The organism is Corynebacterium otitidis ATCC 51513 (genome assembly GCF_000296405.1).
GTDB lineage: Bacteria > Actinomycetota > Actinomycetes > Mycobacteriales > Mycobacteriaceae > Corynebacterium > Corynebacterium otitidis.
The window spans coordinates 570,048-626,976 of record NZ_JH815192.1; the positions used below are offsets into that span (position 1 = coordinate 570,048).

45 protein-coding genes, 5 tRNA genes and 1 pseudogene are annotated in these 56,929 nt (G+C 71.4%); 16 read left to right on the forward strand and 35 right to left on the reverse strand.

Features of this window, described 5'->3' with window-relative positions; genetic code table 11:
- Positions 1-1,664, reverse strand: a 1,664-nt coding sequence (locus HMPREF9719_RS02505) for a lamin tail domain-containing protein (RefSeq protein ID WP_082245170.1), incomplete at its 3' end; no start/stop codon positions are given.
- Between the two features lie 277 nt (positions 1,665-1,941).
- On the opposite strand from HMPREF9719_RS02505, the gene HMPREF9719_RS02510 reads away from it, so the two are divergent.
- Positions 1,942-2,133 (forward strand): hypothetical protein, encoded by a 192-nt coding sequence (locus tag HMPREF9719_RS02510; protein ID WP_004600398.1) that lies wholly within the window; start codon positions 1,942-1,944, stop codon positions 2,131-2,133.
- Positions 2,134-2,224: 91 nt separating this feature from the next.
- Here the strand turns inward: HMPREF9719_RS02510 and HMPREF9719_RS09865 are convergent, their stop codons facing one another.
- The 7 genes from HMPREF9719_RS09865 to HMPREF9719_RS02545 form a co-directional block, all read right to left on the reverse strand.
- Complete coding sequence (locus HMPREF9719_RS09865) at positions 2,225-4,450, reverse strand: 3-hydroxyacyl-CoA dehydrogenase/enoyl-CoA hydratase family protein (RefSeq protein ID WP_004600399.1); 2,226 nt, start codon at positions 4,448-4,450, stop codon at positions 2,225-2,227.
- Between the two features lie 56 nt (positions 4,451-4,506).
- The gene (locus tag HMPREF9719_RS02520; protein WP_004600400.1) at positions 4,507-5,688 is read right to left on the reverse strand and encodes an acetyl-CoA C-acyltransferase; all 1,182 of its coding nucleotides are present in this window, start codon (positions 5,686-5,688) and stop codon (positions 4,507-4,509) included.
- A 253-nt stretch (positions 5,689-5,941) separates the two neighbouring features.
- Positions 5,942-6,568 carry an ATP-dependent Clp protease proteolytic subunit gene (locus tag HMPREF9719_RS02525; protein WP_004600401.1) on the reverse strand — a complete coding sequence of 209 codons (627 nt, stop codon included), beginning with the start codon at positions 6,566-6,568 and terminating at the stop codon, positions 5,942-5,944.
- Positions 6,569-6,605: 37 nt separating this feature from the next.
- Positions 6,606-7,211, reverse strand: a complete 606-nt coding sequence (locus HMPREF9719_RS02530) for an ATP-dependent Clp protease proteolytic subunit (protein ID WP_004600402.1) — start codon at positions 7,209-7,211, stop codon at positions 6,606-6,608.
- Positions 7,212-7,497: 286 nt separating this feature from the next.
- Positions 7,498-8,880 (reverse strand): trigger factor, encoded by a 1,383-nt coding sequence (gene tig / locus HMPREF9719_RS02535; RefSeq protein ID WP_004600403.1) that lies wholly within the window; start codon positions 8,878-8,880, stop codon positions 7,498-7,500.
- A 56-nt stretch (positions 8,881-8,936) separates the two neighbouring features.
- A tRNA-Pro gene (locus tag HMPREF9719_RS02540) sits at positions 8,937-9,010 on the reverse strand.
- A 159-nt stretch (positions 9,011-9,169) separates the two neighbouring features.
- Positions 9,170-9,244 (reverse strand) — tRNA-Gly (locus HMPREF9719_RS02545).
- A 210-nt stretch (positions 9,245-9,454) separates the two neighbouring features.
- On the opposite strand from HMPREF9719_RS02545, the gene HMPREF9719_RS09310 reads away from it, so the two are divergent.
- Entirely contained in the window at positions 9,455-10,267 is an 813-nt protein-coding gene (locus HMPREF9719_RS09310) for a hypothetical protein (RefSeq protein WP_004600404.1), read from the forward strand.
- A 134-nt stretch (positions 10,268-10,401) separates the two neighbouring features.
- Here HMPREF9719_RS09310 and HMPREF9719_RS02550 read toward each other — a convergent pair whose 3' ends face one another.
- From HMPREF9719_RS02550 to HMPREF9719_RS02570, 5 genes are all read right to left on the reverse strand, one after another.
- The gene (locus HMPREF9719_RS02550) at positions 10,402-10,851 is read right to left on the reverse strand and encodes a ribose-5-phosphate isomerase (RefSeq protein ID WP_004600405.1); all 450 of its coding nucleotides are present in this window, start codon (positions 10,849-10,851) and stop codon (positions 10,402-10,404) included.
- Positions 10,852-10,976: 125 nt separating this feature from the next.
- A complete protein-coding gene (locus tag HMPREF9719_RS02555) occupies positions 10,977-11,246 on the reverse strand; it encodes a hypothetical protein (RefSeq protein ID WP_004600406.1) in 270 nt (89 codons plus the stop codon).
- Entirely contained in the window at positions 11,247-11,867 is a 621-nt protein-coding gene (locus tag HMPREF9719_RS02560) for a mycothiol-dependent nitroreductase Rv2466c family protein (RefSeq protein ID WP_004600407.1), read from the reverse strand.
- 233 nt (positions 11,868-12,100) lie between these two features.
- Positions 12,101-14,707, reverse strand: coding sequence for an ABC transporter permease (locus HMPREF9719_RS02565; protein ID WP_004600408.1), 2,607 nt, complete (start codon positions 14,705-14,707; stop codon positions 12,101-12,103).
- A 19-nt stretch (positions 14,708-14,726) separates the two neighbouring features.
- A complete protein-coding gene (locus HMPREF9719_RS02570; protein WP_004600409.1) occupies positions 14,727-15,632 on the reverse strand; it encodes an ABC transporter ATP-binding protein in 906 nt (301 codons plus the stop codon).
- 218 nt (positions 15,633-15,850) lie between these two features.
- Between HMPREF9719_RS02570 and pepN the strand changes: the two genes are divergently transcribed.
- A complete protein-coding gene (pepN, locus tag HMPREF9719_RS02575; protein WP_004600410.1) occupies positions 15,851-18,439 on the forward strand; it encodes an aminopeptidase N in 2,589 nt (862 codons plus the stop codon).
- 51 nt (positions 18,440-18,490) lie between these two features.
- On the opposite strand, the gene HMPREF9719_RS02580 is transcribed toward pepN, so the two are convergent.
- From HMPREF9719_RS02580 to HMPREF9719_RS02615, 8 genes are all read right to left on the reverse strand, one after another.
- Positions 18,491-19,237, reverse strand: coding sequence for a GntR family transcriptional regulator (locus HMPREF9719_RS02580; protein WP_004600411.1), 747 nt, complete (start codon positions 19,235-19,237; stop codon positions 18,491-18,493).
- Between the two features lie 75 nt (positions 19,238-19,312).
- Positions 19,313-20,845 (reverse strand): phytoene desaturase family protein, encoded by a 1,533-nt coding sequence (gene crtI, locus HMPREF9719_RS02585; protein WP_004600412.1) that lies wholly within the window; start codon positions 20,843-20,845, stop codon positions 19,313-19,315.
- The gene (locus HMPREF9719_RS02590) at positions 20,842-21,669 is read right to left on the reverse strand and encodes a phytoene/squalene synthase family protein (protein ID WP_004600413.1); all 828 of its coding nucleotides are present in this window, start codon (positions 21,667-21,669) and stop codon (positions 20,842-20,844) included. Before HMPREF9719_RS02590 ends, crtI begins: the two co-directional genes overlap by 4 nt.
- A 14-nt stretch (positions 21,670-21,683) precedes the next feature.
- Positions 21,684-22,934, reverse strand: a complete 1,251-nt coding sequence (locus tag HMPREF9719_RS02595) for an alkylhydroperoxidase domain protein (protein ID WP_004601746.1) — start codon at positions 22,932-22,934, stop codon at positions 21,684-21,686.
- A 79-nt stretch (positions 22,935-23,013) separates the two neighbouring features.
- Positions 23,014-24,639: a dipeptide ABC transporter ATP-binding protein gene (locus HMPREF9719_RS02600; RefSeq protein WP_004600415.1), complete on the reverse strand. Its 1,626-nt coding sequence runs from the start codon at positions 24,637-24,639 to the stop codon at positions 23,014-23,016.
- A complete protein-coding gene (locus HMPREF9719_RS02605) occupies positions 24,636-25,505 on the reverse strand; it encodes an ABC transporter permease (RefSeq protein WP_004600416.1) in 870 nt (289 codons plus the stop codon). The genes HMPREF9719_RS02600 and HMPREF9719_RS02605 overlap by 4 nt, the downstream gene beginning before the upstream one ends.
- Positions 25,502-26,443 (reverse strand): ABC transporter permease, encoded by a 942-nt coding sequence (locus HMPREF9719_RS02610; protein ID WP_004600417.1) that lies wholly within the window; start codon positions 26,441-26,443, stop codon positions 25,502-25,504. Before HMPREF9719_RS02610 ends, HMPREF9719_RS02605 begins: the two co-directional genes overlap by 4 nt.
- Positions 26,440-28,086: a TIGR04028 family ABC transporter substrate-binding protein gene (locus HMPREF9719_RS02615; RefSeq protein ID WP_004600418.1), complete on the reverse strand. Its 1,647-nt coding sequence runs from the start codon at positions 28,084-28,086 to the stop codon at positions 26,440-26,442. Before HMPREF9719_RS02615 ends, HMPREF9719_RS02610 begins: the two co-directional genes overlap by 4 nt.
- 82 nt (positions 28,087-28,168) lie before the next feature.
- Between HMPREF9719_RS02615 and HMPREF9719_RS02620 the strand changes: the two genes are divergently transcribed.
- On the forward strand, positions 28,169-30,157 hold the full coding sequence (locus HMPREF9719_RS02620; protein WP_004600419.1) for an FAD/NAD(P)-binding protein: 1,989 nt from the start codon (positions 28,169-28,171) through the stop codon (positions 30,155-30,157).
- 35 nt (positions 30,158-30,192) lie between these two features.
- Here the strand turns inward: HMPREF9719_RS02620 and HMPREF9719_RS02625 are convergent, their stop codons facing one another.
- Entirely contained in the window at positions 30,193-31,455 is a 1,263-nt protein-coding gene (locus tag HMPREF9719_RS02625; RefSeq protein WP_004600420.1) for a cystathionine gamma-synthase, read from the reverse strand.
- A 271-nt stretch (positions 31,456-31,726) separates the two neighbouring features.
- Between HMPREF9719_RS02625 and HMPREF9719_RS02630 the strand changes: the two genes are divergently transcribed.
- On the forward strand, positions 31,727-33,136 hold the full coding sequence (locus HMPREF9719_RS02630; protein WP_004600421.1) for an amino acid permease: 1,410 nt from the start codon (positions 31,727-31,729) through the stop codon (positions 33,134-33,136).
- A 184-nt stretch (positions 33,137-33,320) separates the two neighbouring features.
- Here HMPREF9719_RS02630 and HMPREF9719_RS02635 read toward each other — a convergent pair whose 3' ends face one another.
- Positions 33,321-34,373, reverse strand: a complete 1,053-nt coding sequence (locus tag HMPREF9719_RS02635; protein WP_004600422.1) for a mechanosensitive ion channel family protein — start codon at positions 34,371-34,373, stop codon at positions 33,321-33,323.
- A gap of 88 nt (positions 34,374-34,461) precedes the next feature.
- On the opposite strand from HMPREF9719_RS02635, the gene HMPREF9719_RS02640 reads away from it, so the two are divergent.
- Positions 34,462-34,893, forward strand: coding sequence for a globin (locus tag HMPREF9719_RS02640; RefSeq protein ID WP_004600423.1), 432 nt, complete (start codon positions 34,462-34,464; stop codon positions 34,891-34,893).
- A 63-nt stretch (positions 34,894-34,956) separates the two neighbouring features.
- Here the strand turns inward: HMPREF9719_RS02640 and HMPREF9719_RS02645 are convergent, their stop codons facing one another.
- The 4 genes from HMPREF9719_RS02645 to HMPREF9719_RS02660 form a co-directional block, all read right to left on the reverse strand.
- Positions 34,957-35,601, reverse strand: a complete 645-nt coding sequence (locus HMPREF9719_RS02645; protein ID WP_038082697.1) for a hypothetical protein — start codon at positions 35,599-35,601, stop codon at positions 34,957-34,959.
- Positions 35,602-35,676: 75 nt separating this feature from the next.
- Positions 35,677-36,150 (reverse strand): acyl-CoA thioesterase, encoded by a 474-nt coding sequence (locus HMPREF9719_RS02650; RefSeq protein ID WP_004600425.1) that lies wholly within the window; start codon positions 36,148-36,150, stop codon positions 35,677-35,679.
- Positions 36,151-36,258: 108 nt separating this feature from the next.
- A complete protein-coding gene (gene ettA / locus HMPREF9719_RS02655) occupies positions 36,259-37,929 on the reverse strand; it encodes an energy-dependent translational throttle protein EttA (RefSeq protein WP_004600426.1) in 1,671 nt (556 codons plus the stop codon).
- Positions 37,930-38,023: 94 nt separating this feature from the next.
- Positions 38,024-40,183 carry a cytochrome c oxidase assembly protein gene (locus HMPREF9719_RS02660; protein ID WP_004600427.1) on the reverse strand — a complete coding sequence of 720 codons (2,160 nt, stop codon included), beginning with the start codon at positions 40,181-40,183 and terminating at the stop codon, positions 38,024-38,026.
- Positions 40,184-40,341: 158 nt separating this feature from the next.
- Between HMPREF9719_RS02660 and HMPREF9719_RS02665 the strand changes: the two genes are divergently transcribed.
- From HMPREF9719_RS02665 to HMPREF9719_RS02685, 5 genes are all read left to right on the forward strand, one after another.
- Positions 40,342-40,418: transfer RNA gene (locus HMPREF9719_RS02665), tRNA-Arg, on the forward strand.
- 477 nt (positions 40,419-40,895) lie between these two features.
- The gene (locus HMPREF9719_RS02670; protein ID WP_004600428.1) at positions 40,896-42,182 is read left to right on the forward strand and encodes a YibE/F family protein; all 1,287 of its coding nucleotides are present in this window, start codon (positions 40,896-40,898) and stop codon (positions 42,180-42,182) included.
- 84 nt (positions 42,183-42,266) lie between these two features.
- Positions 42,267-43,631, forward strand: coding sequence for a CitMHS family transporter (locus HMPREF9719_RS02675; RefSeq protein ID WP_004600429.1), 1,365 nt, complete (start codon positions 42,267-42,269; stop codon positions 43,629-43,631).
- Positions 43,632-43,777: 146 nt separating this feature from the next.
- Positions 43,778-44,410, forward strand: a complete 633-nt coding sequence (gene orn / locus HMPREF9719_RS02680) for an oligoribonuclease (protein WP_004600430.1) — start codon at positions 43,778-43,780, stop codon at positions 44,408-44,410.
- 82 nt (positions 44,411-44,492) lie between these two features.
- Positions 44,493-44,565 (forward strand) — tRNA-His (locus HMPREF9719_RS02685).
- A 133-nt stretch (positions 44,566-44,698) separates the two neighbouring features.
- On the opposite strand, the gene HMPREF9719_RS02690 is transcribed toward HMPREF9719_RS02685, so the two are convergent.
- Positions 44,699-45,712 (reverse strand): MsnO8 family LLM class oxidoreductase, encoded by a 1,014-nt coding sequence (locus tag HMPREF9719_RS02690; protein WP_004600431.1) that lies wholly within the window; start codon positions 45,710-45,712, stop codon positions 44,699-44,701.
- A gap of 24 nt (positions 45,713-45,736) precedes the next feature.
- Complete coding sequence (locus HMPREF9719_RS02695) at positions 45,737-46,951, reverse strand: L,D-transpeptidase (protein WP_004600432.1); 1,215 nt, start codon at positions 46,949-46,951, stop codon at positions 45,737-45,739.
- Between the two features lie 296 nt (positions 46,952-47,247).
- On the opposite strand from HMPREF9719_RS02695, the gene HMPREF9719_RS02700 reads away from it, so the two are divergent.
- Positions 47,248-47,320 (forward strand) — tRNA-Lys (locus HMPREF9719_RS02700).
- A 102-nt stretch (positions 47,321-47,422) separates the two neighbouring features.
- Here the strand turns inward: HMPREF9719_RS02700 and HMPREF9719_RS02705 are convergent.
- From HMPREF9719_RS02705 to HMPREF9719_RS02725, 5 genes are all read right to left on the reverse strand, one after another.
- Entirely contained in the window at positions 47,423-47,995 is a 573-nt protein-coding gene (locus tag HMPREF9719_RS02705; RefSeq protein WP_004600433.1) for a response regulator transcription factor, read from the reverse strand.
- Positions 47,983-49,113, reverse strand: coding sequence for a sensor histidine kinase (locus HMPREF9719_RS02710; RefSeq protein WP_004600434.1), 1,131 nt, complete (start codon positions 49,111-49,113; stop codon positions 47,983-47,985). The genes HMPREF9719_RS02705 and HMPREF9719_RS02710 overlap by 13 nt, the downstream gene beginning before the upstream one ends.
- 20 nt (positions 49,114-49,133) lie before the next feature.
- The gene (locus HMPREF9719_RS02715) at positions 49,134-49,907 is read right to left on the reverse strand and encodes a hypothetical protein (RefSeq protein ID WP_004600435.1); all 774 of its coding nucleotides are present in this window, start codon (positions 49,905-49,907) and stop codon (positions 49,134-49,136) included.
- Positions 49,904-50,845 (reverse strand): ABC transporter ATP-binding protein, encoded by a 942-nt coding sequence (locus tag HMPREF9719_RS02720; RefSeq protein WP_004600436.1) that lies wholly within the window; start codon positions 50,843-50,845, stop codon positions 49,904-49,906. The genes HMPREF9719_RS02715 and HMPREF9719_RS02720 overlap by 4 nt, the downstream gene beginning before the upstream one ends.
- 134 nt (positions 50,846-50,979) lie before the next feature.
- Positions 50,980-52,257 carry a glutaminase gene (locus tag HMPREF9719_RS02725; RefSeq protein WP_004600437.1) on the reverse strand — a complete coding sequence of 426 codons (1,278 nt, stop codon included), beginning with the start codon at positions 52,255-52,257 and terminating at the stop codon, positions 50,980-50,982.
- Between the two features lie 201 nt (positions 52,258-52,458).
- Between HMPREF9719_RS02725 and HMPREF9719_RS02730 the strand changes: the two genes are divergently transcribed.
- Positions 52,459-53,040 (forward strand): isochorismatase family protein, encoded by a 582-nt coding sequence (locus HMPREF9719_RS02730; RefSeq protein WP_004600438.1) that lies wholly within the window; start codon positions 52,459-52,461, stop codon positions 53,038-53,040.
- A gap of 112 nt (positions 53,041-53,152) precedes the next feature.
- On the opposite strand, the gene HMPREF9719_RS02735 is transcribed toward HMPREF9719_RS02730, so the two are convergent.
- Entirely contained in the window at positions 53,153-53,431 is a 279-nt protein-coding gene (locus HMPREF9719_RS02735) for a DUF3618 domain-containing protein (RefSeq protein WP_004600439.1), read from the reverse strand.
- Positions 53,432-53,633: 202 nt separating this feature from the next.
- Here HMPREF9719_RS02735 and bcp point away from each other — a divergent pair, with 202 nt between their 5' ends.
- The 3 genes and pseudogenes from bcp to HMPREF9719_RS09705 all read left to right on the forward strand — a co-directional run.
- Positions 53,634-54,116 (forward strand): thioredoxin-dependent thiol peroxidase, encoded by a 483-nt coding sequence (bcp, locus tag HMPREF9719_RS02740; protein ID WP_004600440.1) that lies wholly within the window; start codon positions 53,634-53,636, stop codon positions 54,114-54,116.
- A gap of 39 nt (positions 54,117-54,155) precedes the next feature.
- Complete coding sequence (locus HMPREF9719_RS02745) at positions 54,156-54,890, forward strand: TetR/AcrR family transcriptional regulator (protein ID WP_004600441.1); 735 nt, start codon at positions 54,156-54,158, stop codon at positions 54,888-54,890.
- Positions 54,891-55,091: 201 nt separating this feature from the next.
- A pseudogene (locus HMPREF9719_RS09705) lies at positions 55,092-56,929 on the forward strand (hypothetical protein); the annotation flags it as partial.

Here is a 56,929-nt window from a genome sequence, read left to right on the forward strand (position 1 = left end):
GTCGCGGCGAGCGAGCCGGAGCCCTTCTGCTGCGCGCCGGCGCCCGGCTGCTGGCCCGCCGGCGCGGTGGGCGCGGGGGTCGCAGGCGCGGTGGGCGCGGGATCGCCCGCCTGCTGGCCGGTGTCCTCGGCGGAGCCCTCGGGGTCGGTGGGCTCGCCCGGGCCGGGTTCCTCGCCCGGGCCGGGCTCCTCGCTCGGCCCGGTGGTGTCCTCGCCCGGGGCGGGCGGCGTGCTCGGGGCCGGCAGCTCGCTGGGGCCCGCTCCCTCGTCCGGGTTGCCGGGCGCGGGACGGCACTCGCCGAGCACCTCGGAGCCGCGGAGGCTCACCCCGTCGGTGACCGCGTCGTCGGCCCACAGCGCCCGCGCAACCGAGCGCACCAGGCCCTCCTCGGCGCAGGGCTCAACGCCGAGGAAGCGGCCGAAGCCCTCGTTGGCGACGTTGGGCAGGTTCTCCGGGCGCTGGTACTCGGCATCGGCGGGATCGAGGACGAACGTGCCCTTGTCGAGCACGAGGCGCTGGGAGGCGTTCTGGCAGGCCTCGTCGCACGTCGCCCACAGCACGCCCTCGACCGGCTGGTAGTCGAGCGCCATGACGCCGTCGAGCGAGGTCTCGATGCGCTGGCGCAGCTCCGCGCCGTCCTCGGCGAGCGTCACGACGAGGACCTCGCCGGTGGCCTCGACGCCGACAGCGAAGGTGTCGCCCGGCAGGTCGGGGATGTGGGCGATGGCCTCGAGGCCGGCGTTCGCGCCGATCTCTCCCGTGAACTCCTTGAGGTTCCACTCACGGGTCGCGGCCAGCGTGCCGCGCTGCCCCTCGGGGTCTGCGGGGAGCTCGAAGCGGAGGATCGAGGGCCTGGAGACGTCGTTGTTGGCGTTGTCGCGCTCGGTGGCGACGAAGACCGCGCCGTCGGGGCCGACCGTCACGCCCTCGGCGTCGGGCTCGCCGGTGCCGTCCGGGTAGGTGAGGTCGAAGACGAACGCCACCGTGTACGCGGCCTCGCCGGGAACCGGGTCGAGCCCGTAGAGCACGCCGCGGTCGTTGTTGACGACGTAGGCGCGGCCGTGGTCGTCGAAGTCGACGCCGGACATGTCCTCCTCGGAGAACGCCGGGTCGTCGACGGTGATGTCGACGATCTCCGCGTCGTGCCACGGGGTGGGCAGGTCGCCGCGCCCGAGCTCCTCGCCCTCGGCGACGTTGGGGCCGCCCTTGGTGGGCGCGCCGGTGCGCTGAAACTCGCCGGTCTTGTCGGGCAGCCGACCCAGGCTCGTGGGCTCGTGGCTGGTCCACGAGACGAAATCGACGACCTCGCCGTCGGCGTTCGAGAGGGTGACCTCGTCGTCGCTGCCGAGCCCGAAGCCGTCGTCGTGGGTGTCGGTGTAGACCGCGAGGTAGCCGCCGGACTCGATCTCCGTGCCGGGCGGGAAGGTGATCGGGGTGTGGTCGTGGTTATCGTCGATGATCGTCCACCCGGAGACGTCCACCGAGTTGTTGTCGTCGGTGTTGGCGATCTCCACCCAGTCGCCGACCGGGTCGCCGGTGGTCTTCACCTCGTTGATGACGACCGGCGAGTCGGCGCCGGCCGGAGCGGCCACCGCGGCCGCCGGCGCGACGGCCAGGACGCCCGCCGCCAGAACGCCGCCCAGGGCGCCCCACTTCACTGCCATGTCACTCCTCTATCTATTTCCCCGCCCGGCCCGCGCGGCCGGCTCGTCGGGCTTCGTTCTCCGCGGCGAGGCTACCGAGCCGGGGTGCACCGAAGGTGACGCGGAAGAAACCTGCGGCAACTAGTGGGTTACACGACACTCCTTACGTATATAAGGCCGCGCCCAAGGGAGCAGCGGAATGCGTTAGTCCCTCACCTCGTGCCGCGCGGCGATAGCTTCGCTGTGAAGTCCCCGGCCGCCGCCGGGATCAACGCCACCACATCCAAAGGAGATCCCCATGTCGCCGCGCACAGCCATCGTCGTCGCCCTCGCAGGGTGGGCCCTCGCGATTGCTACCGCCTTAGTCGTCATGGACTTCGACGTCGCGGCCGCGATGACGAGCCCGATCGTCGCCATCGTCGGGTTTATTGCTCTCGCCGCGATCGTCGGCAACGCCGCCCGGGCGCACCGCGGCCAGGCCGCCGAGTAACGGCCCGCACCACAGGGGCGCACCCCCATTCGCGGCTCGCGAATGGGGGTGCGTTGTCGCTGTACCCGGCGGACTCGCCGGCCGAGATTCCCTAGTTCTTCAGCGGGCGGCGGTGGGCGGCCATGTGCTCGGCGCGCGCGGCGTTCGCCGGCTGGGTGATGATCCGGGCGGTCTCCTCGGTCTCCCGGCGGGCGAGCTCCCCGAAGCTTGTGGTCTCCTCCCCGTCGCGGGCGGTGTAGACCCTCGCTAGAGCCTCCCCGATGAGGCGGTCGGTCTCCGAGCCGTCGGTGTAGCTCAGCGGCTCGGCGTCAGCCGGGTAGGCCGGCAGCGCCGGCTCCGGGGCGGGCTCGTAGCCGTCGGCGAGCTCCCGGGCGAGGTCGAGCGCCGCGGCCAGCACGTGGTCCAGCGAGATCTCCACCCTCGTTACCTCCCGGTCGAGCACTCCCGCCTCGAGGGCCTCGTGGGCGCCGCGGAACCGCTTCGAGGTCATGATCGCGCGGAAGGCGCGCTGGTGCGGCTCGTCGACGCCGGCGGCGACGAGGTTCTTCAGCAGCCGCACGGTGCCGTTCCAGCCGGGCAACAGGCCCAGGGTGGGCTCCGGGAAGGACAGCCGGGTCTCGGTGTGGACTACCGCCGCGTCCGAGGCGAGCAGCAGCTCGAGCCCGCCGCCGAGCGCGTTGCCCCGCGCCGCGGCGACGACCGGGAAGGGCGCGGCGCGCAGCGCGTTGAGCGTGTCGATGCCCTGGCGCATGAAGCCCGCGACCTCGTCCGGATCGCCGGCCTTCGCGAGCGTCGCGAGCGTCTTTAAGTCCGCGCCCGCGGAGAACGCCCGCTCCTCGTCGTTGCCGATGACCAGCGCGGTGAGATCGTCGCGCTCCGCGGCCTGCGCGAACGCGTCGAGCACCGCCGGGCTGCACGAGTTCATCGGGGTCGTCAGCGTCGCGAGCCCCACCCCGTCAGGCAGCCGGTAGACCTCGGCGCCGTCGGTGGCGATGATGCGCTCGGCGTCCTCGATCAGCGCCGCGGCGGTGACCACGCCCTCGCGGCGGGCGCGCGGCTGCGCCTCCCCGCCGGTGCCGAGGACCGTGTCCGCGTCCGGGTAGAACCCGCCGCGGTCCGCGGCTGCGCTCAGCAGCGGGTGCGGCTCGTCGAAGAGCGCCACGACCTTATCGAGCCCGATCGAGTCGGCGAGCTCGAAGGGCCCGCGCTTCCAGCCGTAGCCTAGCCGCATGGCCGCGTCGATCGGCTCGACGGTGTCGGCGATCTCGGCGGCGACGTCGAGGCAGTAGCCGAGCGTCGCGCGGAACACGTCGCGCGCGTAGCGGCCGGCTGGGGTGTCGGTGTCGAGGACCTCCGCGGCGGTCCTCTTGGCGAGCGCCTCGTCCTCGGCGGGCTTCGCCTCGACGTAGTCGTGGGCGGAGAAGTCGTAGACCTCCCCGCGGCCTCGGTAGAAGCCGGACTCGCCGGTGCGGCCCGTGTAGCCCTTCTCTAAGAGCTCGGCGAGCTCGTCGGTGTCGGCGAGCTTGTAGCGGTGGTAGGCGTCCCCTTGACGCATCGCGGCGATGAGGCTGCCCCACAGGGAGGGCACGAGCTGCAGGCCCACGAAGTCGAGCAGCCCGAAGATGCCGGTGCGCGGCACGCCGAAGGGCTTGCCGAACACGCGGTCCGCCGTCGCCGGGTCGATGCCCTGCTCGAAGGCGAGGACCGCGCCCGCCGCGAGCCAGAGGTTCCCGATCCGGTTGGCGATGAAGCCCGGGGTGTCCCGGCAGCGGATCGCGACCTTGCCGAGCTGGCGCTCCGCGACGTCGACGAGCCGGTCGACGATCTCCGAGTCGGTCTCTTCGCCGGCGACGATCTCGATGAGGCGCATCGTGCGCGGCGGGTTGAAGAAGTGGGTGATGAGGAAGTCCCGGCGGAACTGCTCGGAGGCGCCCTCGGTGAGGGTGGCCAGCGGGATCGACGACGTGTTCGAGCTCACCGGCGTGCCGGGGGCGCGGTGCTCCTCGATGCGGGCGTAGATGTCCCGCTTGATCTCGGGGTTCTCGACGACGGCCTCGACGACCCAGTCGGCCTCGGCGACGCGGTGGAGGTCGTCGTCCACGGTGCCGGGCGTGACGCGCTCGGCGAACTCGGGCAGGTAGAAGCCGCGCTGCTTCACCTGCCGCTCGATGCCAGATCGGGCGCGGCGCGCCCGGTCCTCCCCCTCGTCGGGGAGGTCGAGGAGCCAGACCTTGCCCCCCGAGTTCGCGAGGTGCGCGGCGATGCCCGATCCCATCGAGCCTGCCCCGACGACGACGGCGGTGTCGATTCGTGCCACGGGTGGTGCCTTCCTTAAATCCGGTGCGGTGGTGGGGTCCTGGAGCGGGTGGTGCCTTAGAGCGCCTCGACGACCGCGGCGATGCCCTGCCCGCCGCCGATGCACAGCGTCACCAGGCCGAGGGACTTGCCGGTGCGGCGCAGCTGGCTCAAGAGCTTGACGGTGAGAATCGCGCCCGTGGCGCCGATCGGGTGGCCGAGGGCCACCGCGCCGCCGTCGATGTTGGTCTTCTCCGGGTCGAAGCCGAGCTGGTCCTGCACGGCGAGCGCCTGCGCGGAGAACGCCTCGTTCGACTCGATGAGGTCGATATCGGAGAGCTTCAGGCCCGCCTTCTCCAGCGCCTTGGGCACCGCGGCGACGGGGCCGAGGCCCATGTAGGCGGGGTCCACGCCGCCGATGCCCCAGCTCACGATGCGCGCGAGCGGCGTTGCGCCCGCCTCCCTGGCCGCGGCCTCGGAGGCGAGGACGAGCAGCGCGGCGGCGTCGTTGATGCCCGCGCCGTTGCCCGCGGTGACGGTGCCGCCCTCCTGGAATGCGGGCTTGAGCCCGGAAAGCGTCTCGACGGTGGTCTCGCGCAGGCCCTCGTCGGTGTCGAAGTCGACGTTCTCGCGCTTGCGCCGAACCGAGACGGGGTGGATCTGCTCGTCGAAGCGGCCCTCGTCGCGCGCGGCGATCGCGCGGGCGTAGGACTCGGCGGCGAACTCGTCCTGGCGCTGCCGCGAGATGCCATAGCGCTCGGCGATGTTCTCCGCGGTAATACCCATGTGGCCCGAGCCCATCGGACAGGTCAGCGAGCCGGTGAGCCAGTCGTAGACGACGCCCTCGCCCATGCGCAGCCCCTTGCGGGCGTCCTTGACGCTGTAGGGCGCCTGGCTCATGACCTCCACGCCGCCGGCGAGCGCGACCTTCGAGTCGCCGGATTTGATCTGCTGCGCGGCGCTGACCAGAGCCTGCAGCCCGGAGCCGCACAGCCGGTTGACCTGCAGGGCGGTCGCCTGCTCCGGGATTCCTGCGTCGAGCGCGAGCGCGCGGGAGAGGTAGAGGTCGCGCGGGCGGGTGGGCAGCACGTTGGCGACGACCGTGGCGTCGACGGTCGCGGGCGAAATACCCGCCCGCTCGATCGCCGAGCGGGCGATCTCCGCGCCTAGGTCGATGGGCGCGGTCTGGGACAGCGAGCCCTGGAACTTGCCGATCGCGCTGCGCGCGCCGGATAGGATCACCACGTCGTTGTCGGCCATCGTCTCCTCCTCGGTGAAACGTGTGGGTCTATAGCGCCGCCTCAGCCGGCGGCGCGGACTACCCGACAGTGTAATCCCGCTCACCTAACCCCGCCGCGGTTTCCTGCGTCGCCCCACCCCCGCCCCGGACGGGACTCCCCTCCCCGGCGGTCGGATCCCGCGGACGACGACGGCGGGGCGCCGGCGCGCCCCCTCGTCGAACTCGAGGGGAAGCGCCCGCGCCCCGCCGGGGCCGGTAGCAGCGGCTTACTGCCTAGTCGTGGAGCTTGCGGTACTCGAAGACCTGGTCAATGATCCCGTAGTCCACCGCGTCGGGCGCGGTGAGGATCTTGTCGCGGTCGGTGTCCTCGCGCACCTGCTCCGGGGTGCGGCCGGTGTGGCGGGCGAGCGTCTCGTCCATCTGGGTGCGCATGCGCTCGATCTCCGCGGCCTGGATCTCGAGGTCGGAGACCTGGCCCTGCGCGCCCTGCGTGGCAGGCTGGTGGATGAGCACGCGCGCGTTGGGCAGCGCGGCGCGCTTGCCCTTCGTGCCCGCGGCGAGCAGAACCGCCGCCGCGGAGGCCGCCTGCCCGAGGCACACGGTCTGCACGTCGGGGCGGACGTACTGCATTGTGTCGTAGATCGCGGTCATCGCGGTGAACGACCCGCCCGGCGAGTTGATGTACATCGTGATGTCGCGGTCCGCGTCGAGGCCCTCGAGGACGAGGAGCTGCGCCATGATGTCGTTCGCCGAGACGTCGTCGACCTGGCTCCCGAGGAAGACGATGCGCTCCTCGAAGAGCTTGGCGTACGGGTTGGTCTCCTTCGTGCCGTAGGCGGACTGCTCGATGAAGGAGGGCAGCACGTAGCGGGAACTCGGCATCTGGAACTGGCTGTTCATCATTGTCCTATCTACCCCTTCTTGCGTTCTTAGAGCCTTAGTTGGTCGTGATCGTGCCGCCGGGGGCGGAGTCGATGACGTGGTCGACGATGCCGTAGTCCTTGGCCTCCTGCGCGGTGAACCAGCGGTCGCGGTCGGAGTCCTTGGTGATCTGCTCGAAGGTCTGCCCGGTGTGCTCGGCGATGAGCTCGGCCATCTCCCGCTTCGTGGAGGAAAACTGCTCGGCCTGGATCGCGATGTCCGCGGCGGTGCCGCCCACGCCCGCGGAGGGCTGGTGCATGAGGATGCGCGCGTGAGGCAGCGCGAAGCGCTTGCCGGGGGTGCCGCCGCTTAAGAGGAACTGGCCCATGGAAGCGGCCAGGCCCATCGCGTAGGTCGACACGTCGCAGGGCGAGTACTTCATCGTGTCGTAGATCGCCATGCCCGCGGTCACCGAACCGCCGGGCGAGTTGATGTAGAGGGCGATGTCGCGCTCGGGGTCCTCGGCGCTAAGAAGCAGGATCTGGGCGCACAGCTTGTTGGCGATCTCGTCGTCGACCTGGCTGCCGAGGAAGATGATGCGCTCCCGAAGCAGCCGCTCGTAGACGGAGTCGCTCAAGTTCAGGCCGGAGGGCCCCTCGGCGGAGGTGATCGTCTCGCTCATGGATGCAGCAGCTCCTTTAACTAACAGTCGGTCGTCTCGTGGCACTAAGGCGGGCGCCGACCAAGCCCCGCGCCCGCCGGTTTTCGGGCGGGGGGTGCGGGGCGGCCCGCCCGGTCCGGGGACCAGCCTACCCACCGCCCCGGCCCAGCCCGGACCGTGTTCGCTCACAGCGTTAGACCCCGGACGCCGCCGGGGATAGCGAAGCGGGCCGGCCCCGGTGAATCCGGGGTCGGCCCGCGTTCCCGCCGCCTTTTAAGCCCGGGCGGCGGCTGTCAGGAGGCTAGGACTAGTCCTCGTTCTTCTCCTCGGCGGCCGCGGCCTCCTCGGCGGCGGTGTCGCCCTGCTCGTCCTCCTCGCCGAAGAACTCCTTCGGGTCGACGTCCTTGCCGTTCTCGTCCTTCGCGGAGGTCCGGCAGATCGCCGCGGCGAGCGCCTTGCCGCGGCGCACGTCGGCGTACAGGTTAGCCATCTGGCCGGACTGGTTGAGCTGCTGGACGAACGTGTAGGGGTCCATCCCGTAGGACTGCGCGGTGAAGAGGATGTGGTCGTTGAGGTCCTGCTGGGAGACCTCGGGCTCCTCCCGCTCGGCGAGCGCGTCGAGGAAGAGCTGGGTGCGCACGGCCTGCTCGGCGTTCTCGCGCTGCTCCTTGTCGAACTCCTCGCGCTCGATGCCGGCCTGCTCCAGGGTGGAGTTAAGGGAGGCCTCGTCGTTGGCGAGCTGGCCGAGCAGCTGCTGGTGCTGGTTGGCGACCTGCTCGTCGATGACGCCCTCGGGCAGCGGGAACTCGGTGGCCTCGAGGGCCTTCTTGAGGACCTCGTCGCGCAGGGTGGAGGCCTGCTGGGTCTTGCGGCGCTCCTCGAGGCGGCGGCGGGTCTGCTCGCGCAGCTCGTCGACGGTGTCGAGCTCGGAGGCCTCCTGGACGAACTCGTCGTCCAGCTTCGGCAGGGCGCGCTCCTTCGTCTCGTGGACGGTGACCTTGACGTTCGCGGTCTTGCCCTCGTAGGAGTCGAAGTCGAGCTTGGACTCGAACTCGTTGTCCTCGCCGGCCTTGAGGCCGCGCAGCGCGGTATCGAGGCCCGGGAAGAGGCCGCCCTCGCCGACGCGGTAGTGCAGCTTGTCCTCCGCGAGGTCCTCGACGTCCTCGCCGTCGATGCTCGCCTCGAGCGAGATGACCGCGATGTCGTCGGTCTTGAGCTTGCGCTTGGTGGTCTTCTCCTCGGCGAAGCGGTCGCGCAGCTGGTCGATGTCGGCGTCGACGTCCTCGTCGCTCACCTCGACCGCGGGCACCTCGACGCTGATCTCGGAGAAGTCCGGCACCTCGAACTCGGGGCGCACGTCGAACTCCGCGACGAACTCGACGAAGTCCTTGTCCTCGATCTTCGTGTCGGTGATGCTCGGCTGGCCGAGCGGGTTGAGGTTCTCCTCGTTGACCGCCTGCTGGAAGCGGACCGGCACGATGTCGTTGACGACCTGCTCGAGGATGGGGCCCCGGCCGAAGCGCGCGTCGATCAGCTGGCGAGGGGCCTTACCCGGGCGGAAGCCGGGGATCTGGACCTGCTGGGCGATCGTCCGATACGCCTGGTCGAGCTCGCCGCTCAGCTCATCGAAGTCGACGGTGACGGTCAGCTTGACGCGGGTGTCGCTCAGCTTCTCGACGGCACTCTTCACGAGTCACTCTCCTGGGATCACATTGCCGATGCTCTCGCATGATGATTACGGGTACGTCGGGACGACAGGATTTGAACCTGCGACCCCCTGCTCCCAAAGCAGGTGCGCTACCAAGCTGCGCCACGTCCCGTACGAGCAGAAAGCATACCCGGACGCCGGGGCGGCGACGCACGACGGGGCCCCGGAAAACCGCGCCCGCCCGCCTGGTCCAGAAACGCGAACACGGCCGCCGGCTACGCGGTCGATCGCTCCAGCGATCCGGACCGGGCCGGCGGCCGTGACGCTCACGTGGAGGGAACGACGGGAATCGAACCCGCGTCTTCAGCTTGGAAGGCTGAGGTATTAGCCACTATACGACGTTCCCACGGCGCACGGCGCAGTCTAGCCGAGGCCGAAGCCCACCGGCCAATCCCCTGGCGGCGCGGGAACCCGCGCCGCCGCCCGGCCGTTATCCTTAGTGACCCCGGCGCGGGCTCAAGCGGGCGGGGCCGCGATCCCCGCGGCCGCGCCCGGCCCGCCCGAGACCCCTCCTTGCCCACTATCGAGACGCGATCGGGGAGCTGACAGCACAGCCGTGACTCTTCTTCTCATCCTCGCGGTCATCGGCGTCGTGGTCGCCATGGCCGTGGTCATCAGCAAGAACAACCAGAAGCAGCGCGAGGCCGCCGAACTCGTCGACGCGCAGGCCGACGCCCGCCGCTGGATCGAGCGGCTCGGCAGCCAGGTCTTAAGCCTGAACGGCACGGACGAGCCCTCCACCCGCGCGCTGTCGGACGCCTCGGAGCGCTACACCGCCGCGTCCGCCCAGATGAGCGAGGCCCGCTCCGCGAAGCAGGCGCGCCTCGCCCGCGAGTCCGCGCTCGAGGGGCTGCACTACGTCAACGCGGCCCGCGAGCGCATGGGGCTGCCCGCCGGTCCGACGCTCCCCGCCCTCGAGGGCCAGCGGGAGGCCGGCGCGGTCTCCGAGGACCGCTCCGTCGAGGTCGACGGCCAGACGATCACCGCCTCGCCGAGCGCCTCCGACGAGACCCCCCACTACTACCCCGGCGGGCGGGTCGCCGGCCGCCCCGTGCCGGCCGGCTGGTACTCGGCGCCGTGGTGGGCGCCGGCGGCGGCCTCCGGGGTGTGGACCGCGGGCTCGCTCCTTCTTTTTAGCTCCCTGTTCACCGGCATGGCGGGCGTCGGCCCGGCCGTCGCCGCGGCGGGCGCCGCGGACGCGGGCGGCGACCCGGGCGCGGACGGCGGCGACGCCGGCGATGCCGGGGACGGCGGCGACGCGGGCGACGCAGGGGGCGACTTCGGCGACGGCGGCGGCGATTTCGGCGGCGGCGACTTTGGTGGCGGCGATTTCGGCGGCGGCTTCGACTTCGGGGGCTTCGACTTCTAGCCCCGGGGCCTGACGCCCGCGGGCTTAGGGAACGCCGACGGCCCCGCGCTGGGAGGATCATCCCTCCCGGCGCGGGGCCGTTTCTTCTGTCTTTTCCCCGGGCCGCGCCTCGCGCGCCCCGCGGGCGAGAACGGCTAGCGGCGCTTCTCGTAGTCCGCGAGCTGCCCGATGCGTCGGCTGTGGCGCTCCTCGCCGCTGAACTCCTGGCCGACGAACGCGTCGACGATGGCGAGCGCCTCGTCCCGCTCGTGCATCCGCCCGCCGAGGCCGATGAGCTGCGCGTCGTTGTGCTCCCGGGCCAGGGTTGCGGTCTCGACCGACCAGGCGAGCGCGCAGCGCGCGCCCGGCACCTTGTTCGCCGCGATCTGCTCGCCGTTGCCCGAGCCGCCCAGGACGATGCCCAGCGAGCCGGGGTCGGCGACGGTGCGCTCCGCGGCGTCGATGCAGAAGGCCGGGTAGTCGTCGGCGGGGTCGAACTCGTGGGCGCCGCAGTCGACGACCTCGAAGCCCTTGCCGGCGAGGTGCTCCTTGACGGCCTCCTTGAGCTCAAAGCCGGCGTGGTCGGCGCCGAGGTAGATGCGCATCGCTGTGGTTCTCCGTCCGCTGTGGATTACGACAATCGGGTGGCTGTCGCCGGTGTTAAGAATAATGAAGGCCCCGCCCGCCGGGGGCGGGTGGGGCCTTTGAGGTTTCGCGCGCCTCGGCCGCGCTAGGCGCCGGGGCTGGGCCGCGCCTCGTCGCCGTCGCCGCTGGAGAACATCTTCCACAGCACGAACGCGGCGATGACGATGAGGATGAGCGGGAGGAGCTTCACCACGAGGCTCACCGTCGCGCCGATCGCGGCGACGACCGCGACGATGCCGCTGATGAGGAACACGATCGCGCAGACGATGGAGACGCCGCGGTTGTCGCGCCACGTGGAGTAGGTGGCGATGCCCGCCATCGCGGCGAGCACGGTCGAGACTAAGAGCGTGCCCATCTAGCTCACCTGGGGGCTCTCGGTGCGGGTGCGCTTGAGCTCGAAGAAGTAGGGGTAGTTCGCGAGCCTAACGGCCGCGTCGAAGATCTCCCCGGCCTCCTCGCCGGTGGGAACGCGGGTGATGACGGGCCCGAAGAAGCCCACCCCGTTCAGCGCGATCGTCGGGGTGCCGACGTCGTCGCCGACCAGGTCGATGGCGCCGTTGTGGTACTCGCGCAGCTTGTCGTCCCACTCGGTGGTCTCGGCGACGTCGGCGTAGGCCTCGTCGAGCCCGACGGCCTTGAGCGAGCGGCGCAGCAGGTCGGTGAACCGCTCGGACTGGTCGGTGTTGTTCTCGTCGTTCTTGTGCAGCGCGGTGCCGACCTCGGTGTAGAGCTCGTCGACCTTCTCGGGCTTCTCGGTCTTCACCGCGGCGAACACGCGCGCCGGCCCCCAGGCGCGGGCGACGCTCTTCTTGTAGTCCTCGGGGGCGTCGTCGTTGTTCTCGTTGAGGATCGCCAGCGACATCGGCACCCAGTCGACCTCAACGTCGCGGACCTTCTCGACCTCCTTAACGAAGCGCGAGGTCTGCCACGCGAACGGGCACAGCGCGTCGAACCAGAAGGTGACCTTCTCTGCCATCTCTTCCTTCACTCCTTTAGCTATCCGCCCCGCGTCCGGCGGGCGGCGGCCCGCCCGGCGGGAGCGCGTCGTAGGTAACCTGAGTCTTGCTTCGTCGACCCCGGCCGGCCCGGGTCAACCGGGCCGCGGGGGCTGCTGGCGCCCAGGTTAACCGCTTCCGCGCGGTCGTGTTGCCGCCCGAAGGATCCCGAGGGCCGCCCGGGACGGGGCTTCCCGCCTGTCCGGGGCGGGAGCTAGTCGTCGGCGATGGCGTCGAGCGGCGGGATCGCCGCGGCGCGGCGCGCGGGCCAGGCGGCGGCCGCGACGCCGACGGCGACGCTCGCGGCGAGGATCCCGAACTGCGCGGCGATGGGCACGCTGATGGTGTTGAGCCCGGTGTCGCGGATGACCTCGAGGAACGCGAGCCCCAGCCCGAGCCCGACGGCGATGCCCAGCGCCGCGCCGAACACGGCGATCTGCACGGCCTCGAGGACGACCATGAGCGCGACCTGGCCGCGGCGCGCGCCGACCGCGCGCATCATGCCGATCTCCTGGCGGCGCTCGAGGACGTTGAGGGTGAGCGTGTTGACGATCCCGAGGATCGCGATGACCACCGCGAGCGAGAGCAGCGCGTAGAGGATCGCGAGCAGCGCGTCGATGAGGGCGTCGACCTCGGCGCTTAGGTCGTCGGCGTCGAGGACCTGCGCGACGAGCAGGTCCTCGACCGCGTCCTCGAGGTTGGCCCGCAGCGCCTCGTGGTCGAAGCCCGGCTCGGCGTGCACGTCGACGCGCATGAGCTGGGCGGTGGACACGAGGTCGACGGCCTCCCCGGCGGCGGCCGGGGAGACGAAGAAGCCCTCGTAGATCTCGTCGGCGCGGTACGTGGCGAGCAGCGGCGCGCTCGTCCCCTCCCCGCCGAGGCTGGGCGCGACGTCGAGCTCGTCTCCGACCTCCCAGCCGAGTCGCTCGGCGACGGCCTCGTGGGCGACGACGCCGCGCTCCCCGCGCAGGTCGAGCGGGTTCTCCCCCGCCCCGTCGGCGGCCTCGACGACGTCGAAGGGGTACGCCTCGGTGAGGTCGCCGTCGACGACGTAGGAAAACCCGAACTGCGCCCCCTCGCCGAAGAGATCCGCCCCGGAGACCGTCACCGGCGCCATCGCGGTCTCCATCGTCGAGTCCACCCCCTCGGCGCCGGCGACGCGCCAGCCCGCCTCGGCGGGCAGCGTGATGCCGGGGGTGAGCGTGCCAACCATGAAGTCGGAGGCGATCTGCTCGTCGAGGATCGTCGCGACGGACGCCTTCATCGACGAGCCGAGCATCCCAATCGCGCTCACCAGCGCCACGCCCAGGGTGAGGGCGAACGCCGTCGTCGCGGTGCGCGTCGGGGTGCGCCGGGAGTTCTCCGCGGCGAGCCTGCCCATCGCCCCGAACGGCCAGCCCACGACCCGCCCGATGCGCGGCACGACGGGCAGGGAGGCCGCCGGGGAGGCGAGGAACACCCCGACGAACACGGCCACCGCGCCGATACCGACGACGATGGCGCGGTCGCGGGTCTCGAGCGAGTCCCACGCGACCCCGACGACCGCGGCGGCGACCCCGGCGGCGAGCACCGCCGCGCCGGCGACGGTGCGGGCCTTGAGCGAGCCGCGCGCCCCCGCGGCCGACGCGCTCATCGCCGCGACCGGCGGCACCGAGCCCGCGCGGCGGGCGGGCGCCCACGCGGAGAGCACCGTCACGAGAACGCCGACGACGACGGGCACGACAAGCCCCGTGGCGGTGATGCCCAGCCCGCCGCCGACGCCCTCGACGCCCAGAGCCGACATCGCCGCGACGATGAGAGCGACGAGCCCGATGCCGAGCCCCACGCCGAGCGCCGAGCCGACGAGGCCCAGCACGACGGCCTCCCCGACGACGGAACCGGTGATCTGCCGCCTCGAGGCGCCCAGCGCACGCAACAGCGCGAACTCGCGGGTGCGCTGCGAGACGGTCATGGCGAAGGTGTTGGCGATGAGGAACGTGCCGACCAACAGGCCCACGCCGCCGAAGGCGACGAGGAAGTAGTTGATGAAGTTTAAGTCCTCGCGCAGCTGCTGGGACTCCTCCTCGGCGAGCTCTTTACCGGGGGTGGCCTCAAGCCCCGGGTGCTCGTCGGTGAGGCGCCGGGCGGCGGCCTCGGCGTTGGGGTCGTCGCCGTGAAGGTCGACCGAGAGCCTGGGAAGCGCCCCGCCGGGGTGGTAGCGCTCGAGGTAGGAGCCCTCCTCGGCGCGCACCGCGAGCTGGTCGTTGGCGGGATCGTCCTCCTCGCCGAGAACGATAAGCCCGCTCACCGTGCCGTCGCGCGGGCCCTGCGAGTCGACGATCGTGATCTCGTCGCCGACCTCGAGGCCCGCGCCGCGGGCGGCCTTCTCGCCGAGGAGGTACTCGTCGGGACCCTCGGGCGCGGCGCCCGCGGTGATCGTCTCCGGCGTTCCGACGCGCTCGCCGGGCCCGTACCAGGGCGCAATCTGCGCGCCGCCGGTCTGGAGGGTCTCGCCGTCCGGGCCGCCGACGACGACGGGCTGGCTGCCGAGCACGGTGGCCGCGGCGACCTCGTCGTCGGCCTCGATGTCGGCCCTCGCCTCCCCGTCGAGGGCCGCGGGGTCGTCCTCGGCGTCGACGACAACGTCGACGCCGGCGTACTGCCCGGACACCAGCGTCGAGAACGTCGACGCCATCATCGCGGTGAACATGAACGCCCCGGCGATGAACGCCGTGCCGAGCGCGACGGCGACGACGGTGAGCGCCATGCGTAGCTTGTGGGACCACAGGCTGCGCAGGCTCACCGCGAGCATGGGATGGGACTTCAGGGACGGCAGTGCCACCGCGTTCTCGCCTGCCTTCCTAGGAGCGCTCGATGTCGGTCATGACCCGCGAGATCGCCTCGAGCCCGGGCTCGGTGAGCTCCTCGACGATTCTTCCGTCGGTGAGGAAGAGCACCCGGTCGGCCCTCGCGGCGACGCTGGGGTCGTGGGTGACCACGACGACGGTCTGCCCGTCGTCGTCGACCGCGGAGCGCAGGATCCCTAAGACCTCCTTCGAGGAGTTCGAGTCGAGGCTGCCGGTGGGCTCGTCGCCGAAGACGAGCTCGGGGCGCGCGACGAGCGCGCGGGCGCACGCGACGCGCTGCTGCTGCCCGCCGGAGAGCTCCGAGGGGCGGTGGTCGAGCCGGCCCGCGAGTCCCAGGCGCTCGGTGACCTCGACGAAGAAGTCCTTGTCCACGCGGCGGCCCGCGATGTCGGAGGGCAGGGTGATGTTCTCCGCGGCGCTGAGCGAGGGCACAAGGTTGAAGGACTGGAAGATGAAGCCCAGCCGGTCGCGGCGCAGCTCGGTGGCCTCGCGGTCGGACATGCCGCTCAGCGGCGTCTCGCCGATGTACACCTCGCCCGAGCTCGGCCGGTCGAGGCCCGCGAGGCAGTGCATGAGCGTCGACTTCCCCGAGCCTGAGGGCCCCATGATCGCGGTGAACTCGCCCGCGGCGAGCTCGACGTCCACCCCGGCGAGCGCGGTGACCTTGGCCTCGCCCTCGCCGTAGTGCTTCTCGAGGCGCTCGGCGCGCGCCGCGGGCCGCCGCCGCTCCCCCGGGCCGGACTCGGGGCTTTTCTCCCCGGCGCCGGGTCCCTCGTTTCCGGCGCCCGCCGCGCCCTCGGGCTCGACGGCCCGGGGCCGCGCGCCCGGCTCGTCGATGACGGGACCGCGCTCGTCGCTGTCGTCGGTGCGGCGGTGCCGGCCGCTTGCCGTGTTGGCCACCCGCGCCTCCCCCTCGCGTCCCCGCCGCCCCCGGTCTTCTGCCGGGCCGGCGGCGGCCGGTGTGATGTCTGCCCGCTCAACCATAGCCGCGCGGCGCAGAAGCGCCCGCGACGCGGCCGGCGGCGACCGCGCCGCCGCCTAGAATCGGTTGCTACCGGCCGGGCCCACGGCCCGGCGAGACGAAGCGAGTTAGCGAGGAAAGGACGACCGGAGGACCCATGAGCTCGACGAACCTCACCCGCGAGGAGGCGGCCGCGCGCGCCGCGCTCATCGGCAAGGTGCACTACGACATCGACCTGGACCTGACGGGCGCGACGGACCGGGAGGCGGACACGTTCCGCTCCCGCACGAGCGTCGACCTCGAGGTCAACGAGGCGGGCTCGACGTTCATCGACCTGCGCGCCCGCGGGGTGCGACTCGTCGAGCTCGACGGGGTGGACGTCACCGCCGACGCGCTCGCCACGACCGAGGCGGGCTGCTACGAGAAGGACGAAGGCATCGCGCTGCGCAACCTCAAGGCGGGCGACCACCGCCTCGTCGTCGACGCGGACGCGGTGTACTCGCGCACCGGCGAGGGGCTCCACCGCTTCGTCGACCCGGTCGACGGGGAGACCTATCTTTACACCCAGTTCGAGACCGCCGACGCGAAGCGCATGTTCGCGTGCTTCGACCAGCCCGACATCAAGGCCACCTACCGGCTCTCGGTCGCCGCGCCGGCGCACTGGCGGGTGATCTCCAACGCGGAGCCCGACACCGCCACCGAGGGGGACTCGGCCCGCCACGAGGTGGTGGTCGACTACCCGCTCTCGACGTACCTCGTGGCGCTGTGCGCCGGGCCCTACCAGGGCGTGACCGACGAGTGGCGCGGCCGGCTCACCCACCACCCGGAGACGCCCGCGGGCCAGCCGAAGGAGCTCTCCGTGCCGCTGGGGGTCTACTGCCGCGCGTCGCTGATCGACTCGCTCGACGCGGAGCGCATCCTCACCGAGACGAAGCAGGGCTTTGACTTCTACCACCGCAACTTCGGCTTCGCCTACCCGTTCGGGGTCTACAACCAGGTCTTCGTCCCGGAGTTCAACGCCGGCGCGATGGAGAACGCCGGCTGCGTGACGATCCGCGACGAGTACGTGTTCTCCTCCACGCCGACGCAGTACCGCTACGAGCGCCGCGCCGACACGATCCTCCACGAGCTCGCCCACATGTGGTTCGGGGATCTGGTGACGATGCGCTGGTGGGACGACCTGTGGCTCAACGAGTCGTTCGCGACGTGGGCGTCGGCGATCAGCCAGGCGGAGGAGACCCAGTACGACACGGCGTGGGTGACGTTCGCGAACGTCGAGAAGTCCTGGGCCTACGAGCAGGACCAGCTTCCCACCACCCACCCGATCTCCGCGGACGCCGGCGACATCGAGACCGTCGAGGCGAACTTCGACGGCATCACCTACGCCAAGGGCGCGAGCGTGCTCAAGCAGCTGCAGGCCTACGTCGGGCGCGAGGAGTTCTTCGCGGGCGTGAGGCGCCACTTCGCGGCCCACCAGTTCTCTAACGCGACGTTCGACGACCTGCTCGGCTCGCTGGAGGAGGCCTCGGGGCGGGACCTCTCCGGCTGGGCGGAGCAGTGGCTGAAAACCACCGGGCCCTCGAGGCTCTACCCCGAGTTCAACCTCGAGGACGGGCGCTACTCCTCGTTCGCGGTGCGCCAGGAGGCCGACTCCCCGCGCGAGCACCGCGTCGCGGTGGGCCTCTACCGCCTCGAGGGCGACACCGTGAACCGGGTGCGTCGCGTCGAGCTCGACGTTTCGGGCGGGCGCACCGAGGTGCCCGAGCTCGCCGGCGAGGAGGCCGCGGACCTCGTGCTAGTCAACGACGACGACCTCACCTACTGCCTCATGGGGCTGGATGAGGGCTCCACCGCCTTCGCGCTGGAGAACATCGACCGCATCGCCGAGCCCATGGCGCGCACCCTGTGCTGGTCCGCGGCGTGGGAGGCGACCCGCGAGGGGCGGCTCAAGGCCCGCGACTTCGTGCGCCTCGTCGCGCGCGGCGCGAGCGCCGAGACCGAGCTCGCCGTGCTCGAGAAGGTCCTCTCCCAGGCGGTCACCGCGCTTACCCGCTACGCGGAGCCCGAGTGGGCCGCGGGCGAGGGCCGCAAGCTGCTGGCCCGGGAGCTGCTCGCCGGCGCCCGCGGGGAGCGCCCCGAGCCCGCGCTCGTCTTCGCCCGCGCGCTCGCCCGCGTGCCGCTCACCGACGATGCCGCCGACTACTTCCGCGGCGTGCTCGCCGGCGAGGCCGGGTCGCTCACCGTGGATGCGGACCTGCGCTGGACGGCTCTTACCGCGCTCATCGCCGGCGGGGCTGTCACCGCCCCCGAGCAGGAGGTCGCCCGCCTCGAGGAGCAGGACCGCACCGCCAGCGGCGCGCGCCAGGCGCTCACCGCCCGGGCCGCGGTGCCCGAGCGAGCGGTCAAGGAGCGCGTCGCCGACGAGATCTTTTCCGGCGGGCTCTCCAACGTCGAGCTGCGCGCCGCGCTCTCCGGGCTCGCCGCGCCCGGCGCGGAGTCCCTCCTCGACGGGGTCGCGGCGCGCTACTTCGACGAGGCGCAGCGGGTGTGGGACGAGTTCTCCACGGAGATGGCCACCACCACGCTCGAGGGCCTCTACCCGCGCTGGGACGTGAGCTCCCGCACCGTGGAGCGCACCGGCGAGTTCCTCGAGGCCGAGCGCAGCCACGGGCTCAAGCGCATCCTCGTCGAGCGCCGCGACGCGCTCGAGCGGGCGCTTCGGCTCCGCTCGGTCGACGCCGAATAGGGAGCCCAGCCGCCCCGCCCCGGGGTCCGCGCCCCGCGGGGCGGCGGCCGCCTAGCGCAGGTGCTTCGGGGTGGGGGTGCGCACCCGGATATTCGCGACGTCCGAGCGAAACAGCCCGTGCGAGTAGGACAACGCCCGCTCGTCGGAGTCCCTCGCGATGCGCTCGATGCGGGTCAGAGGCAGGGTGCGCGGCACCTCAAGCAGGCGCTGCGCCTCATCGTCGGGCAGCGCCGCGGTGAGCGTCTCCTCCTTGGAGACCGCCACCACCCCGTAGGCGTCCTCGAGCACGTCGCGCATGTCCCCGGTCAAGGTGAGCTCCCCGGCGCGCGGGAAGATCGCGACCGGCAGGTAGACCGTCTCCACCGACAGGGGCATGCCGGCGACCACCCCGAGCCTGGTGACGGCGGTGACCTCCTCGCCGGCGGCGAGCCCCAGCGCGGCGCGCGCCTTCGAGTCCGGCTCCTGCTCCTCGACGCGCAGCGCGCGCGCGTCGACGTCCCAGCCCTGCCGCTCGAGCTGCGCGACGAGGCTCGTCGCCGAGGAGAGCTCCACGGGCGGGGGCAGGCGCCGCACGTACGTCCCCCCGCCGCGGCCGCGGCGGCGCTCGATGAGCCCCTCGAGCTGCACGATGTCGAGCGCGTGGCGCACGGTCATGCGCGCCACGCCGAAGCGCTCGACGAGGTCGCGCTCGTTGGGCAGCCGGTCGCCAGGCTGGAGCTCATCGCCCGCGATCCAGCCTCTGATCTCCGCGGCGATGGCGACGTACGCCGGGGTCTTGCTGGGAAGCTGTTGAGCCACGGAGCCACGGTACCACCAACGTATAAAACGTCACATATAAGTCCGGGCGTGGTGCCCGCCCCGCCGGCCGGGGTCTCACGGCTGGTCGCGGCGGATGAACTCGCGGGCCGTCGTCGCGGAGACCGCCGCGAGCGGCACGCCCACCCCCGGCAGCGTCGACGAGCCCGCGAAGTACAGCCCCCGCGCCCGCCGGGAGCGCTGCCGGCCGCGCAGCAGCGCCGACTGGCCAAGAGTGTGCGCGAGGCCCAGCGCACCGCCGCGCCACAGGTGGAACCGCCAGGCGTAGTCCCCGGGCCCGATGGTGCGCCGCACCGCGACCTCGGGCTCGAGGGGGCCGTCGCTCAGCCCCGCGCGCGCCAGCGCCGCGGAGACCCGCCCCACCGCGAGGTCCGCGATCTTTTCGACCCGCGGGTCGCCTCGGCCGGCCCGCCACGCGGAGCCCCGGCCGAGGGACGGGTCCGCGCGGGTGGGCACGAGGATAAACAGGGCGTCCCCGCCGGGCGGCGCGAAGCCCGGCTCCGTGGCGGTTGGTCTGGAGACATACACCGACTCCGAGGCGCCCAGCGCGCGCAGCCCCACAGCATGCCCGCGGGCGCCGCGGTAGACGGCGTCGAAGTCGCGCTGCCAGTCCGAGGCGAAACAGAAGGTGTGGTGGCTAAGCCTGGGCAGCGCGCGCGTTAAGCCCAGGAGCACGACGACCGCGCCGGGGCCGGGGTCGCGGCTTCGCCACCACGACTCGGGGTGCTCCGGCGGGGCGCCTTCAAGGAGCTCGTGCTCGGCGTGGTGCGCGTCCACGCAGGCGACGACCGCGTCGGCGGGGACGCGCTCCCCGCCGACGGTCACGCCGCGCACCCGCCCGGCGCGGGCGTCGATCGACTCGACCGGGCAGCGAAGGTGGATGCGCGCCCCGTGGCGCAGCGCGGCGCGCTCGAGGGCCGCGACGACCGCGCTAAATCCCCCGGCCGGGAAGTACACCCCCTCGGCGAGGTCCGCGTGGCTGAGCAGCCCGTAGAGCGCGGGCACGCGCTTCGGTTCCCCGGCGAGGAACACCGCCGGGTACTCGAGCGCCTGGCGAAGCAGCCGGTCGCCGGCCACCCGACCGGCCGCCGCCGCGAGCGAGGTTGCGAGCGCCGGCGCGAGCCGCGGGAGCGCCCGCGCCCCGGCGAGGAGGTCTGTGGGCCGGTCGAAGGCGGTGTAGAGGAAGTGCTCGACCGCGAGGCTGCGCAGCCGCCCGGCGCGCTCGAGGTAGGCCTCAAGCCGCGCGCCCGAGCCGGGCTCGCGGGCCTCGAAGGCCGCCGGCGCCCCGCCCGTGGTGAGAGTGAGGGTCTCTCCCCCGTCGCCGAGGATCCGGTAGGCCGGGTCCAGGCGATAAAGCGGGTGCTCGGCCTCGGTGCTGGTGCCCAGCTCCCGGTAGAGCCGCTCGAGGAGCTCGGGCAAAAGGTAGAAGCTGGGGCCGGTCTCGAAGCGGAAGCCGCCTGCCTCGAGGACCCCGGCGCGGCCGCCGACCTCGCCGGTGGCCTCGAAGACGTCGACGTCGTGGCCGTCGGCGGCGAGCAGCCCCGCCGCCGCAAGCCCCGCCACCCCGGCGCCGACGATAGAGATCCTCACGGCGCCACCCGCGAAAGCCACGCCTCGCGCGCCGCGATGCGGGCCTTCGCCGCGGCGGGCACGCTCACCCGGCGCTGGGAGATCTCCGCGACGCTGAGGCGCGAAAGCCGCCTCGCGAGCTCCTCGTAGAGCCCGGCGGCGACCCGCACCCCGACGCGCGCGCGGCGCGGCAGCCGGGCCGCGGCAAGCCGCGCCGCCTCGAGGTCGCCCGTCGCCTCGGCGAGCAGCCGGTCCTTGTCCGAGTCGGTGAGCGCCCCGAGGTAGCTGCGGCCGAGCTCGCGCTCGTCGACCCCGAGGTCGCGCACGAAGTTGACGTACTGCAAAGCCCGCCCGAGGCGCCGCGCGTCCGCCTCGAGCTCGTGGTCGTTGGGCGGGCCCTCGAAGAACACCGCGAGGCACAGCAGGCCGACGGCCTCGGCGGAGCCGTAGACGTAGTCCTCGAGCTCCCCCTCGGCGAGCGGGGCCGGGTCGAGGTCGCGGGCCATGGAGCTAAAGAACGCCTCGAGCGGCTCGGCGGGTAAGGAGCAGCGCCGGGCGAGCTCCCCGAAGGCGTGGAGCACCGGGTCGGGCGAGAACTCCTCCCTGGGCGCGGCGAGCGCCCGGCGCCGGTAGTCGCTAAGCAGCGCGGCGCGCTCTTCTTCGGGCGCGGCGCCGTCGACGATCTCGTCGGCGACGCGCACCACCGCGTACAGGCAGGCGAGGTCCCCGCCGATGCGCCGCCCGCTGAGCCTCGCGGCGAGCCCGAAGCTCGTCGAGTAGCGGGCCATGATCGCCGCGGCGCTGCCGCGCGCGGCCTTGAGGTAGCGGCCCTTCGCGTCCGTCACGTGGGTCCGCGGCGCTACTGGTCGCGGTAGGGCCGGGGCACCTCGGGCTCGCCGAGGCCGAGCATGAGCCGGTTCGCCCAGTTGAAGAACGCCGCCGCGTTGACGATGTCGAGCACGTAGGTGGCATCCACGTCGAGGTCCGCGAACTTCGTGACCGTGTCCTCGTCGAACTGCATGGGGCTCGTGGTGAGCGCGACGGCGGCGTCGCGCACCGCGTTCCACAGCGGGTCCGACAGGTCGGCGCGCACCCCGCGCTCCAGCAGGCTTTTGACCTCGTCCTCGCGGCCGGACTCCTCGATCGCGCGGCCGGCGTGCACCGACGCGCAGAAGGTGCAGCCGTTGTAGCGCGACACGACCGCGGCGGCGAGCTCCCGCTCGGCGCGGCCGGCGCCGCCCTCGGTGTTGTAGAAGATGTCGTTGTCGGTGAGCGTGCGCGCCTTGAGCGCGTCCGGGTCGCGCGCCAGCAGCCGGAAGTAGGGGTTCGCGGCCCGAGACGGCTCGACGAGCGCGTCGCGCTGCTTCTCGGTGAGCTCGTTTTCCGGGATCGGCTCGGCCCACGGCACCCAGCGCAGCGGGTGGGCGACGAACCGCTCCGGGGAGGCGATCCCGTCCGGCCGAGAGACCTCGAACGAGCCGCCCTCGCCGCCCCAGCGGGCCTCCTCGCCCTCGAGGCGGGCGGGCTCGTGGACCTCGGGCTGGCCGTTGATGACCTGCAGCGCGTGGATGACGCGCAGCTGGAAATTAAGGAAGGACACGAGCTGATACAGGCTCACCGCCTCGTCCAGCCCCCAGCCGCCGCGCGCGAGCCGGCCGAGCACCTCGGGCCGCGAGTCGCGCGGGTGGAAGGTGAGCAGGTGCGCCACGTCGAGCGCGGCGGCGAGCCGCTCCCCGAAGACGGCCGGGTCGTGGACCGCGACGCCGCCCGGCTCCGACTCGCTGGTGAGCCCCGACTCCCGGTAGACGCCGTACGGCCCGCTCGAGCGGTCGCGCTCCGCCGCCTCGAGCACCGCGTCGCGCAGCTCGCGGTCCTCGACGTCGAGCATGAGCTCCGAGTAGTAGGTGCCCGCGGTGCGCACCTGCAAAACGGTCGCGACGTAGCTGCCTACCGCGAAGCGTTCCCCGTGGCTGAACGTGCCCGGCTCGTCGGGCTGCATGAGCGCGTAGAAGCTCTCCTGCGCGTTGTCGACCGCGGCCGGCCGCTCGAGGCGCACCCCCGCGAGCGGGCTGTCCGGGTTGACGTTGGCAAGCAGGTTGATGAAGTCCACCTCGCCGGCTCCCTTCCTAAACACACTCACTTCGCTCGCCCGGCCCCGCGGCTCCGCCAGGGCCCGGGCGCCCCGGCTCCTAGAGGCCGAGGTTCAGGCCCCCACTACGGTACCGCGCCCCGGGGATCGCCTCGAGCAACAGAGACGTGTGCGGCGAGGACGGGTTACCGAAGACCTCCTCGACGGGGCCCTGTTCGACGGCGCGGCCCCGGTGCATGACGGTGACGCTATCGGCGATGTCGCGCACCACCGCCAAGTCGTGCGAGATGAACAGCGAGGTCAACCCGAGCTCCCGGTTGAGCCGGCCCAGCAGCTTAAGGATCTGCGCCTGCACCGTGACGTCCAGGGCGGAGACCGCCTCGTCGAAGACGATGAGCTCGGGCTCCACGACGATCGCCCGCGCGATCGCGACGCGCTGGCGCTGCCCGCCGGAGAGCTCCCCCGGGCGGCGCGACGCGAGCGCCGGGTCGAGCGCGACCTGCTCGAGGGCCTCCCCGGCGCGCGCCAGCGCCTCCCTCTTGCCCAGGCCCTTCAGGTTGCGCAGCGGCTCCGCGACGATGTGGCCGATCCGCTGCCTCGGGTCGAGCGAGGAGTACGGGTTCTGGTAGACGAGCTGCACCCGGCCGCGCAGGCTCCGCAGCCCCGCCCGATCGAGGCCGGTGACCTCGGTATCCCCGATCTGTACCGAGCCCGCGGTGGGGCGCCTAAAGCCCGCGACCGCCCGGGCTAGCGTCGACTTCCCCGAGCCGGACTCCCCCACCACCGCGTGGGTGTGGCCCCTTGGCACCTCGAGGGAGACCCCGCCGAGCGCCTGGAAGTCCCCGAAGCGCTGCTCCAACCCGGAAACCTTCAGCAGCGGCTCGCCCTCAGCCTCGGGCGGGGTGCCCTTTGCCGGCCGGTCGACCGCGAGCGAGGGCGCGTCGGCGAGCAGCCGGCGCGAGTAGTCGTCCTCCGGGTCGGTGAGCACGCGCTGCGCGACGCCCGACTCGACGACGCGGCCCTCGTGCATGACCGCGATGCGGTCCGCGCGGTCCCCCGCCACGGCGAGGTCGTGGGTGATGAAGAGGATGCCCACCCCGAGGCGCTCGCGCATCCGGTCGAGCAGGTCGAGGATCGTGCGCTGCACCGTGACGTCGAGCGCGGAGGTCGCCTCGTCGGCGATGAGCAGCGCCGGGTCGAGCGCCACCGCGCCGGCGATGAGCGCGCGCTGCTTCATGCCCCCGGAGAGCTCGTGCGGGTACTGGGCGGCGCGGCGCTTCGGGTCGTCGATGCCCACCTCGCCGAGCAGCTCGACGACTCGTTCGAGGCGCTGCCGGCGGCTTAAATCGGTGTGCAGGGCGAGCGCCTCGCCCACCGAGTCGCCGATGGTGCGCACCGGGTTGAGCGAGTTGTTCGGGTCCTGCGGGATGAGGCCCACGACCGGTCCGCGCAGCCTGCGCCACTGCTTCTCCGGCAGCCGCGTGACGTCCCGGCCCTCGAGGCGGATCGCGCCGCCGGCGATCGTCGCGTTGGGCGCAAGCAGCCCCGTCGCGGCCCTGGCGGTCGTCGACTTCCCGGAGCCGGACTCCCCGACGATCGCGGTGAGCTGCCCGCGCGCCACGGTGGCGCTCGCGCCGCGCACCGCGGTGATCTCGCCGCCGCGGGTGCGGTAGGTGACGGTGAGGTCGTCGATCTCGAGCAGGGGCTGATCGGTCGCGTCGCTCATCGGTAGCCCTCCTGGATCCGCTGGCTCAAGTGGTTGGCGGCGACGACGACGGCGACAATGACGAGCCCGGGCAGGATCGTCAGCCACCACGCGGTCGCGATGTGGTCGCGGGCCTCGGCGATGAGCAGCCCCCACTCGGGCGTGGGCGGCGGCGCGCCGTAGCCGAGGAAGCCCAGGGTCGCGAGCTGCAGCAGCGCCGAGCCGAACTGCACGGCGGCGAGCCCGATGACCGGGGCGAGCGAGTTGGGCAGGATGTGGCGGACAAGCACCTGCCCCCTGCTCGCCCCGGAGCCGTAGGCGGCCTCGACGAAGTCGCTCGCCGCCACACCCAGCACCTGGGAGCGCGCGAGCCTGGCGAACGTCGCCACCGACGTCACGCCCACGGCGAGCGCCGCGTTCCACGTCCCGAAGCCGAGCAGGATGATGACGCTCAAGCTAAGAAGCAGGGAGGGCACGGCGAGCAGCACGTCGACCGCGCGCATGATCACCGCGTCGACCCAGCCCCGCGCGCTGCCGGCGACAGCGCCGAGCAGGGTGCCGGCGACAAGCCCCACGGCGACGGCGGTGACTGCGCCGAGCAGCGACTCGCGCGCCCCGTAGACGACGCGGGTGTAGAGGTCGCGGCCCACGGCGTCGGTGCCGAACCAGTTCTCCAGGCTCGGCGCGGCGAGCGGCTCGTGGCTGCCGACCGTGGGGTCCTGGCTGGTAAACAGCCCCGGGGCGAGCGCCGCGGCGAGCGCGACGATAAGCACCGCGGCGGCGACGGCCGTGCCGGCCCCGCCCCCGATGCCCCGGGCGAGGCCGCGGGCCCCGCGGGAGGTGGCGCGGCCGCGGCCGGGGCGGGCGGCGTGAAGGAGTGCGGTCATAGGGTGCTCGGCCTCCTCACCCTCGCGTCAAGCAGCGGGTAGAGCAGGTCGACGACGAGGTTGATGACGATGTAGGCGAAGGCGGCGATGACGACCACCGCCATGAGGACCGGGGTGTCGCGGTTGGCGACCGCCTCGACGGTGAGGCGGCCCACCCCGTCGATGCCGAAGACCTCCTCGACGACGACGGTGCCGCCGACGAGCTCCCCGAAGAGCAGGCCGGCCATGGTCACCGCGGGCAGGAGCGCGGCGCGCGCCACCGAGCGGAAGAACAGCCAGGCCCGGCCCGCGCCGCGGGCACGGGTCACCGCGACGTGCGGCTCGCGGTAGACCTCGTCGACGGAGCGGATGAACACCTGCGCCAGCGGACCGGCGATCGGCAGGCTGAGAGCGACGGTGGGCATGAGGTAGCGCTGCCACGGCTCGGGGTTGATGACCGGCACCCAGCCGAGCTGGAAGGACAGCACCTGGATGAGCACGATCGCGATGAGGAACAGCGGCACCGACACCACGAGCGGCGGCAGGGCGCGCGCCGCGGAGCGCAGCCACGCGGCCTGGGGCAGCGCCGCCGCGAGCGTGAGCCCGAGCGCCAGCGCCACCGCCACGACGAACGCGAGCCCCGCGAGCGCGAGCGTGGCGGGCAGGTTCTCCGCCAACAGCGTGGTGACCTGGGTGCCGGTCTGCACCGAGTAGCCCCAGTCGCCGGTGAGGAACCCGACAAGCGTCACGAAGAACTGCACGACGACCGGCCGGTCGAGGCCCATCGAGCGGCGGATCTCCTCGAGCTCCGCGTCGCTTAAGCCCAGCTCGTCGGAGCCGAAGCGCGCGGTCACCGCGTCCGAGGGCAGCGCGTGGAGCAGCACGAACGCGAGCGTGAACGCCGCGATCAGGACGACGAGCGACTGCCCCACCCGCCGCCACGCGGCCCGCGCGGTCACTGCGCGCTCCTTTCGGCCTCGTCGACGGTGACCTCGTAGAAGTTGGGCCGGCCGATTGACTCGTCGCTTAATCCCTCGATGCCCGGCGCGACCGCGTAGACGACCGGCTCCTCGAAGAGCGGGAGGATGTAGGCGTTCTCCGTGAGGTGGTCCTGGACCTTTCCGGTGATCTCGGCGCGGCGCTCGAGGTCCGGCTCCGCGGTGACGGCCTCGAGGAGGCGCTGGAGCTCCGGGTCGGCGGGCTCGTCGCCGCCGTCCGCGTCGTTGAGCAGGGCGTTTCTCTTGTCCCGGTGGTAGAGCGAGACGATGACGTCGAAGTCGGCGCGGCCGACCATGGTGTGGCGCAGCTGGATCTTCTCCTTGTCCTTCGAGTCGGAGTCCTGGGCGGCCTGGTCGCCCGGGTTGAGGTGGAGGCCCACCCCGATGCGGGCGAGCTGCTCCTGGATCTTCGTGACGACCTCCCGGGAGCGGGGCTGGGGCAGCGCCTCGTTGATGGTGAACTCGAGGGTCTCGCCGTCCTTCTCGCGCAGGCCGCCGCCCTGCCTGGTCCAGCCGGCCTCGTCGAGGAGCCGCTCGGCGAGCTCCGGGTCGTAGGTATAGGCGCCTTCCTGCTCCTTGTAGCCGGCGGCGGTGCGCGCCATGGCGGACGCGGCGAGCGGGTAGGAGTCCGAGAAGAGCGTGTAGAGCACCTCCTCGCGGTCGATCGCGGCGATGAGAGCGCGGCGCACCCTGATGTCCTGCAGCTTCGGGTGGGTGAAGCGGAAGGCGATCTGGTTGTTCATCCCGTTGGTGCCGTAGGCCTGCACGTCGACCCCGTACTCCTCGAGCAGCGGCTCCTCGGGAGCGGGGATCTCCCGGGCGATGTCCGCCTGCCCGGAGCGCACCGCCCCGACGCGCACGGAGTCCTCGGCGGCGAACACGTAGTGCACCTCGTCGATCTCCGGGCGGCCGGAGTGGTCGCGGGCCTCGGGCGCCCAGTCGTAGTCGTCGCGGGCACGCAAAACGAGGCGGGTGCCCAGGTCCTCCTCGGCGACGACGAACGGGCCGGTGGCCACGACGTTGGTGGCGTTGCCCGGCCCGAAGCCCTCGCTGTCGAAGTCGAGCGTCTCGTCGGAGAGGATGCCCGCGTTGAACGAGCTCGTCGCCTGCACGAAGCCCGGCTCCGGCTTGTCGAAGTGGAAGCGCACGGTGTGGTCGTCGAGGACCTCGCCGTGGGAGTAGTTGGTGATCTGCTCCGAGCCGGACAGGGTGCGCGAGTCGTCGCCGTCGGCGAAGAGGTCGAAGTTCTTCACGACCGTCTCGGGCGTGAGCGGCGACCCGTCGGAGAACGTCACGTCGTCCCTAATCGTGAAGGTGAACTCGGTGGCGTCGTCGTTGACCTCCGGGAGGTCGGTCGCGAGCCACGGGTGCAGCTCGAGGGTCTCCGGGTCCTGGTAGAGCAGCCGGTCGGCGATGTTGTTGACGACCGCACCGTTGGGGTAGAAGCCCGCCTCCGGCGGGTAGAGCGTCCTGAAGAACTGCGGCTCGAGGTAGGTGATCGCCACCGCTCCAGACCCCTCGTCGGGGGCGGCGCAGCCGCCCGCGAGAAGGGACCCCGCGGCGGTGATGGCCACGGCCGCCCGCGCCGACTCGGATCTCAGCATGCCGGTAGTTGTAGTACAGACTATCCGGTCTATCAAGACCGTTCACTGCGGTCTATTTTCAGGCGGCTGTAAGCTGACTGCCATGACTAGCCAGCCGAGCCGCCCCACCCTCGTCATCGTCGGCGGGGGGCCACGCGGCATCTCCGTTCTCGAGCGCGTCTCCGCGGGGCTCGCCGGCCTTGAGGCGACCGTGCACCTCATCGACGACGTGCAGCCCGGCGCGGGCCGGGTGTGGCGCACCGACCAGACCCACACCCTGTGCATGAACACGCTCGCCGGCGCGGTCACCCTCTTCACCGAGCCCGGCTCGACGACCACCCAGCCGGTCGTCGAGGGCCCCACCATGCACGAGTGGATCCGGCTCATCCGCGAGGAGTTCGACGTCGCCCACCTGCCCGGCGGGGAGCGGGAGACCACCGCCGACATCCCCGAGGCGCACCGCGAGACGTTCGCCCGCCAGCCCGTCGACCCGACAGTCGTCGAGGACTACCGCGAGGAGATCGCCCGCACCGAGGACTACTCGAACCCCTCGCGCGGGCTCTACGGCGACTACCTGCGCTGGGTCTTCGAGCTCACCGCGGGCCACCTCGACCCGGAGCTTGAGCTCCACGTCCACACCGACCGCGTCGTCGCCGTCGAGGAGCGAGGCGAGCGCGACGTCGTGCGGCTCGCCGGCGGCGGGGAAATCACCGCCGACGCGGTGGTGCTCGCCCAGGGCTGGCTCACGCCCGCCGCGAACCCCGAGGAGGATCACCTCGGGCGCGCCGCCGAGTCCGGGCAGGCGACGTGGGTCCGCCCCGGCAACCCCATCGACCAGGGCTTCGAGGCGGTGTCCGCCGGGGAGACGGTCCTCGTCCGGGGGCTCGGCATGGGCTTCTTCGACGCCGTCACGCTTCTTACCGTGGGCCGCGGCGGGCGCCACGTCGAGGACGAGTCCTCGCCCGCGGGGCTGCGCTACGAGCCCTCGGGCCGGGAGCCGCGCATCGTCGCCGGCTCGCGGCGCGGCTACCCCTTCCTCCCGAAATCCGACTACCGCTCCCTGCCGCCCAACGCGGAGATGCCCCGCCTGAAGCGCGTCATCGAGGAGCTCTCCGGCGCGGGCCGCGGGGAGATCGACTTCACCACCCAGGTATGGCCCGCGATCCTGCGCGACGCGCTCGCCGCGTTCGTCGAGCGCCTCGCGGAGCTCGACCCGGGGGCGCTTAACGCCCCGCTCGCGGAGGTCGTCGCCGACATCGACTCGCTGCCCCTCGAGGAGCTCCGCGGCAGGCTGCGCGGGCACCTCGCCGACCCGGGCTCGGAGTTCTGGCCGGCCGACTGGTTCGAGCCGCTCTCCGGGTTCACCGGCACCGTCGAGGAGATCACCGACCAGGTCGCTAAGTGGCTCGCCCGCGACATCGACGAGGCGGCCAAGGGCCGCGACTCGGCGCTCAAGGCGGGCCTGTGGTCGATCTCCTCGGCCCGCAAGCCCGCCGCGATCCTCGGCGAGGACGGCCGCTACACCGCCGAGTCGCGCCGCGGCAGCTTCCACTCCTTCATGGCGCTCGGCGGGATGGTCGGCTCCGGGCCGCCGCTCTTCCGCTCCCGTGAGCTCCTCGCCCTCGTCGAGGCGGGCATCGTCGGCTTCGTCGGCGCCGGCACCCGCCTCAAGGCCACCGGCGACGGCTTCGCGCTCGGCAGCGACACCCTCCCCGAGGGCGAGACGGTCTCCTCGACGACCCTCGTCGACGCGTGGCTCCACCAGCCCTCCATCGCCCACCCCGGCGACCCGCTCACCGAGGGGCTCGTCGAGTCGGGCCGGGTGCGGCCCTTCGCCCACCCCGCCTCCGACGGCCGGGCGCTGCCGGGCTCCTCGCCTGAGGTCGAGGGAGTCACGAGGCGCGTCGTGCGCGCCGACGGGACGCTCGACCCGAGGCTCCACCTGCTCGGCATCCCCACCTCGGACCAGTGGGCGGACACGACGATCTCCCCGTTCCCGGGCACGGATCCGAAGTTCCTTCGGGAGACCGACGCCGCCGCCACCAGCGCGCTCGACGTGCTGCGCGCGGCCGCCGATAGGGCCGAAGACTAGGTGCCTCGGGCCGGGCGGCGCGGGACGGTTGTCGGCTAGGCGCGCAGCCGGGTGGCGGAGCCCACCCGGTTGAGGGCCTGCTCCACGTCGGCGAGCAGGTCCTCGAGGTTCTCGATGCCGACGCTGAGGCGCACAAGGCCGGGCCCGATCTCGAGCGGCGAGTTCGCCGCCGACTGGTGCGTCATACGGGCGGGGTGCTCGAGGAGCGACTCCACCCCGCCGAGGGACTCCGCCAAACAGAACAGCCGCGTTGAGCGACAGAACTCCAGGGCGGCTTCCTCGCCGCCGGCGAGCTCGATGGAGATCATCCCGCCGAAGTCCGCCATCTGCCGCTCGGCGACCTCGTGGCCCGGGTGGGACTCGAGCCCCGGGTAGTGCACGGTCGCGACCTCCGGGCGGGAGGCGAAGTACTCCGCGAGCGCCCGGGCGTTGTGGCTGTGGCGGTCCATCCGCACCCCGAGGGTCTTGATGCCCCGGTACGCGAGGTACGCCTCGAACGGGGAGGGCACCGCACCCACCCCGCCCTGGAGGAAGAGCAGCTTCTCGTCGAGCGCCTCGTCGCTGGTGACCACGAGCCCGCCGAGCACGTCCGAGTGGCCGCCTAAGTACTTCGTCGCGGAGTGCACGACGACGTCCGCGCCGAACTCCAGGGGCCGCTGCAGATACGGGGTGGCGAAGGTGTTGTCCACGACGACGGCGGCGCCGCTGCCCCGCGCGGCCGCGACGACCGCCTGGATGTCCGTCACCGCGAGCAGCGGGTTGCTCGGCGTCTCGAGCCAGACGACCCTCGTGTCCTCCTCGATCGCGGCCTTCACCTGCGCGGCGTCGGCGGTGTCGACGACGCTGTAGCGCACGCCCCAGTCCTTGAGCGACGTGTCGAGCAGCCGGAACGTGCCGCCGTAGACGTCGTTGCCCAAGACCACGTGCCCGCCGGGGCGGAGCAGCGCGCGCAGCAGCGTGTCGGTCGCGGCCATCCCGGAGGCGAACGCCCGGGCAAAAAGGCCGCCCTCGAGGCGGGCGACAACCTGCTCGAGGGCGGTGACTGTGGGGTTTCCGACGCGGGCATACTCGTAGCCGCCCCGCAGACAGGCGACGTCGTCCTGCGCGTACGTCGTCGACGCGTAGATGGGCACGTTGATCGCCCCGGTCTGCCCGTCCGGGCGGTAGCCCGCGTGGATCGCCGCCGTGTCGAAGCCCTGCGGCGTGGCCCGGGCCTGAAGCGCCTGGTCGAGTGCCGCGACCCGACGCGCGGCGGTGCCGGCGTCGGCGCGGTTTCCGTGCTGGGAGTGATCGGTCATAAGCGGTGTCCTCAAATAGAAGAAGTCGTCGTCGGCCCTACTCGGCGGGCCGCCTCGTGCCTGCTCCCCGCCCGATTCCGGCGGGGCGTTAGCCCGCATAGTAGACCAAGCGGTTCACTTTGAGTGGGGTTTAGTTTCACCGCCCCCGCCGCTCGCCCCCGGGGCGGGCTAGCTCACCTGCGCCGCTAGAGTGTGATGTGCCCGAACGCCGCCCGGCCGGCCGCCGGCGCGGCCACCTCTCCCCGCGCGGGCAAGCAAGGAGGACTCCACAATGACGCCACGCGGCGCCGCCGCGCCCCCGCGCCAGGCGCGGGGGCTGAAAACCAGGCATCTCAACTTCATCGCGCTCGGCTCCGCGATCGGCACGGGGCTGTTCTACGGCTCCGCGGAGGCCATCCAGGCCGCCGGCCCCGCGGTGCTGCTCGTCTACCTGCTCGCCGGCGCGGTGGTCTACCTCATGCTCCGCGCGCTCGGGGAGATGAGCGTGCGCCACCCGATCTCGGGCTCGTTCTCCGCGTACACCCGCCACTACCTGGGCCCGTGGTCGGGCTACATCACCGGCTGGATGTACGCCTTCGAGATGCTCATCGTGTGCCTCGCTGACCTCACAGCGATCGCGATCTACATGCGCTTCTGGTTCCCCGACACCCCGCAGTGGGTGTGGGTGGCGGTCACGCTGCTCGTCGTGGGCGCCGCGAACCTCGCCTCGGTGCGGTGGTTCGGCGAGCTCGAGTTCGCGTTCACGATCGTCAAGGTCACCGCGGTGATCGGGATGATCCTCGGCGGCGCGGCGATCCTCGCGTTCAACCTCGGCACCAACCCGGAGCAGACGGGCATCGACAACCTGTGGAACGACGGGGGCTTCTTCCCCAACGGGATCGGCGGGATGATCTCCGCGTTCATCCTCGTGCTCTTCGCGTTCGGCGGCACGGAGATCATCGGCGTCGCCGGCGCCGAGGCCGAGGACCCCGACCGGGCTATCCCCAAGGCGATCAACACGGTGCCGCTGCGCATCCTGCTGTTCTACGTGGGCTCGATCCTCGTCATCCTCATGCTCAACCCGTGGCGCACCGTCGACGGCGAGGAGTCCCCGTTCGTGCAGATCTTCTCGCAGCTCGGCGTGGACTGGGCGGCGGCGCTGCTCAACGTCGTGGTGATCTCCGCGGCGCTCTCCGCGATCAACTCGGACCTCTTCGGCGCCGGCCGGGTGCTCGCCGGCATGGCCAGGGAGCGCCTCGCGCCGAAGCCGCTGGCGCGCACCTCGAAGGCGGGGGTGCCGGTCTTCACCGTCGGCGCGCTCATCGGGATCCTCGTCATCGGCGTCGTCCTCAACGCCGCGCTGCCCGACCGGGTCTTCACCCTGGTCGCTGCGCTCGCGACGTTCGCGACGGTCTTCGTGTGGCTGATGATTCTCCTCGCCCACGTCGCCTCGCGGCGCGGGATGAGCAAGGAAGAGCAGAGAAACCTCGGCTTCCCGGTGCCGCTGTGGCCCTACGGGCAGTACTTCGCGATCGCGTTCATCGTCTTCACCTTCGGGATCATGATCGCCGAGCCGCAGTACTGGACCGCGCTCGCCGCCGGGGTGATCTTCTTCGCGGCGATGAGCATCATCTACGCGATCGCCCGCCGCCGCGGCGCGCGCGCCGACGAGCCCGCCGAGGGCCTCCAGGGAGGCGAGTAGCGCTCCCCCGCGGCGGGCCCGGGCCCGGATCCCGCCTGCCGCGAAAGAGAACAGACGACCGGCGCCCTGCCGGGCGGCGATACTGCCGCCGGCGGGGCGCCGGTGTCTGCAAGGCCCCGAAGCGTCCCCGGGGCCGCGCGCTGTCCGCCCCTAGGCCGGCGAGGCCGCGGAGCGGCGGGAGGCGCTAGTCGTTGTCCTCCGCGGCGTGCGCGCCGGTCGACTGCGCCTCGTCGGGCTCGTCGAGCACCGCCGGGCGCTGCACGCCGATGCCGTTCGGGTACGGCGTAGTGATGCCTGCCTCGTTGAGGGCCTTGAGGATCCGGATGTGGAGGTAGCGCTCCACGTCCCAGTGGCTGCCGGGCAGCGTCTTGATCGAGATGCGGTACGAGATGTGGTCGGTCTCGAAGATGGAGACGCCCTGCATGTTCGGCTCGCCGAGCACGATGTCCTTGATGGGCTCGTCCTGCATGCCGCGCTTGATGGCGTCGAGGATGACGTCGCGCGCCCGGTCCGGGTCGTTGTTGAGGCTCACCGGGATCTGCAGGCGGGTGATCGAGAAGTCGTCGGTGTGGTTGCCCACGCGCAAGATCTCGCCGTTGCGGACGTACCAGACAACCCCGTCGATGTCGCGCAGCGTCGTCAGGCGCAGCGAGATATCCTCCACGTCGCCGATGATGTCGCCGCCGACGTCGATGGTGTCGCCCACGCCGAACTGGTCCTCGACGAGCATGAACACGCCGCTCAAGAAGTCGCGAACGACCTCCTGCGCGCCGAAGCCGATCGCGATGCCGGCGACGCCGGCGGACGCGAGGATCGGGCTGATGTTGAGCCCGAGGTTCTCGAGGATCATGAGCGTCGCGAGCGTCCACACGACGATCGCGACCGTCGACTTCCCCACCGACGCGAGGGTCTTCACGCGCGCGGCGCGGCGTGTGGCCTGCAGCTCGTCGGCCTTCTCCTTCGAGTCGGTCAGCGCGATCGCCGAGCGGGCCCGGCGGCCGTGGACCTTCTTCTTCGTGTTGGCCATGTTGTGCTGCGCGAACTTGTTGATGATGCGGCGCAGCACCAACTGCAAAACGGTCGCGACGAGCAGGATGATCGCGATGCGCACCGGACGCTCCACGAGCCAGTCCTGGACCTCGGGGCGCTCCCAGAAGCTCACCGCCTCGTTGGCGATCTGGTCGAGCGTCGGCGAATCTTGAGCGAGCAGTGCGGTCGGGCTTCCTCCACTAACCATGACCGCCCATGGTAACCAGCCCCTCCGGGCCGCGCGAGGAACCCGGCCCCGCCGGGGCCTGCCCCACCCGCGGGTAGGATTGGGGGCCATGTCGCCCGCCCCGTTGCCGAACCCCACCCCAGGCCCCCAGCCCGCGGACAACTTCTACGAGGCGGTCGGCGGGCACGAGACCTTCGAGAAGATCGTCGGGGGCTTCTACCGCCGCGTGCCCGACGACGACATCCTCGGGCCGATGTATCCCGAGGACGACCTCGAGGGCGCGCGCTGGCGGCTCACCGCGTTTCTCGAGCAGTACTGGGGCGGGCCGAAAACCTACTCGGAGGTCCGCGGCCACCCCAGGCTGCGGATGCGCCACCAGCCCTTCCCCGTCGACCGGGCCGCGGCGCAGCGTTGGCTGGACCTCATGGGCGCCTCCCTCGACGAGATCGACGAGGAGACCCTGCCCGAGGAGTACCGGGCCGCGATCTGGAACCACATGCGCCAGGTCGCCGCGATGCTCATCAACACCCCGGACCGCTAAGCCTCAGGCCGCGGCGCGCGGCCGTCCTAGGCCATAGCCCGGGCCGCCCGGCCGCGCGGGTTTTTAGACGAGGGAGAGCCCCGTCGAGTGGTAGACCGTGCCGAACGGCGCGTCGATCCTGATCCACCGCCCCACCGTGGAGACCCGAAGGTAGCGGGGCACGTCCATGCCGGCCTTGAAGCCGGGGATGAGCCCCAGCGAGGTGCACGTGAAGATCATCCGCATGGGGATCTTCGCCGTGCCCTCCTTCGACTCGACGGTGAGCACGTCCTGGTTCATGAGGCTCGCCGGCGGGCCCAACGGCCCGGAAAACTCGCGGGCTAAGCGCTGCCCCTCGTCCGCAAGCGAGCGCACCACCGCGACAGGCACGGTGTCGACGAGCCGAAAACCCGCCGCGGGCGGCAGCGCGCCCGGCCACGACGGGTCACACGCCGGGCCCAAAGCGAGCACCTCACCGGGGTGGTCCTCGCGGCCGGCGAGCGCCTCGCGGGCGTCGCGCACGCGCACGACCGCGCCGTCGCGGCCCGCCGCGCCCCGAATCCGGCGGGAGGCGATCACCTCGAAGGGGGTGGTGGTGAACACGTCGACGGTGCCGTCGCCGTGGTCGCGCAGCCTGGCGAGCGCGCCCGCGTCGAGGCCCTCGGCGCGGGCGAGCAGCGCGAGCAGCCCGGGCGCGCCGCCCTCGAGTCGCAGGGTCTCCGGCTCCACGGGTCCCACCGACCTCCTTCTCGTCGTCGCTTCGGCCCCCGCCCGCCGCCGCGGCGGCCGGGGGCTTTTCGTGGTTTAGAGCTCCTGGCCCGCGCTGATGAGGTTGAGGGCCGCCTTGTGGTCGTCCTGAAGCGGCACCGGGCGGCCCGACTCCAGGTCGACGACGACGAACACGGTCTCGACCTCGCAGGCGACCGTCCCGTCGGTGGTGACGATCTCCTGCTTCGTCGTGAACGACGTGTTGCCGATCCGGCTCACCCAGGTGCGCACCATGATGTACTGGTTGTCGTCCGGCTCGACGGGGGCCAAGTAGTCGAGCTCCACGTGGCGGACGAACATCGGCGGGAAGTTCCCGTCCGCGCGCCCCAGCACGCGAACCGCGAAGTTCGTGCGCGCCTCCTGGCTGAGCTCGAGGTACTGGGCGTTGTTGAGGTGCCCGTAGCGGTCGAAGTCGTTCCAGCGCAGCTGCACCTTCGCGTGGTGCACGCCGTCCTTGACGTGGGTGGGCTCGCCCTCGCCCTGCGGGATCGGGGTGTCCTCGTGTGCCATGCTCGCTAGAGCCTCCTTTTAAAAAAAGCCGTGTCAGTGTGTGTCCGTGCAAGCCCGCGCGCCGCGCCCCGGGGCGATTAAACGGCCCGGGGCTTGAGGGGTCGGTTCCTAGCGGGAGAGCTTGCGGTGCGTGCCCGCGGACGGGCGCGCGGCCTCCGCGCCGAGGCGCTCGACCTTGTTCTTCTCGTAGTCCTCGAAGTTGCCCTCGAACCAGAACCACGAGCCCTCCTCGATATTGCCCTCCCAGGCGAGGATGTGGGTGCACGTGCGGTCGAGGAACCAGCGGTCGTGGGAGATGACCACCGCGCAGCCCGGGAAGTCGCGCAGCGCGTTCTCCAGCGAGCCGAGGGTCTCGACGTCGAGGTCGTTGGTCGGCTCGTCGAGGAGGATGAGGTTGCCGCCCTCCTTGAGCGTGAGCGCGAGGTTGAGGCGGTTGCGCTCGCCGCCGGAGAGCACCTTCGAGGGCTTCTGCTGGTCCGGGCCCTTAAACCCGAAGGCCGACAGGTACGCCCGAGACGGCATCTCGTTCTGGCCGACCTCGATGTAGTCCGCCCCGTTGGAGACGACCTCCCACACCGACTGCTCGGGGTCGATGTTCTCCCGATTCTGGTCGACGTAGCTCAGCTGCACGCTGCCGCCGACCTCCACGGAGCCGGAATCCGGCTCCTCGAGCCCGACGATCGTCTTGAACAGCGTGGTCTTGCCCACGCCGTTGGGGCCGATGACCCCGACGATGCCGTTGCGCGGCAAGGTGAACGACAGGTCCTTGATCAGCACGCGGTCGCCGAAGCCCTTGGTGAGGTTCTTAGCCTCGACGACCTTGCTGCCCAGCCGCGGCGGCGTGGGGATCTGGATCTCCTCGAAGTCGAGCTTCCGGTGCTTCTCCGCCTCGGCGGCCATCTCCTCGTAGCGCTCGAGGCGGGCCTTGTTCTTCGCCTGCCGGGCCTTCGAGCCGGAGCGCACCCACTCCAGCTCGTCCTTTAAGCGCTTGCGCAGCTTCGCGTCCTTCTTGCCCTGCACCTCGAGGCGCTTCTGCTTCGTGTCGAGGTAGGTCGAGTAGTTGCCCTCGTAGGGGTAGAGCTTCCCGCGGTCGACCTCGCAGATCCAGCCCGCGACGTGGTCGAGGAAGTAGCGGTCGTGGGTGACCGCCACGACCGCGCCCGGGTAGTCGCGCAGGTGGTTCTCCAGCCACTGGACGCTCTCCGCGTCGAGGTGGTTGGTCGGCTCGTCGAGGAGCAGGAGATCCGGCTGGGAGAGCAGCAGCCGCGCGAGCGCGACGCGGCGCCGCTCGCCGCCGGAGAGCTTATCGACCGGCCAGTCGCCCGGCGGGCAGCGCAGCGCCTCCATCGCCTGGCCGATGCGCGAGTCGATCTCCCACGCGTCCGCCGCGTCGAGCTCCTCCTGGAGCTTGCCCATCTCCTCCATGAGCTCGTCGGAGTAGTTGGTGGCCATCTCCTCGGCGATCTCCTCGAAGCGGCGCTTCTTCTCGAAGAGCTCGCCGAGCCCGTGCTCGACGTTCTCCCGGACGGTCTTGTCCTCGTCGAGCTCGGGCTCCTGGCGCAGGATCCCCACCGTCGCGCCCGGATCGGGGAACGCCTCGCCGTTGGAGGGGTGGTCGAGGCCGGCCATGATCTTGAGGATCGAGGACTTGCCGGCCCCGTTGGGGCCGACCATGCCGATCTTAGCGCCCGGGAAGAACGCCATGGTGACGTCGTCGAGGATGACCTTCTCCCCGACCGCCTTGCGCACGTTCTTCATCGTGTAGATGAACTCGCCCATGTGGTCCCTTCGCTTGAGGAAGATTAACGACACCTAGAGGCTACCCGATGGCCCGCGCCGCGGATCGACGATCGATCCGCCCCCGCGGCAGGGCCTAGGTGTCGGCCCGCCCGCGGCCGGCGGGGCCGGGCATCTCGCCGGTGTAGTAGCCGTCCAGGTCCTCCCCGCGGCCCAGGCTCTGCAGCCACGCGTTGTAGGCCTCGACGTCCTCGTCGACGTCGGACTCGTCGGCCTTCCTGTCCTGCCGGCGGCCCTCGTCGCGCTCGGTGGTGAACCACTCCCAGAACAGCACGCCGAACACGACGACCAGCGGGAAGGAGCCCGTCGCCCAGGCGATGCCGCCGCCGACCTGCTGGTCGAGGAGCAGGTCCGGGTCCCAGGGAAGGTTGAGGGTCGAGTAGAAGTCCTCGGCGATGATGTCCTCGAGCTGCATGAGGTACACCCCGAAGTAGAGGTGGAACGGCATGGAGAGCATGAGCCACAGAAGACGCACGGGCACGCTGTGGCGCCGCTCGAGCGGGTCGGCGCCGATCATCTCCCAGAAGTACAGGTAGCCCGAGAGGAAGAACACGAAGTTCATGCCGACGTGCCCGCCGTGGTCGCTCACGAGCAGGTCGTAGAGCGGGGTGACGTAGACGAGGTAGAAGAACACGAGGAACTGGGCGGTGTTCACGCCCGGGTGGGTGATCCAGCCGGTGAGCCGGTTGAAGCACAGCGCGCTCGTCCACTCATAGAGCCCCGGCACACCGTGGGCCTCGGGGCGCTCCTCGACGGGCGGCACGACCGCCATGATGAGGCGAAACGGCGCGCCGAGCACGAGGAAGACGGGCACGACCATGGCGAGGCCCATGTGGACGAGCATGTGCACGGAGAACAGCGCCATCATGTTCATGCCCAGCCCGTTGCTCATCATCACCGCGAGCGTGATTGCACCGATGAGGAACGACGTGGTGCGCCAGCCGGACCACGGCTCGCCGCGCCGCTTGAGCTTGACCACGCCGTAGACGTAGAGCGCGGCGAACGCGACGCCGGCGACGCCGAAGATGAGCTCGGGGCGCCACATCGTCCAGATGTTCCAGAACGTCGGCTCCCGCTCGAGCTCGAAGCCCAAGGTGAGCTCCATCGGGGAGATGTTCGGGTCGTTCGGGGCCGGCGGCGGGGTGCGCCCCATCGTCACGGCGATGCCCGCCACCAAGGCCATGAGCGCCACCTCGACGATCGCGAGCCGGCGAAACGGCGCTGGGTTCGAGGGCTCCCGCTCGAGCTGCGGGATGGTGATCGAGCGGTGCGCGAAGCCGAGCAGCGCGAGCGCGACGATGCCCACGGTCTTCGTGACGATGATGAGCCCGTAGGCGGTGCTGAAGAGGTCGGTGAAGCTCACGCGCAGCGCGGCGTTGACCACCCCGGAGGCCGCGAGCCCGATAATCGAGACGAGCGCGAGCGTCGAGTAGCGCCGCACCGCCACCGCGAGGCCGGGCCCCAGCCTGCGGCAGTGCGCCACGAGCGCCATGAGGCCGCCCACCCAGATCATGAGGAAGATGACGTGCCACAAGAGCGAGCTCAGGCCCCAGTCGTGGTTGCCGCCGGCCGCGGAGTGCCCGTCGAGGCCGAGCGGCACGACCATGAACAACCCGCCGATAAAGAGCAGCGGCTGGCTCGTCCACTTCTTCGACGCGAGCCCGAGGATCCCGACGACAAACGAGATGATCGCCACCGCGAGCCACGCCTGCGCCGCCGAGACCTGGGAGATCGCCGTCGGCCACGCCTCCGGGCGCGCCGCCTCGGACAGCGGCACTCCCGAGACGTCCGAGAGCGTCGTCGGGATCGAGGCGAGCGCCACGCAGCCGTAGGTCAGCGCCGCGAGCGAGCCGGTGCGCGCCGCGAGGTAGCCGTCCACGTTCAGCGGCGCCTCGAGGATGCCCTGGGCTGCGGGCTTGCCCTCGGGCAGGCGCGGCCGGATGAAGAACGCCGAGGCGAGGAACGAGCCGGTTCCCAGCGCGGCGACGATCCAGCCCACGCCGCGCAGAAACGGCAGCCCGGCGGTGGTGAGTCGCCCCGGGTCGGAGATCCCCAGCATCTCCAGGGAGTCGGACAGAAAGCCCCAGGACACCCCCGCCGCCGCGGCGCCCGCCACGAGCGCGAAGAACACGTACAGCGGCCACGACACCCGCGGGCGGCGCCGCTGCTCCCCCGGCGCGGGGCCGCCCGCCCCGGGCGCGTCGCGGTCGGCCTCGCTCCCAGCCCCAACAGTCATGCGCCAAGCGTACGGCCCGCCGGCCCGCGGTCGGAAGCCACGAGCAGGGGGTGTGCGCCGCCTCATAGGGGCCGAGGCGTTCGCCCGCCCGTTCGGCGCTGCGCTAGGCTATCGATGGCTTTTCGCGGCACGGGCCCAAGCCCGACGCTCCAAGCCTGGCCCCTATAGCTCAGCGGATTAGAGCAACCGGCTTCTACCCGGTGTGTCGCGGGTTCGAATCCTGCTGGGGGCACCAACTGTTCCGGGGCCCTGCTACGGGAAAATGCCGTATCGCTCCCGGGGCGCCCCAAGAGCCGGGGTCCCGCCGCTCCCCGAATCCCCAAAGGCGCCGGCGTTGGCAATCCGCCTCACCGCCGATCACGCTATGCCTTGCGCAACCGGCGTGCCCGGCCAAAAACGAAACACCCTCGTCACGGGCAACGACCCGCAATGATCAGGTCTCTATACCGCAGAGCCCCACCGCAACTTCCCGTCTAGGGAGTTAGCCAGCACAAACGCAAACAACCGAACTCATTCGCTCTCTGTGTGAGTCGCTGGTGCCTGAACAACCGCGCTTTTCACCCATGACGCAGGGCGCTCACCGCGACGAAAGTGACGACAGCGCCGCGCTCCCGCGCCGGCTCGCTATCTCCGCCGGATGAGCCATGGAACAATGTCGGCAGCGATTGCTTCGCTTCGGCCAGGACCGCGCACCGGAGAAGGAACCGAGACCATGGGACGACACGCACGCGCAACCCGCCCCGCGACCGGGGCCGACGGCCAGCGGGAACCGGGGAGGCTGGTGCGGATCTCTCGGATCGCGCTGCTCGTTTTTCTGGCGCTCTCCGCGGCGGCGACGGTCGTCGGGCTCGTCGTGCAGTGGCCGGGCGACGAGGAGCCGCGCGTCGCCCCGGAGTTCGAGTCGGCTTTTAGCTTCTCCCGCCCGCAGGTCACCGGCACCGTCGAGGAGACCGGGCCGGGCAGCTGCCAGGACCCGGGCGTGGGCCAGGTGATCCCCGAGGGCTCCGAGCCGCAGCCTGCGGCCCCGGGCCAGGAGGAGTGCACCCACATCGTCGTCGAGCTCACCTCCGGGCAGAACGAGGGCGAGCGCGTGCTGCTCGTCAACAACGGGCTACCCGGCGAGGCGAACCTCAACGAGGGCGACGACATCCGCCTCAGCGAGACCGACGGCGAGGCCGGGGAGCTGCGCTACGCATTCACCGACTACCCGCGCGGCACCGCGCTGCTCGTGTGGGGCGCGCTCATCGTCATCGCGGTCGTGGCGCTCGCGGCGTGGCGCGGGGTGCGCGCCCTGATCGGGCTGGCCGTCACCCTCGTCGTGGTGGCGGTGTTCCTCCTGCCCGCGCTGCTGCGCGGGGCGAGCGCCCTGCCGGTCGCGATCACCGCGTCCTCGGCAATCCTTTTGCTCGTGCTCGCGCTGGTGCACGGCGCGACGTGGAAGACCGCCTCCGCGCTCGGCGGCACGCTCATCGCGCTCGCGCTCGCGGCGGTGCTCTCCTCGCTCGCGATCGAGACGACCAACCTGCGGGGCTTGGGCAGCGACGACAACTTAAAGATCCTGCTCTACCTGCCCGACGTGTCGGTCGAGGGGCTTTTGCTGTGCGGCTTCATCATCGGCGCGCTCGGCGCGCTCAACGACGCGACGGTGGCGCAGGCCTCGACCGTCAACGAGCTCGCCGCGGCAGACCCGAAGGCCTCCCCGGGGCGGCTGTTCCTCGCGGCGCTTCGGGTGGGGCGCGACCACATCGCCTCGATGATCTACACGCTCGTGCTCACCTACACGGGCGCGGCGCTGCCGCTGTTGCTCCTGCTTACCGTCGCGGGCCAGCCGATCGGCGAGATGCTTTCTAGCGACATCATGGCCACCGAGCTGCTGCGCTCCATCGTCGGCGCGATCGCGCTCACCCTCGCGGTGCCCATCACCACGGCGATCGCCGCGGTCACGGTCACCGGCCGGCCCGGGGACGGCGGGCACTCGCACGTCAGCCACGCCCACTAAGGGGGTGGCGCCGGCTAGCCCCGAAGGCCGCGCCCGGACGCGTTGGCGCGCCTCCCAACCTGTGTGCGCGTAGCATCACCGGCCATGGATTCCCCGCTTGCGCTCAGCATCATCGGGCTGGCCGTCATCCTGGGCACCGTCGGCCTGCTGCTCTCTAACCGGGCCCACCCGGTCGTCGCGATGACCCTCGTGCCCGTCGCGGGCGCGCTGATTGCCGGCTTCGGCCCCTCGGCGATCGGCGAGTTCTTCGGCTCCGGGCTGGAGTCGGTGATGAACGTCGTCGTGATGTTCGTCTTCGCGATCGTGTTCTTCGGGATGCTCTCCGACGCGGGTTTCTTCCTGCCGGTCGTGGGCTCGCTCATCAGGGCGACCAAGGGCCGGGTGCTCGCCGCGGCGCTCGGCACCGCGGCGATCGGGATCGTCGCCCACCTCGACGGGGCGGGCGCGACGACGTTCCTCATCACCATCCCCACGCTGCTGCCGCTCTACAAGGCGCTGCACATGAGCCGCTACGTGCTGCTCGCGATCCTCGCCTTGAGCGCGGGCGTGATGAACATGATGCCCTGGGCGGGCCCGCTCGGCCGCGCGGCCTCCGTCGTCGACGAGGATCCCGTGCAGCTGTGGCACCACCTGGTGCCGATACAGCTCTCAAGCATCGTCGTGGTCTTCCTCATCGCGGCGCTGCTGGGGGTCCTCGAGTCGCGCCGCATCGCGCGGCTGCGGCGCAGCCCGGAGTTCATCGCCGCCGGCCCGGTGGACACCGACAGGCTCGCCGCGGAGCTGGTCGAGCGCTGGGAGCACGACAACGCGCGGAACAAGGTGACGCTGCGGCGCGGGCGGGCGGTGACCATCGCCAACGTCGCACTCGTCGTCGCGCTGCTCGCGGTGCTGCTCGGCGGGGTCGTGCCGCCGGCGCCGGCGTTCCTCGTCGCCACCGCGATCGCGCTGCCGCTCAACTTCCCCGCCGCGAAGGACCAGACCGCGGCGATCCGTCGCCACGCGCCCGCGGCGCTCGCGATGGCCGGGGTGATCCTCGCGGCCGCGATGTTCCTCGGCGTGCTCGAGGAGACGGGCATGCTCGAGCACATCGCGCTCGGGCTGCTGGCCGTACTCCCCGAGGCGTGGGGACCGGGCCTCCACGTCATCGTCGGGGTCCTCGGCGTGCCGCTCGACCTGCTCACCTCGACGGACGCGTACTACTTCTCGATCCTGCCCATCGTCCAGGAGACGGTCGCCGAGTTCGGGGTGTCGGGCACGGGTGCGGCCGCGGTGCTCATCATCGGCAATATCGTCGGCACGTTCGTCAGCCCCTTCTCCCCCGCGCTGTGGCTGGCCATCGGCCTGGCGGGAGCGAACATGGGCAAGCACATCAAGGTCACCTTCCCGCTCGCGTGGGCCTTCGGGGTGATCATGGTGCTCGCCGCGGAGGCCTTCGGGCTCACCGCCTAGGCACCGAGCCGCCGGCCGGGCGCGGCGGCCCGCTCACTACAGTGGATGGCGATACGACCCGCGTCGCCAAGGACCCTCTCCCGGCGCCGCGGGGCACCTGTTGACTGGCGAACGAAGCGTGACGGAAAGCTGGGCGCGAAGAGACGATGGCGAAGATTCCCGCGAAGGACAACCGGCTGGTCTGGATCGACCTGGAGATGACCGGGCTGGACGTGCACCGGCACACGATCGTCGAGGTCGCCGCGGTCGTGACGGACGCGAACCTCGAGATCCTCGGCGAGGGCGTCGACCTCGTCGTCCACGCCAGCGACGAGGAGCTCGCCGAGATGGACGACACCGTCACCGAGATGCACGCATCGAGCGGGCTCACCGAGGAGATCAAGGCCTCGACGACGACGCTTAAGGAGGCGGAGGACGCGGTGCTCGCGCTCATCGAGGAGCACTGCGACCCCAAGCATCCCGCGCCGCTGGCGGGCAACTCCATCGCCACGGACCGCTCGTTCATCCGCGAGCAGATGCCGCGGCTCGACGAGGCGCTGCACTACCGCATGGTGGACGTCTCCTCGATCAAGGAGCTCACCCGCCGCTGGTTCCCGCGCGCCTACCAGAAGCAGCCGCCCAAGGGGCTCGCGCACCGCGCGCTCGCCGATATCGTCGAGTCGATCAGGGAGCTCGACTACTACCGCCGCGCGGTGTTCCTCCCCGAGCCGCCCACCACCGAGGAGGCCCAGGAGGCGCAGAAGGCCGCGATCGACGCGTTCGCCGAGCGCCTCGGCTAGGCGCGCGCCGCGCGCGACCGGGGTATTTGCCCCGCTATCGAGCGGTGGGTTAAGGTATCTCTCGCTGTTTCAGGCAGCGATGGTGGACGTAGTTCAGTTGGTAGAGCACCAGGTTGTGATCCTGGCTGTCGCGGGTTCGAGCCCCGTCGTCCACCCCGACGGCCCGGGGCCGCGGCGATAACGCCGCGGTGCCGGGTTCTTTCTTTTCCGCGGCCTCTCCCCCGGGCAGGCGCCGCGGCGCCGCGGCGCCCCAGCGCCCGCGAACCGGGCGCAGATTCTCGAGGGCCCCTAGTCGAGGAGCGCCTCGGCGAGCAGCTCGTCGGAGCGCTCCTGGGCCGCGACGTCGGCCGAGCCGCTCGCGACCATGATCTCGTCGACGCCGCAGTAGCGGGCGATCTCCTCGAGCCGGTCCCGCACCTGATCGGGGGTGCCGACAACGGCCATGCCCAGCTGCCGGTCGAGGCGGTCGCGCTGCTGGCCCGTCGCCCGGGCGAGATCCCCCTCCTTGAGTTTCCCGGGCGGCTGGGTGGGCTCGAAGCTGCCGATCGAACGGGCCGCGACCTGCGACCACGCCTCGGGCAAAAGCAGATCACGCGCGGCCTCCTCGGTGTCGGCGACGGCGACGGGCAGCGCGATGAGGCTGCGGGGCCGATCGCCCAGGGGCCCGGGACGGAAGTCCCGCCGGTAGGCGGCGAGCTGCTCGTGCTCGGCGCGCCTACCGTCGGGCAAGAGCTGCGGGCCGCCGGCGATGACCCCGAGCCCGAGGCGCGCTGCGAGCTGCATGCTCCGCCACGCGGAGAGCAAGTAGACCGGGGTGGGCTCCCCGCCGTCGAGGGCGGCGGGGTCCTTAGGCCGAAGCGTCACCGACGAGGTGCCCGCGAGGAAGGAGACGAACTCCTCGAGGCGCTCGGGATAGGCCTGCGCGTCGGAGCGCTCCTGGCCGAGCGCGTCGCGCACCGCGGCGGTGAAACCTAAGGAGGAGCCGATCCCGGCGTCCACGCGGCCCGGGTAGAGCGCCGCGAGCGTGGCGACATACTCGGCGGCGACGATCGGCCGGTGGGCGGGCAGCATGATGCCCGAGGTCCCCACCCGGATCGTCGAGGTGCGCCCCGCGACGGCGGCGGCAAGCAGCGCGGGCACCGAGCCGGAGATCCCCGGCACGGCGTGGTGCTCGGCGAGGTGGAAGCGCGTGTAGCCGAGGCGCTCGGCCCGGCGGGCGCGCTCGATGACGCGCGCGAAGACGTCCGCATCGGACTCGTCCTCGCGGCGCACGGCCCGATCCAGGATCGATAGGCGAAGCATCAACCCCAGCCTAGGCGGGAGCGCTTAGGCGTCGAACTGCTCGGCGTTGCCGGCCTTCCACTGCTCCCAGGGGATATTCCAGTAGCCGAGCCCGTCGGAGCCGGGCAGCTGGTCGGCGGTCGTGTTCTTCACGTAGACGAGGTCGCCGCGCTTCGAGATGCTCTGGAACCACTGGGCGTCCGCATCGGTCATGTTGATGCAGCCGTGGGACTGGTTGGTGTTGCCCAGCGCCCACTGCGCCCAGGGCGCGCCGTGCACCCAGATGCCGGAGTAGGACAGCTGGGTCGCCCACTTCACCGGGGTGCGGTAGCCGCCGTCGTCAAGCGACAGGCCGAAGGTCTCGGAGTCCATGACCATGGACTCGCGCTTCTCCCCCACGACGTAGGTGCCGTTGGGCGTCGAGCGCCACGAGTTGTCCGTGCCCAGCGAGATGGGGATCGTGCGCAGCTCCTCGCCGTTCTGGTAGACGGTCATCGTCTTCGTGGCGTCGTCCACGACCGAGTAGTTCGAGTCCCCGACCTCGAACGTCGCGGCGACGTTGTCGCCGCCGTAGATCCCCCCGCCGAAGTTCTTGCCGTAGGTGTCGGCCTTCGCGGTGACGGTCGTGCCCGCAGGCAGCGGCTCTTTCGCGCGCCACAGGACCTCGGTGGGGCTGATCCAGTAGAACGCGCCCTCCACGCCCGTATCCGTCGTGACGCTTAAGGCCTTCTCCGCGGCGCGATGGTCGCCCGGCACCGCGTCGAAGCTAAACGGCACCGCCTGGCCGCCGCCAACGACCGAGCCGTCCGCGATCGCGATGGTGGGCTCCGCGGTGTAGTCCGGCGCGACGGTGGTAAACGAGACCTTCTCGGTCTCGCCCTCCTGGTCGGTGATCTTCAGGGAGTAGGAGCGCCCGTAGCCGAGCGGCTCGGCGGTGCGCCACGTGCCGTCCCCGGCGGTCTCGTCCTTGACCTCGCGCCCCTCCTCGTTGGTGAGGGTCACGTCACGAAGACGGCCGCCCTCCGGGGAGACCGTCACCGGCTCGACGGGGCTCACCCCGGTCTCCCCGTCGGAGACGGAGACCTCGTAGCCCGCGGCCTTCGGCGCCTTGTCCTTGTCGGCGGACAACCCCGCGGCGATCTCCGCGCGAATCTGCTCGAGATCCGGGTTCGTCGCCGCCACCGCCACGACGGTGCCGCTGACGAGTGCAAGCGCAGCTACGGCGCTAACCACGGCCTTGCGACGCGACTGACGCTGCACGATGAAACCCCCTAAATCCGCCACCTAGGTGCCAAGGCGGCGCGATCATCCCCGAATTTTCCCAATCACATGTAGCACCCCGGCCGGACAGGCCGGCCGGCCACACAATCGGTCCCTTTAACCTACCACCCCGCGGTCCCGCCTGGATCCCCAAACCGCGGCGCGCCGCCCACGCCACGCGGCCACTCGACAACCCTCATGAACCCGCCGCGAGCTGGGGATTTTACTTCCCCGTAGCCGAGCCGTAGACTACCTATCCGTCGCCGAGCGGCACGGAAACGGCCGCGACGGAGTCTGCGCCATTAGCTCAATTGGCAGAGCAACTGACTCTTAATCAGTGGGTTCGGGGTTCGATTCCCTGATGGCGCACTTTTCACCCCCGCCGGGTTTCTCGGCGGGGGTTTTTCGTATCCCCCGGCCGCGGGATCGATGGTCTAGCGAACCCTAGCACCGGGCGCCCTCGACGGCGCGCTAGAGCCAGCCCTGGTCGCGGGCGATCCTCGCTGCGTCGTGGCGGTTGTGCGCCTGCGTCTTCGCGATCGCGGCCGAGAGGTGGTTGCGCACCGTTCCCTCCGAGAGGTGGAGCTCCTTGGCGATCTGCCGGATCGGCCCGCCGCGCGCCGCGACGCGCAGCGCCTCCTGCTCGCGGCCAGTGAGCGGGGTGATGCCCGCGGCCAGCGAGTCGGCCGCGAGCGCGGGGTCGACGACCCGGTAGCCCTGAGCGACGCGGCGCACCATCTCCGCCAGGCGGTTGGCGGGGGTGTCCTTGACTAAGAAGCCCGCGGCCCCGGCCTCCATCGCGCGGCGCAGGTAGCCGGGCCGGCCGAACGTCGTGACGACGAGGAAGCGGCACGCCGTGCGCTCCTCGTTCAGTCGCGCGATCGCCTCGATGCCGTCGGTGCCGGGCATCTCGATGTCGACGAGCGCGACGTCGGGGCTCTCGCGCCGCACGACGTCGATGTCGGGCTCGAGGGCGAGCAGGGCGGACAGCCCGCCGCGCACGAGGTCCTGGTCGTCGGCGAGCACGATCCTCACGGTGTCCATGGGGTGACCTCGATTCTCGTTCCGGGCTGCTCGGGCGTGGTCCCGGGATAGTCGGGGTAGGCGGCCGCGACGCTCAAGCGGGCGCGGTGGGCGGCGGCGCGCTCTTTGAGGCCCGCGATCCCGAAGCCGGGCCGCGACCGCTCGTCGATGCCGACGCCGTCGTCGGCGACGGTGAGGCTCCCGCCCGCCGCGCTCACGGTGCAGCGGGTGGCCCGGGAGTGGCGGATGACGTTGGTGACGGCCTCTCGCAGCGCCCAGGCCAACAGGTCGTCGCGCTCCCCGCCGCCCGGGGAGACGTCGACGTCCGCGTCGATCCCGGCGGCAGCGAGCGCCCGGCGCGCGGCGGCGGCCTCGCTCTCGAGCGTGGGTTCGCGCAGCCGGGTGACGGTCTCGCGGATCTCGTGGAGCGCGTCGCGGCTGAGCGAGTAGATCTCGTCGAGCTCGGCGCGGGCCCGCTGGGGGTCCGCCTCCACCAGGCGGGAGGCGAGCTGCGCCTTGAGGGAGACGACCGTGAGCGAGTGGCCGAGCAGGTCGTGGACGTCGCGGGCGACGCGCTCCCTATCCTCGGCGAGGCGCTTTTGCTCCTCGACGGCGCGGGCGCGGGACTCGGCGGCCTCCGCGAGGCGGATGACGACGATGAAGACGACGCCGATGCCGGGTCCGAGCGCGTGCCAGACGATCCCGCCGGCGGCGACGTAGCCGGTCGCGGGCAGCGCCCACAGCGCGATCGCGGCGGGGATGCCGCGCCTGGCGGGCAGGCCGAACGCGACGAGCGCGGAGAAGTACGGCGTGAAGGTCAGCGCCCCGCCCGGGCCTATCGCCGGGATGGTCGCCGCCGCGAGCGCGGCGAGCGCGAGGCAGGCGGCGGCGAGCCCGCGGGGCTCGGCCGGCTTCGGGGCGTCGGCGTCGACGCGGAGGATGCCGGCGACGTAGGCGGCGCCGAAGGCGATCGTCGCGCCGACGGCGAGCGCCACCCAGCCGGGGTGGGCGTCGCTCGTCGCGGCGAGGGTGAGGGGGGTGAGGAGGAAGACGACCCAGATGACGGAGTAGAGCGCGCGGATCGCGGCGTTCGCCCGCCCCGGGTTGGCCTCGCTGGTCACGGTGAATAATTCTGCCACGGGGCGGGCCCTCTCCGCGGCTACCTGCGGGTCGCGCGCCGGCGGCGCAGCACCACGCAGGCCGCGGCGAAGACGATCGTCCACGCGGCGAGGTTGGCGAGGACGAACCAGAGGTCCTCGTGCCGGGCGTAGGAAACGGCGCCGGGGTCGAAGACGTCGCCGTCGGTGACGGGGTAGCGCGCGAGCGCCGTCGCCCCGTACATCGGGGTGTAGCGCCCGGCCTCGAGCAGGGCCCCACCGAGCGGTATGAAGGCGTTGCCGGCGAACCCGAGGATGACGAGGATGCCGCTGGCGGCCCCGACGGCCGCGTCCGAGCGGAACGCGAGCCCGGCGGCGAGCCCGAAGAGCGCGAAGGGCAGCGCCCCGACGAGGCTGAGTCCCGCGGTGAGCACCCAGCGCCCGGGGGTCATCTCGGTGGAGCTGGCGAGCCCGGCGATGTTGAGCACGACGATGGGCAGGATCGCGGCGGCCGCGGCAACGAGCGTCTTGACGAGCACGAACCCGCCGTCGGGCAGCCTGGTGAGCGCGAGCTGCCGGCCCCAGCCGCTCTCGATCTCGACGGCGGCCGCGCCGGCGAGCGAGGTCATCGCGTTCGCCGCTCCGTAGACGCTGATGCCTAGGAGGACGTAGGCGCTGGTGTTTCCGTGGCCGGAGGGCAGCGGCACCGTCGAGAAGTCCGAGGGCACCTCGACGGCGAGGAAGATGAACAGCGGCAGCACCGCGATGAAGAACGTGTTGGTGAAGTTGCGCAAGTTTCGCCACAGGTCGAGGCGCAGGTAGGTGAGGATGTTCATCGGTCCGTGTCCTTTCGCTCGGCGGCAGTGAGGTGGGTGAAGGCCTCCTCGAGCCCGGCCTGCCGGATCCCAAGATTGCGGGCGCTCGTGTGGTTGAGGAGGTGGCGCGCGAGCTCGTCGGGCCGGTCGGTGCGCAGCTCGACGACGTCGCCGTCGGCCTCGTGGCTGGTGCCCGCGGGCAGCGCGGCGAGCTCCTCGGCGGTGGGGCGCCACGTCGCGGTGACGTGGGCGAGGCCCACCGCCGAGCGCACCTTGGCGGTGGGCCCGTCGGCGATGACGCGCCCCTCGGCGAGGAGCACGGTGCGCGACGCGTAGCGCTCGGCCTCCTCGAGGTAGTGCGTCGCGAAGAGCACGGCCGTGCCGGAGCGCGCGATGCCGGCGACGATCCCCCAGAACTCGCCGCGGGCGGTGACGTCCATGCCGGCGGTGGGCTCGTCGAGGACGAGGACGTCCGGGCGGGGCAGCAGCGCGAGCGCGAACTTCAGGCGCTGGCGCTGCCCGCCGGAGCACTTCACCACCTTCCGCTTGGCGAAGCCTTCGACGCCCGCGGTGCGCATGGCCTCGTCGACGCTTAGGGGGTTCTCGTGGAGCGCGGCGATGAGCTCGACGGTCTCGCGGACGGTGAGGTCGGCGAGCAGGCCGCCGGTCTGCAGCACCGCCCCGAGGCGCCCGCCCCGGGCGGCCAGGCGCGGCGCCTCGCCGCAGACGGCGACCGTCCCGGACTCGGGGCGACCGAGCCCGAGGATGAGGTCGATGAGGGTGGACTTCCCCGCCCCGTTGGGGCCGAGGAGCGCGACGACCTCGCCGCGGGCGACCTCGAGGGAGACTCCATCGACGGCGCGGACGCGGCCGCCGGAGCCGTCGGGGAAGGTTCTGGTGGCGCCGGTGATGGAGATGGCGGGGACCGAGTGGGCGGCGCCTGGCGTCGAAGATCTCATGGACCTGAGTCTTCGCCGGCCAGGGGCCCGAGACGTAGGCCGGATGCCGTCGATGCGCCATGACGTTTGTCATGGTTAGGCCCCCGGGAAAGGGCGCCGGCGCGCCGCCCTCCCCGGGGCTGTTGGACCGCGGGCTAGCTGGTGGCCTCGTCGATGTCCTCCGAGGTGACGACGGGAGCCTCCGTCCCGTCGGAGAGCTCCAGGCCGTTGAGCCGCTCGTCGGGGTCGTAGAGGCCGATGTTGAAGTCCTCGTCGCGCATGGTCTTCATCGCGGAGGCGAGCATGCGCCGCGCGATGGGGTCGACGGCGACGACGCGGTTGATGTCGACGTAGATCGTGCTGCCGGAGAAGCCGTACTGCTGGATCTCGTGCATGATCCGCTCGGCGGCCGCGAAGTTGATCGTGCCCTGCAGGGTGATGAACGTCGTGGAGCCGTGGCTCTCGATCGAGCGGACCGCGTGGGTGCCCTGCGCGATGGGGTTCATGAGGTGCAGCCCCATGTCGTTGGAGAGCTTGTGGAACAGCGCGGTGCCGCGCACGCTGTTGCCCGCATCGTTGAGCCTGGGCGAGAACGTCGCGATGCCCAGCTGGCCGGGCAGCACGCCGATGAGCCCGCCGGCGACCCCGGACTTCGCGGGGATGCCCACCCCGGCGAGCCAGCGGCCGGCCTGGTCGTACATGCCGGCGGCGCTCATCACGGCCATGGTCTGGCGGCACACCGCGGTGTCGAAGATGCGTTTGCCGGTCACCGGCTGAATCCCGCCGTTGCCTAAGGTCGCGGCCATGACCGCTAAGTCGTCGACGGTGACCTCGATGGCGCACTGGCGGATGTAGCTCAACACCGCGTCGTGGGGCTCGTCGGTGATCTTGCCGTAGTTGGCGAGCATGTGCGCGAGCGAGAGGTTGCGGTCCGCGCCGCTGAGCTCCGCGTCGACGAGGTCCTGATCCAGGCTGAGCTCGCGGCCGGCCATCTCGGAGAACATCGAACGGATCCGCTCGACGCGGTCCTCGACGCTCGAGTCGGGGCCGTTGATGAGCTGGTTCACGGCGATCGCGCCGACGTTGATCATGGGGTTGAGCGGGCGGTGGGTGTCCTTCTCTAAGGACATCTCGTTGAACGCCTCCCCGGAGGGCTCCATCCCGACGGTGTGGCGCACCTCCTCCAGCCCCAGCTCCTGGAGCGCGAGCGCGTAGACGAACGGCTTGGAGATCGACTGGATGGAGAACTCCACGTCGCTATCCCCCGCGGAGTACACCCTTCCTGAGACGGTGCACAGCGCGAGCGCGAGCCGGTCGGGCTCGGCGTCCTTGAGCTGGGGGATGTAGTCGGCCAGCTCCCCGGCGTCGTGGTCCCGCACCTGCTCGAGCAGGTCCTCGAGGTAGGCCGGGATCGGGGATTGGATCGTCGACATGTCGCCGCTCCTCACACGCAGGTCGTCCGCACGGTTCGCCCCGCGGCCACCGGCGCGTCAGGCCGGGCCGCGGGCGATATCGCCCACAGGCTACCCCGCCCTCCCCGGTCCCCGCCCGCGGCGCCCCAACCGGACCCGGTCGCGGGGCTAGCATGGCGAGCACGACGAAACGAAACCCCAACGAAAGGACGAGATAGCGCCATGACCACGCTCGTCATCGTCGACGTGCAGAACGACTTCTGCCCCGGCGGCTCGATGGCCGCGCCCCGCGGCGCGGACGTCGCCGCGAAGCTCAAGGACTTTCTTAGCGCCAACGCCGGCTCCTACGACCACGTCGTCGCCACCCAGGACTGGCACATCGACCCGGGCAGCCACTGGTCCGACGACCCGGATTTTCAGGACTCCTGGCCGGTGCACTGCCCCGCCGGCGAGCCGGGCGCGCAGCTGCACCCCCTAGTTCCCACCGCCCCGATCGAGGCGCGCTTCAAGAAGGGCATGTACGACGCCGCCTACTCCGGCTTCGAGGGCCGCCTCGACGGGGAGGAGGACGGCGCGCTGCTCGGCGACTGGCTGCGCGAGCGCGGCGTCACCGATATCGACGTGTGCGGCATCGCCACCGACTTCTGCGTCAACGCAACCGTCGGCGACGCGCTCGAGCAGGGCTTTACGGTCCGGGTGCTCTCGGACTTGAGCGCCCCCATCGACGAGGACGGCGCGAAGGCGAAGCTCGAGGCGCTCGCCGGGCGCGGCGCGACGATCGTCGAGGACTCCGCCACCCTCTAGCGGGGAGCACGAGGAAATGCCGAAGGCCCCGCCCGCGCCCCTCGACGGGGCCGCGCGGCGGGGCCTTTCTCTCTCCGACTGCCGGGCGGGCGCCCGGCCGGCGAGGGCTTAATTAGTAGCGCTTCGCGAGCGCCTTCTGGAGGTCCTTCAAGTCCTTGCGCTTCTTGCGGGAGCGCACCACGGAGATCGTCACCAGGCCCGCGACCGCGGCGCCGACGCCGAGGAGGATCTTCTGGGTCTGGGGGTCGCGCAGCCACTCGAGGACGCGCTCCTTGCCCTCGTTGGCGAGCGACTGCGGCTTCGTGCGCTCGGAGAGCCGATCCAGCGTGCTCGCCAGCTGGTTGCGGGTGCGCTCGATATCTCGCTGGATGTCCTCGATATTGCGTGCCACGTGCCCTCCATCGATGTCTGCCGAAAATCGCGTTACACCGCGCCGGCCTCTGCCCGCTGTCGTCGCCCGGGCACCGGCGAACGCCCCCGGGCCCGGCCGCACTGCCCGGCGGTGGCTCCGGCGCGGTCGATCTATCGGACAGTGTACATGCGGCGCTCCGCGCCCCGGGCGGCTCCGGGGCGAATGCGGCTATGGTGGCGGCATGGCTGAAGACACGAGCACCGTCCGCCTCGAGCCCGGCGACAAGGCGCCTGAGTTCACGCTGCTAGACGACCGCGGCGAGGAGGTCTCCCTGGGCGACTTCGCCGGCAGGCGCGTCATCGTCTACTTCTACCCCCGCGCCAACACCCCCGGCTGCACGACGGAGGCCTGCGACTTCCGCGACAGCCTCACCGAGCTCAACGACCAGGACATCGCCGTCGTGGGCATCTCTCCGGACCCGGTCGACAAGCTCGCGAAGTTCCGCGACGACCACGAGCTCACCTTCCCGCTGCTCTCCGACCCGGAGAAGGACACCCTGCGGGCCTACGGCGCGTTCGGGGAGAAGAAGAACTACGGCAAGGTCGTCGAGGGCGTGATCCGCTCGACCTTCCTCGTCGAGCCGGACGGCACCATCGGCGAGGCGAAGTACAACGTCAAGGCCACCGGCCACGTCGCGCGCTTCCTGCGCGACCTGAAGGCCTAGGGGCCCTCTAAGCCAGGCCGGCTAGGCTGGGCAGGCGTCATGACGAAGAATCCTTCCCCCCGCGAGCCCGCCTTAGGACCCGCCTCCGACCTGGGGCTGTGGCTGGGTGGCTACCGGCCCGAGGAGTCGACCGACAACACCGACGGCACCGCGATCCTCGTGCCGCGGCGCCGCCCCGTGCAGCGCCGCAGCCGCGAGCGCTTCGCCCGGATCCTCGCCGCCGCCCGGGAGGTCCTGTTAGAGAGCGGCATCGAGTCCTTCACGTTCGACGCGGTGGCGCGCCGCGCGGACGTGCCGATCGGGACGCTGTATCAGTTCTTCGCGAACAAGTACGCGCTCATCTGCGAGCTCGACCGGGCGGACAGCAGCGCGGTCACCGAGGAGATGCGCGGCTTCCTCGAGGAGACGCCCTCCGCGCAGTGGCCGCGCGTCGTCGAGGAGCTCATCGACCGGATGGCGCGCCTGTGGCGCACCGACCCCTCCCGGCGCGCGGTGTGGCACGCGGTGCAGTCCACCCCGGCGACCCGAACGACGACGATGGCCAACCAGATGCCCGTCGTCGCGCTCGTCGCGCACGCGGTGGCGCCGCTCTCCCCGGGCGCGTCGGACACGGAGCGCGGCCGGCTCGCCGGGTTCCTCATCCACGCGGGGATCTCCATGCTCAACCTCGCGGTGCAGAACTTGCCCCGCGACGAGGACAAGTTCGACGACACCGTCGAGGAGACCAAGCGGATGCTCATCTCCTATCTCTTCCTCGTCGCGCAGGACGGCTAGCAAAAGCATCCGCGGCTCCCCTCGCCTGCCCAACCCCGGGCGGCAAGGTATTCGGCGCGGCCCCGGTGCCCCTCTCCACAGACAGGCCTCGGGCTTTTCGACGCTTTCCCTAGCTAGCCCGCCTGACTCATACAGCTCGCCCGTCGAGGCCGAGCTGCCCGCACAGTCAGGCCGCGACCGTCCGGCCGCTCGGTAGCATGAGTGCAACGTTCCGGCGAGCGCGTAACGCGTGAAGACACCGGTGATGGACGCACGGCAGAAACAAGCAGAGGGGCGTGGTTGTCGGTGGCTGGGTTTGATTCGATCATCAACGTCGACGAGCTGCTGCCCGACTTCTACTTCACCTCCACCGACTCCAAAGGCGACTCGCTCACCAAGAGGGTTCGCAACCGGATTCGGGACTTCGCCGACGACGAGAAAACCCCCGGCATCCTCACCTCCTGGGGCCGATTCAAGACAGCCCGAGCGACGATCCAGCAGACCCTCCTCGACCAGCCCAGCAAGGCCACCCCGCTGATTCTCGAGGCTCTCGGCTACCGCACCCCGAAGCGTGTCACCTTCGAGACCGCGCAGGGCCAGCTCGAACTGACCGCCTCCACCTCGGACGGTGTCGTCGCATTGGCGGCGGAGCCGGTGGCGGATATCTCCGAAGTGGAAACCACCGCCCGCCCCGTAGAACCGGTGACCCGCGACGACACGTGGATCGCCGGACCCGCGCCCCACGCCACCGGAAACAGCGACTCCGCCGATACCAGCACCGTCAACAAGGACCGCGACAGCTTCACCTCCGGGGATGCTGCCGATCTTGTGGGCAACGCGGGAAACACCATCGAGGATTCCACCGCCGCGCCGCGGGGCGGGGGCTTGCCGGTCTTCAAGCTTCTCAGCGAGGTTTTCCTCGCCGACGAACCCCCAGTCTTCATACTCGTGGCTGCGGGCGGCTGGCTGGTGGTGGCAGAGCGCGACAGCTGGCCGTTGGGTAAATACCTCGCGATCAACCTCGCTGCCGTCGTGGAACGCGCCGATATCACCCAGGCCGGAGAGATGGCCCACGCTGTGTGCCTCACCTGCCGGGAGAACCTCTCCCACCTACCGGAGCGGGACTCGTGGCTGGAAGCCACCCTCGCCGAGTCACGTAAGGCCGCAGCGGCGGTCTCGGACGATCTGCGTGAGGCGATTCGCCAGTCGGTCGAGCTGATCGGCCAGGATGTCGCCGCCCAGCACCGCGAAGCAGGCATCACCCTCACCCCAGACGATGGGGAGCTCATCGGCCGGCAGGCGTTGCGGTATCTCTACCGCATCATGTTCGTCCTCTTCGCCGAAGAATCCCCCGAACTCGAAATCCTGCCCGCCGGGGTGCCGGAATACGAGGCGGGCTACGGCACCGCACGCTTAAAAGAACTCATCCTGTCGCCGCCGACGGGACTGCAGGCCAGCCTGGGACGGCACGTATATGACTCGCTGCAGGTGATCTTCCGGTTGATCAGTCAGGGCCATAACCCCGACCAGCCGGGTGAGGGTGACACGTGGAGTCCGGATGATGCGGCCGGCGACCCCGGATTAGTCTTCCGCGGCCTCGAAGCCGACCTCTTCTCCGATGAGGCCACCAGCCTGATCGACAAGTTCGGGTTGAACAACGACACCCTCATCAGCGTGCTGCGGCTGTTGCTGTTGACGCCGGAGCGTCCGGGCCGGCAGCGCGGCTTCGTCTCGTATGCCAGCCTGGGGGTCGCCCAGCTGGGCCAGGTGTATGAGGGGCTGATGTCGTTCCACGGCACCATCGCCGACCGCCAGTTAGTTGAGGTCGCCCCCGGCGGCGACCGGACCAAGGGCAGCTGGGTGGTCGAGGACACCTCAGATATCGCCGGCCAGTTGCCGGACGACTCCGTCGTCGTGCGCCGCATCGACCACGGGCGTGCCGGTGTGGAAAGCATCCCGGTGCGCTACCAGCCGGGTGATTTCGTGTTCCACGCCTCGGGACGCGATCGGGCCCGGTCGGCGTCGTTCTACACCCCACAGGTGCTCACCAGTTTCACCGT

What these genes read in the sequence shown, in the direction of transcription:
- HMPREF9719_RS02510 (WP_004600398.1), top strand. Translation starts at nt 1,942, where the DNA reads ATGTCGCCGCGCACAGCCATCGTCGTCGCCCTCGCAGGGTGGGCCCTC.
- HMPREF9719_RS02520 (WP_004600400.1), bottom strand. Translation starts at nt 5,688, where the DNA reads ATGGCCGACAACGACGTGGTGATCCTATCCGGCGCGCGCAGCGCGATC.
- HMPREF9719_RS02525 (WP_004600401.1), bottom strand. Translation starts at nt 6,568, where the DNA reads ATGAACAGCCAGTTCCAGATGCCGAGTTCCCGCTACGTGCTGCCCTCC.
- HMPREF9719_RS02530 (WP_004600402.1), bottom strand. Translation starts at nt 7,211, where the DNA reads ATGAGCGAGACGATCACCTCCGCCGAGGGGCCCTCCGGCCTGAACTTG.
- HMPREF9719_RS02550 (WP_004600405.1), bottom strand. Translation starts at nt 10,851, where the DNA reads ATGCGCATCTACCTCGGCGCCGACCACGCCGGCTTTGAGCTCAAGGAG.
- HMPREF9719_RS02555 (WP_004600406.1), bottom strand. Translation starts at nt 11,246, where the DNA reads ATGGGCACGCTCTTAGTCTCGACCGTGCTCGCCGCGATGGCGGGCATC.
- HMPREF9719_RS02560 (WP_004600407.1), bottom strand. Translation starts at nt 11,867, where the DNA reads ATGGCAGAGAAGGTCACCTTCTGGTTCGACGCGCTGTGCCCGTTCGCG.
- pepN (WP_004600410.1), top strand. Translation starts at nt 15,851, where the DNA reads ATGAGCTCGACGAACCTCACCCGCGAGGAGGCGGCCGCGCGCGCCGCG.
- HMPREF9719_RS02600 (WP_004600415.1), bottom strand. Translation starts at nt 24,639, where the DNA reads ATGAGCGACGCGACCGATCAGCCCCTGCTCGAGATCGACGACCTCACC.
- HMPREF9719_RS02605 (WP_004600416.1), bottom strand. Translation starts at nt 25,505, where the DNA reads ATGACCGCACTCCTTCACGCCGCCCGCCCCGGCCGCGGCCGCGCCACC.
- HMPREF9719_RS02615 (WP_004600418.1), bottom strand. Translation starts at nt 28,086, where the DNA reads ATGCTGAGATCCGAGTCGGCGCGGGCGGCCGTGGCCATCACCGCCGCG.
- HMPREF9719_RS02620 (WP_004600419.1), top strand. Translation starts at nt 28,169, where the DNA reads ATGACTAGCCAGCCGAGCCGCCCCACCCTCGTCATCGTCGGCGGGGGG.
- HMPREF9719_RS02625 (WP_004600420.1), bottom strand. Translation starts at nt 31,455, where the DNA reads ATGACCGATCACTCCCAGCACGGAAACCGCGCCGACGCCGGCACCGCC.
- HMPREF9719_RS02630 (WP_004600421.1), top strand. Translation starts at nt 31,727, where the DNA reads ATGACGCCACGCGGCGCCGCCGCGCCCCCGCGCCAGGCGCGGGGGCTG.
- HMPREF9719_RS02635 (WP_004600422.1), bottom strand. Translation starts at nt 34,373, where the DNA reads ATGGTTAGTGGAGGAAGCCCGACCGCACTGCTCGCTCAAGATTCGCCG.
- HMPREF9719_RS02640 (WP_004600423.1), top strand. Translation starts at nt 34,462, where the DNA reads ATGTCGCCCGCCCCGTTGCCGAACCCCACCCCAGGCCCCCAGCCCGCG.
- HMPREF9719_RS02650 (WP_004600425.1), bottom strand. Translation starts at nt 36,150, where the DNA reads ATGGCACACGAGGACACCCCGATCCCGCAGGGCGAGGGCGAGCCCACC.
- ettA (WP_004600426.1), bottom strand. Translation starts at nt 37,929, where the DNA reads ATGGGCGAGTTCATCTACACGATGAAGAACGTGCGCAAGGCGGTCGGG.
- HMPREF9719_RS02660 (WP_004600427.1), bottom strand. Translation starts at nt 40,183, where the DNA reads ATGACTGTTGGGGCTGGGAGCGAGGCCGACCGCGACGCGCCCGGGGCG.
- HMPREF9719_RS02670 (WP_004600428.1), top strand. Translation starts at nt 40,896, where the DNA reads ATGGGACGACACGCACGCGCAACCCGCCCCGCGACCGGGGCCGACGGC.
- HMPREF9719_RS02675 (WP_004600429.1), top strand. Translation starts at nt 42,267, where the DNA reads ATGGATTCCCCGCTTGCGCTCAGCATCATCGGGCTGGCCGTCATCCTG.
- orn (WP_004600430.1), top strand. Translation starts at nt 43,778, where the DNA reads ATGGCGAAGATTCCCGCGAAGGACAACCGGCTGGTCTGGATCGACCTG.
- HMPREF9719_RS02690 (WP_004600431.1), bottom strand. Translation starts at nt 45,712, where the DNA reads ATGCTTCGCCTATCGATCCTGGATCGGGCCGTGCGCCGCGAGGACGAG.
- HMPREF9719_RS02705 (WP_004600433.1), bottom strand. Translation starts at nt 47,995, where the DNA reads ATGGACACCGTGAGGATCGTGCTCGCCGACGACCAGGACCTCGTGCGC.
- HMPREF9719_RS02715 (WP_004600435.1), bottom strand. Translation starts at nt 49,907, where the DNA reads ATGAACATCCTCACCTACCTGCGCCTCGACCTGTGGCGAAACTTGCGC.
- HMPREF9719_RS02720 (WP_004600436.1), bottom strand. Translation starts at nt 50,845, where the DNA reads ATGAGATCTTCGACGCCAGGCGCCGCCCACTCGGTCCCCGCCATCTCC.
- HMPREF9719_RS02725 (WP_004600437.1), bottom strand. Translation starts at nt 52,257, where the DNA reads ATGTCGACGATCCAATCCCCGATCCCGGCCTACCTCGAGGACCTGCTC.
- HMPREF9719_RS02730 (WP_004600438.1), top strand. Translation starts at nt 52,459, where the DNA reads ATGACCACGCTCGTCATCGTCGACGTGCAGAACGACTTCTGCCCCGGC.
- bcp (WP_004600440.1), top strand. Translation starts at nt 53,634, where the DNA reads ATGGCTGAAGACACGAGCACCGTCCGCCTCGAGCCCGGCGACAAGGCG.
- HMPREF9719_RS02745 (WP_004600441.1), top strand. Translation starts at nt 54,156, where the DNA reads ATGACGAAGAATCCTTCCCCCCGCGAGCCCGCCTTAGGACCCGCCTCC.